Source organism: Psittacicella melopsittaci (assembly GCF_003585925.1).
Lineage (GTDB): Bacteria > Pseudomonadota > Gammaproteobacteria > Enterobacterales > Psittacicellaceae > Psittacicella > Psittacicella melopsittaci.
In genome coordinates this window covers 57,672-101,968 of record NZ_NRJH01000012.1, presented here as the reverse complement: position 1 = coordinate 101,968, position 44,297 = coordinate 57,672, and the positions used below count along the sequence as shown (strand labels likewise).

At 37.3% G+C, this 44,297-nt stretch carries 30 protein-coding genes (1 of these 30 only partly in view); 22 read left to right on the top strand and 8 right to left on the bottom strand.

What is annotated here, in order from left to right; all coding sequences use genetic code 11:
- Positions 1–230 precede the first annotated feature (230 nt).
- Positions 231–626, bottom strand: coding sequence for a DUF6693 family protein (locus tag CJP74_RS01420; protein ID WP_119496495.1), 396 nt, complete (start codon positions 624–626; stop codon positions 231–233).
- Positions 627–948: 322 nt separating this feature from the next.
- Here CJP74_RS01420 and CJP74_RS01415 point away from each other — a divergent pair, with 322 nt between their 5' ends.
- The 21 genes from CJP74_RS01415 to CJP74_RS01300 all read left to right on the top strand — a co-directional run bounded on the left by CJP74_RS01415 (position 949) and on the right by CJP74_RS01300 (position 32,070).
- A complete protein-coding gene (locus CJP74_RS01415) occupies positions 949–1,926 on the top strand; it encodes a DNA cytosine methyltransferase (protein ID WP_119496494.1) in 978 nt (325 codons plus the stop codon).
- Between the two features lie 191 nt (positions 1,927–2,117).
- Complete coding sequence (locus CJP74_RS01410; protein ID WP_119496493.1) at positions 2,118–2,786, top strand: hypothetical protein; 669 nt, start codon at positions 2,118–2,120, stop codon at positions 2,784–2,786.
- Between the two features lie 300 nt (positions 2,787–3,086).
- Positions 3,087–3,821 (top strand): hypothetical protein, encoded by a 735-nt coding sequence (locus tag CJP74_RS01405; protein WP_119496492.1) that lies wholly within the window; start codon positions 3,087–3,089, stop codon positions 3,819–3,821.
- 403 nt (positions 3,822–4,224) lie between these two features.
- Positions 4,225–5,226 carry a phenylalanine--tRNA ligase subunit alpha gene (gene pheS, locus CJP74_RS01400; RefSeq protein ID WP_119496491.1) on the top strand — a complete coding sequence of 334 codons (1,002 nt, stop codon included), beginning with the start codon at positions 4,225–4,227 and terminating at the stop codon, positions 5,224–5,226.
- 26 nt (positions 5,227–5,252) lie between these two features.
- On the top strand, positions 5,253–7,652 hold the full coding sequence (gene pheT / locus CJP74_RS01395) for a phenylalanine--tRNA ligase subunit beta (protein WP_119496490.1): 2,400 nt from the start codon (positions 5,253–5,255) through the stop codon (positions 7,650–7,652).
- Between the two features lie 10 nt (positions 7,653–7,662).
- A complete protein-coding gene (locus tag CJP74_RS01390; RefSeq protein ID WP_119496489.1) occupies positions 7,663–8,055 on the top strand; it encodes an HU family DNA-binding protein in 393 nt (130 codons plus the stop codon).
- 414 nt (positions 8,056–8,469) lie between these two features.
- Complete coding sequence (locus CJP74_RS08055) at positions 8,470–9,759, top strand: HlyD family secretion protein (RefSeq protein WP_222986828.1); 1,290 nt, start codon at positions 8,470–8,472, stop codon at positions 9,757–9,759.
- Positions 9,760–9,769: 10 nt separating this feature from the next.
- Positions 9,770–11,734, top strand: a complete 1,965-nt coding sequence (locus CJP74_RS01380; protein ID WP_119496488.1) for a glycosyltransferase family 2 protein — start codon at positions 9,770–9,772, stop codon at positions 11,732–11,734.
- 53 nt (positions 11,735–11,787) lie between these two features.
- The gene (locus tag CJP74_RS01375) at positions 11,788–12,966 is read left to right on the top strand and encodes a nucleotide sugar dehydrogenase (protein ID WP_119496487.1); all 1,179 of its coding nucleotides are present in this window, start codon (positions 11,788–11,790) and stop codon (positions 12,964–12,966) included.
- 12 nt (positions 12,967–12,978) lie between these two features.
- On the top strand, positions 12,979–14,451 hold the full coding sequence (locus tag CJP74_RS01370) for a glycosyltransferase family 2 protein (RefSeq protein ID WP_119496486.1): 1,473 nt from the start codon (positions 12,979–12,981) through the stop codon (positions 14,449–14,451).
- On the top strand, positions 14,448–16,577 hold the full coding sequence (locus CJP74_RS01365) for a capsular polysaccharide biosynthesis protein (RefSeq protein WP_119496485.1): 2,130 nt from the start codon (positions 14,448–14,450) through the stop codon (positions 16,575–16,577). The genes CJP74_RS01370 and CJP74_RS01365 overlap by 4 nt, the downstream gene beginning before the upstream one ends.
- 21 nt (positions 16,578–16,598) lie before the next feature.
- Entirely contained in the window at positions 16,599–17,858 is a 1,260-nt protein-coding gene (locus CJP74_RS01360; RefSeq protein ID WP_119496484.1) for a capsule biosynthesis protein, read from the top strand.
- Positions 17,855–19,039, top strand: a complete 1,185-nt coding sequence (locus tag CJP74_RS01355; RefSeq protein ID WP_119496483.1) for a polysaccharide biosynthesis/export family protein — start codon at positions 17,855–17,857, stop codon at positions 19,037–19,039. Before CJP74_RS01360 ends, CJP74_RS01355 begins: the two co-directional genes overlap by 4 nt.
- Positions 19,040–19,484: 445 nt before the next feature.
- Positions 19,485–20,027 (top strand): hypothetical protein, encoded by a 543-nt coding sequence (locus tag CJP74_RS01350; RefSeq protein ID WP_119496482.1) that lies wholly within the window; start codon positions 19,485–19,487, stop codon positions 20,025–20,027.
- A 9-nt stretch (positions 20,028–20,036) separates the two neighbouring features.
- On the top strand, positions 20,037–21,188 hold the full coding sequence (locus tag CJP74_RS01345) for an AI-2E family transporter (protein ID WP_119496481.1): 1,152 nt from the start codon (positions 20,037–20,039) through the stop codon (positions 21,186–21,188).
- Between the two features lie 492 nt (positions 21,189–21,680).
- Entirely contained in the window at positions 21,681–22,865 is a 1,185-nt protein-coding gene (locus CJP74_RS08050; protein WP_222986826.1) for a restriction endonuclease subunit S, read from the top strand.
- A 713-nt stretch (positions 22,866–23,578) separates the two neighbouring features.
- Entirely contained in the window at positions 23,579–25,177 is a 1,599-nt protein-coding gene (locus CJP74_RS01330) for a restriction endonuclease subunit S (protein ID WP_345788748.1), read from the top strand.
- A 564-nt stretch (positions 25,178–25,741) separates the two neighbouring features.
- Positions 25,742–27,106, top strand: a complete 1,365-nt coding sequence (locus tag CJP74_RS01320) for a restriction endonuclease subunit S (protein ID WP_119496478.1) — start codon at positions 25,742–25,744, stop codon at positions 27,104–27,106.
- Positions 27,107–27,923: 817 nt separating this feature from the next.
- Positions 27,924–28,949, top strand: a complete 1,026-nt coding sequence (locus CJP74_RS01315) for a restriction endonuclease subunit S (RefSeq protein ID WP_147397039.1) — start codon at positions 27,924–27,926, stop codon at positions 28,947–28,949.
- 556 nt (positions 28,950–29,505) lie between these two features.
- Positions 29,506–30,738, top strand: coding sequence for a restriction endonuclease subunit S (locus CJP74_RS01305; RefSeq protein WP_119496475.1), 1,233 nt, complete (start codon positions 29,506–29,508; stop codon positions 30,736–30,738).
- Between the two features lie 177 nt (positions 30,739–30,915).
- Positions 30,916–32,070 (top strand): restriction endonuclease subunit S, encoded by a 1,155-nt coding sequence (locus CJP74_RS01300; RefSeq protein ID WP_119496474.1) that lies wholly within the window; start codon positions 30,916–30,918, stop codon positions 32,068–32,070.
- Between the two features lie 319 nt (positions 32,071–32,389).
- On the opposite strand, the gene CJP74_RS01295 is transcribed toward CJP74_RS01300, so the two are convergent.
- Complete coding sequence (locus CJP74_RS01295; protein ID WP_119496473.1) at positions 32,390–37,300, bottom strand: helicase C-terminal domain-containing protein; 4,911 nt, start codon at positions 37,298–37,300, stop codon at positions 32,390–32,392.
- A 204-nt stretch (positions 37,301–37,504) separates the two neighbouring features.
- On the opposite strand from CJP74_RS01295, the gene CJP74_RS01290 reads away from it, so the two are divergent.
- The gene (locus CJP74_RS01290; protein ID WP_119496472.1) at positions 37,505–37,900 is read left to right on the top strand and encodes a hypothetical protein; all 396 of its coding nucleotides are present in this window, start codon (positions 37,505–37,507) and stop codon (positions 37,898–37,900) included.
- A 74-nt stretch (positions 37,901–37,974) separates the two neighbouring features.
- Here CJP74_RS01290 and CJP74_RS01285 read toward each other — a convergent pair whose 3' ends face one another.
- The 6 genes from CJP74_RS01285 to CJP74_RS01260 form a co-directional block, all read right to left on the bottom strand.
- On the bottom strand, positions 37,975–39,261 hold the full coding sequence (locus tag CJP74_RS01285) for a DMT family transporter (RefSeq protein ID WP_119496471.1): 1,287 nt from the start codon (positions 39,259–39,261) through the stop codon (positions 37,975–37,977).
- A 92-nt stretch (positions 39,262–39,353) separates the two neighbouring features.
- Positions 39,354–40,631, bottom strand: a complete 1,278-nt coding sequence (locus CJP74_RS01280; RefSeq protein WP_119496470.1) for a heme biosynthesis HemY N-terminal domain-containing protein — start codon at positions 40,629–40,631, stop codon at positions 39,354–39,356.
- Between the two features lie 29 nt (positions 40,632–40,660).
- Complete coding sequence (locus tag CJP74_RS01275) at positions 40,661–42,286, bottom strand: uroporphyrinogen-III C-methyltransferase (RefSeq protein WP_147397038.1); 1,626 nt, start codon at positions 42,284–42,286, stop codon at positions 40,661–40,663.
- Positions 42,287–42,441: 155 nt separating this feature from the next.
- Positions 42,442–43,020: an NAD(P)H-binding protein gene (locus CJP74_RS01270; RefSeq protein ID WP_119496468.1), complete on the bottom strand. Its 579-nt coding sequence runs from the start codon at positions 43,018–43,020 to the stop codon at positions 42,442–42,444.
- A 165-nt stretch (positions 43,021–43,185) separates the two neighbouring features.
- Entirely contained in the window at positions 43,186–43,563 is a 378-nt protein-coding gene (locus tag CJP74_RS01265) for a nuclear transport factor 2 family protein (RefSeq protein ID WP_119496467.1), read from the bottom strand.
- A gap of 385 nt (positions 43,564–43,948) precedes the next feature.
- On the bottom strand, positions 43,949–44,297 hold the 3' portion of the coding sequence (locus tag CJP74_RS01260) for an aldo/keto reductase (protein ID WP_119496466.1). It continues 509 nt past the right edge of the window; 349 of the gene's 858 nt are visible here — the last part of the coding sequence; the start codon falls outside the window, past its right edge; the stop codon is at positions 43,949–43,951.

Genomic DNA, 44,297 nt, shown 5'->3' with positions numbered 1-44,297 from the left:
AAAGGCAAAGAAAAAAGCTAACGGCAAAAACTAAAGCAAAATGCAAAAGCAAAAAGTAAAACCCAAAGCAAATAGCAAAAGCAAAAAGTAAAACCCAAAGCAAATTGCAAAAGCACAAAGTAAAACCCAAAGCAAATTGCAAAAGCAAAAACAAAACCCAAAGTAAAAAGATCCCCGACCTAGGGATCTTTTTGCGTAAGAGGTAGGGTGCCTCTATGCTCAAGCGACTTCTAATCTTTGATAATTACAGTTGTGTTCAGTGCTTGTTTTAAAGCAATATACGTAAAGAAAATGAGATATAAACCAAAAGTTAAGAAGGTTAAGAGAACACAAAGAATCCATTGCAGAATATAGTCAGACCAGTTTAACTGACAAACGAGAGAGCCTACTTTAGTGTTAGTATCACGATCAACAACAATGGTTGAGTTGATTACCGTTTTAAAAAGGTGATAAGTGTAAATCGGAGTAGCTATCCCTAAAGTAACTATCAGGAGTAAAAACCAAAGGAGCAGATGTAAAATAATTCCCCCTACGCCAATTTGACATTTTAGCTTGTAGTTAAGCCAAGTGTTTGGTGGGGGAGAAAATTCCTGACGCGGAGTTTGAGATTGAGGTAAGTTGGTCATGCGAGTTATTTCCTCTCGAAGTTATAGAAGACGGTTACTTTTATTATATGCCAAGTGCCTTTATCTCTAGGTAAAAATAAAGGAAAAAACTCAAGCTAGGTAGGCGAGTTGGTGGAGCTAGGACAAGGTAGGCGAGTTGGTGGAGCTAGGTTAACAAGGTAAACTAGACTGGTGTTATTAGCTTGATGAGGTTAGCTAGGTGCAACTCGTGGATCCCTATTGCCCTTAGTTGGAGAGATTATAGCCTCTTTTAGGGACAAAAGCTCCAGAGTTCAGCCCACTGCGCTATAATGATAAAGCTAAAAACTGCGGAGAACTATGCATGCTAGAAATTAAAGAAAAATCGCTCGAAGGAATGACCTTCATTGACTTGTTTGCGGGACTAGGTGGCTTTAGAATTGCCCTTGAGTCTTTAGGTGCCAAATGTGTTTACTCTAGTGAGTGGGATGAACCTGTACGCAAGGTTTATGCGACAAACTTTGGGGAAACACCAGAAGGAGATATTACTAAAGTTGATGAACAGTCTATTCCTGAGCATGATATTTTGTGTGCAGGTTTTCCTTGTCAGGCTTTTTCAATCAGTGGCAAGCAAAGAGGCTTTGAAGATAGTCGTGGCACCTTGTTTTTTGATGTAGCTCGCATTGTTAAAGCTAAAAAGCCTAAAGTAGTATTCATGGAGAATGTAAAAAACTTTGCCAGCCATGATCAAGGACGTACTCTAGCAGTAGTTAAAGCAACTATGGAAGAGCTAGGCTATACTTTTTACCACAAAGTACTCAATGCCGTTGATTATGGGGTACCACAAAAGCGCGAACGTATTTACATGGTTTGCTTTAGAAAGGATCTTGCTGTAGCTCCTTTTACTTTTCCTCTGCCTTTTCCTTTGACGCGACATGTAGAAGATTTTCTTTTAGATGATCCAAGTCTGGTAGAGCATTTATATGTTGAGCGATCAGATACCTACTTCAATGGAGTTGCCGATGACACTTATAGCAATAAATCTATTCGCCTTGGCATAGTCAACAAAGGGGGGCAAGGGGAAAGAATTTATAGCACCAAAGGGATAGCGATTACTCTTTCGGCTTATGGTGGGGGAGTATTTGCTAAAACAGGAGGCTATTTAATTAACGGGCGCACCAGAAGACTTCATCCAAGAGAATGTGCTCGTATTATGGGCTATCCTGATTCTTACCAAATTTGTGACAAGGCAAATCAAGCTTACAAGCAGTTTGGTAACTCGGTGGTTATAGAAGTATTGCAACTTATTGGCGGGCAAATAGGGCAAGCTCTGCAAGGGTAATAAGCTAAAAAACTTGACTAATTTTCTTACTTAAACAGCCTTGTTCTCGTAAAAAGTGTGACCTAGGTCACAAAACCAGAAAAAACCTCAGTACTTTTACTGTAAGAGAACTAGAATAGAAATTAAGAACAATTGGAGTAAAAGCAATTTTTCTTATATAATATACAGGCTTAATAACAAGTGAGGAAACTATGGCTTATCTATATATAGTTTTTCTGATCGTGTTTGTTGCAATTTGTTATAAACTCTACACTTATAATGGCGGAGTTAATGCTCAAGAGGTTGAAAGACCTGACCCTGAGGCAAAAGGGGAATATGATCATCTAAGAGCATGTTTAGAAGGTAAGGGTAAAGTACCTGATGCTTATATTACGTGTGAACTCCCAGTTTATCGTGATGCTACAGATGTAAAATACTTTCATCCTAATGCCGAACGTTTACTAATTTGTTTAAACAGTGGTAGGCGCTATCGTTTAGCTTGGACAGAGATTTCGCGTATTTACTATTTACAAGAACGTAATAGTCCATTCTTTCAAATTGTAATAACCTCGATTGAGGGTGACAAATTTATCTGTAAAAATATTTCCCGAAGTGACATCAAAGATTTTGAGCAGAACGTGGAAATTTTTACCACTGCCGTGCAAAGTAAAAGCAGTCATGCTCTTCCTTTACAAAGATTTGCTTTTATCAGTAAAAACTGTCAATACCTACCTGCACGAGCAAGTAGCTACTATCAAGATATTGTCCAACTTAAAGAAAAACTAGCCCAAGAAAATCGAGCAGTTCCTGCTGATTTCTTAATGGCAAACTCTAATACATCGTATCTTGATTTACAATATAAACCGCATTTACAACCTTAAAAACGTCTAGCTACCAAGCGCGAGGCTTGCAGACAATTAGATTTTTTTAAGATAGATTAAAGCAGCTCTTTGGAGCTGCTTTCTTGCATCTTAGAACTCAGAAAATATTGCTCTCTTTCATTTACCTCTTTACTTGGTATATCTCACTTCTACTTTTTTCTTTTTCTTTTTTTGCCAAACTTTGCCCCAAAAAAAAATAGCCTCAAGCGTTCCTAATTATGTGATCTATCGTTTTTTCTCTGCAAATAAGTAACAGCTGTGGCATAATCAAAAAATATGAGGCTTAAGGAGGAGACGCCTATGTATTTAGCTGCTATGCATCACTTTTTTAAAGATTTTTGGAGCAAAGCAAAAGGACGGAGATCCCAAACTTGCCCCAGAGATCTCATAGATCCGCAATTATATTCGGATATAGTTACTGACTTCCATAAACTTTGGCTTCCAGGTTTACAAGCCATTCATTTGGGAGTGGCAATCATTCCTGCCCAACAGGCGCAATCATTCGTTTCCTCTACAGGAGCTATTAAAGGCACTTTAAAAGCAGCTCAAGAAGATAGGGTTGAATTCATGGTTTGGGGGGTAGACGACCGTGGCGTTTATTACGAGCTCAGTAAAAGCTATGACTATTTACTAGCTTTAGCTGCCAAACTAAAAAAAGAAACCAACTTAGACTTTTGGGCAAAGCTTACTGCCGAACAGAAAAAACATCGTCCTGCCGATGGCAAACCTATTTTAGCCCATGTGCATCCTGAGTTTGCTTTGGCACTAGCTGATTTAGATCCGAATGATTACAGTCAATTGCTTACCCAAGGCTATGCCTTTGTTGAATTAACTTGTAGCCAAGTTTACCAACAACTCGAGCAAGTAAGACACAATGATTGGAACCAAGCTTATCTTTGGGTACAAGCCAATGAAAGTTTTGAGGTAGACTTTGCTCAAGATAATCCCGAAGATTTAAGGGCGGGAAGCAGACTTTGGGAGCAAGACCTTGAAGAGGCTCTAGAGACAAGTAACCAGTATTTTGCTCATAAATAAAAATTTGAGGCTCAGGTTTTATACTTGAGTCTTTGATTTTTGTGGCAAAATAGTGAAAAAACTTTTGTACTTAGATAAAGTTTTAAGTATAATTAAGCGTACACTTTTAAATTTAGGCAAAATAAAATTGACTGTTTTTTATAGGGTTAAGTGTTAATAGTTCTTATTAAAGTTAAAAAAAGCAAGCAAGAACTAAAAAAGAGTATTTTTCCTTGCTAAAAAGATAATAATATGTAATTATTAAGGGATTTTTGGTATAATAGAGCAGTGTTTTTTTCTATAAGGCAAAGATATTTTTTTGCCTGAAGCCTTATACCAAGAAATTAATACATATGCGTATTCTTGGTAATACACATCTATATTAATTTTTTGGTGCAATAACAAATACAACAAGAGTTAGTCAATGATTGATAATTCACAACTTGAACAGCTAGTACAAGAAGCTCTAGCCCAAATCGCTCAAGCTGATAGCGTACCTGCATTAGAAGAAGTGCGTTTAAACTACTTCGGGAAAAAAGGTCATTTCTCTTTATTAATGCAACAATTACGTGATGTTCCTAACGAGCAAAAAGCTGCCGTAGGTGCAAAAATTAATGAAGCAAAAACTACTGCGCAAACGGCTTTAAATGCTCGCCGTGAAGAAATTGTAGCAGCTGAGTTAAATGCTAAATTAGAAGCTGAGCGTATTGATGTTACTTTACCAGGTAATGCTCAAGGCATGGGTGGTTTACACCCAGTAAGTAAAACAATTAACCGTGTAGTGTCATTTTTCAGTGAAATTGGCTTTACGGTAGTTGGTGGTCCAGAAATTGAATCAGCATACTATAACTTTGATGCTTTAAATATTCCAGATCATCACCCAGCTCGTGCTGATCACGATACTTTCTGGTTTGATGCGCAAAGATTACTGCGTACGCAAACTTCAGGGGTGCAAATTCGTTCTATGGAAAAAATGGAAGCTCCATTAAGAATTATTGCTCCAGGTCGTGTATATCGTAATGACTATGACCAAACTCACACGCCTATGTTCCACCAAATTGAACTTCTCTTTGTGGATTATGCGGACAAAGTGAGCTTTAAAAACCTTAAAGGGGTTATTAAAGACATGTTAACTAACGTATTTGAAGAAGAACTTCAAATTCGTTTCCGTCCTTCTTACTTCCCATTTACAGAACCTTCGGCTGAAGTTGATGTTATGGGGAAAAATGGTAAATGGCTAGAAGTACTAGGTTGTGGGATGGTGCATCCAAAAGTACTTGAGTCTGTAGGTATCGACCCAACTAAATACCGTGGCTTTGCTGTAGGTATGGGGGTAGAACGTCTAACCATGTTACGTTACGGCGTAAATGACTTACGTGCGTTCTTTGAGAATGATTTAAGATTCTTAAAACAATTTAATAACTAGTGACTTAAGAAAAATTTGGAAGCAAGATGATTGTTAGTGAATTAGCATTACGTAACTGGGCTAAACTCCCGCCAAGAGCTCAAATAATTTCCGATTTAACTATGCTAGGTCTGGAAGTAGACGGCGTAGAACCAGTTGCGGGTGAATTTAATAATGTAGTAGTGGGAGAGGTAGTAGAGTGTAAACAACACCCTAATGCAGATAAACTCCGCGTTACTAAAGTAAATGTAGGTGAAGAGCAACTTCTAGATATAGTTTGTGGTGCACCTAACTGCCGTCAAGGCTTAAAAGTTTGTGTAGCTAAAGTTGGTGCGGTACTACCGGGTGACTTTAAAATTAAAGCTGCTGAACTAAGAGGCGAGCCTTCAAATGGGATGCTTTGTTCGTACAGCGAACTAGGTATTAACATTGAAGCAGATGGAATTGTTGAATTACCAGCTGACGCTCCTGTAGGTACAGATGTACGTTCTTACTTACAACTTGACGATGTTGTAGTTGAAATTGGCTTAACAGCTAACCGTGCAGACTGCTTATCACAATTAGGGGTAGCACGTGATTTAGGAGCTAAATATTTAGTGCCAACTAAATTTGCTGATTTCAAAGCAAAACTTTTTGCTCAAGCAGCACAACGTGTTACGCACAATGAAGTATTCCCAGTAGAATTAGTAGACGACAAAGCTTGTCCTGCGTATGCTTCACGTATTATTAAAGGCGTAGACGTAAAAGCTCGTACTCCAGAGTGGATGGTACAATACTTAGCTCGTGTAGGCGTACGTTCAATTGACCCTATTGTAGACATTACTAACTATGTGTTACATGATTTAGGTCACCCTATGCACGCTTTTGATAAAGCGAACCTACAAGAAAAAATTGTTGTGCGTCCAGCCCAACAAGACGAAGAAATTGTTCTTCTTTCTGGGGAAACAGCAAAATTACAAAGCAATACATTAGTAATTGCTGATACTAAAGGACCTATTGCTTTAGCAGGTATTTTTGGTGGTGAACACTCAGGGGTTAACGAGAATACAACAGATATAGTATTAGAAGCAGCTCATTTTGCTCCTTTAGCTATAGTTAACCGTGCTCGTCAATATGGTTTACACACCGACGCTTCACACCGCTATGAGCGTGGCGTAGACCCACAAATGCTGTTAGTGGCAATGGAACGTGCAACTGAGTTAGTATTAGAAATCTGTGGTGGTAGTGCAGGTCCAGTTAACCTAGTAGGGCAATTACCAGACAATAGCCACACTATTACTTTAGCACATAACTTACTCGAACAAATTGCGGGTATTGGTTATAGTCAAGCGCAAGTAGTTGATATTCTTAGTGCTTTAGGTTGCCAAGTGCAAGCGCACGATAATCAAACTTACACTGTAACTACTCCAAGCTGGCGTTTTGATTTAGAAATTCCAGAAGATTTAGTAGAAGAAGTTATTCGTGTGCATGGCTACGAAAACATTCCTACAGCTGCTCCAGAAGCAAAACTTTCAATGCGTCAATTCCGCGAAGCAGATTTACCTCTAAATCGCGTAAAAGATGTATTAGTAAACCGTGACTTCCAAGAAGTAGTTACCTACTCATTTGTGGAACCAAAACTGCAAGCTTTATTCCACCCAGGTGAAGCTACTTTAGATCTACCTAATCCAATTTCGGTAGAAATGAGTCAAATGCGTTTAAGCTTATTTACGAATTTATATTCAACTTTAGCTTACAACCAAAAACGTCAACAAAAACGTGTACGCATTTTTGAAGCAGGTTTAACCTTTGTGCCTAACGCTGATGCTGAACTCGGCGTAAGCCAAGAATTAGTTTTAGCAGGTTTAGTGGCAGGTGAAACTGTGCCACAAGGCTGGAATCACACTAGCCAACCTGTAGACTTTTACCATGTAAAAGGTATAGTTGAAGATTTATTAGCTATTACAGCTACTGAAGTAAGATTTGCTCCAGCGCAAATAGCAGGTTTCCACCCAGGACAAACTGCTGAGATCCTCCACCAAGGGCAAAGAATTGGTTTAATTGGTAAAGTACACCCAGCTTTAGCTAAACCTTATGGTGTAAGCGGTGATGCTTATATGTTTGCTTTAGATGCGCAAGCTATAGCTTTAACCCATGTGCCAGAAGCAAAACCTGTATCTAAATTCCCAAGTAATAAACGTGATATTGCTTTAATTGTCAATGAAAATGTTTTAGTTGGTGACCTAATTGCAACTGCCCGCAAAGCTGGTAGTGAATTACTCACTGATGTACATCTCTTTGACTTATTTAGAGGTGAACCTTTAGCACAAGGCACCAAATCAGTGGCTTTAACTTTAACAATTAGTGCAGATGACCGTACTCTAGATGATGCTGAAACTAATGCAGAGATGACACGTGTAGTGTCAGCATTGGCACAAGAGTTTGGGGCAGTACTGCGCGAGATTTAATTAAGTAATCATGAAAAATAACGAAAATCTAGAGAAAAAGTCTAGCAAGAGAAAAAAAACAGTAGTAGACAAATTACCTTGCGTGACGCGTAAAGACTTAGCTTATAAGTTACAATCTAACTACGGTTACGATTTATCTTTAAGTAAACTTTTTGTTCAAGTTTTCTTTGATACTATTAGAGATAAACTGCAAAAATCAGAGACAGTTAAATTATCTTCTTTTGGTACTTTCTCTATTGTGCAAAAATCTGCACGTCCAGGACGTAACCTACGTACTGGGGAAGAAGTGGAAATTAGTGCACGTAAAGTAGTGCGTTTTGTTCCTTCTCGTAAACTGCGTGTAAACTCAGAAGAAAACAGTTTAGACGCAAGCGAAAGCAAAGCAAGAGAACTTAAATCTTAATAACAATGTATAATAAAGGTGCTTTACCTTGTTAATTGTAGTTTTTAGGTTTAATTTTATCTAGGTCAACTAGATTTATTCCCCCTTTATAGTTTGCTTGAACCCAGATTATAAGGCAACAGAATACAATCAAATCCGGGGAGTAAACTCTAGGTGATTTAGGAACAAGCTAAGTAACAAATAACAGTTCTTTTTTAAAATTAAACCTATTTTTCTAACATTCAAAACAAACTACTTTACACTGCAATAACCTAGGCAAAAGCCCCTAAACTTATATTGTTGCAACCTTTTTTCTGTTTTGTCGAGGCTAACTGCTTGAAAAACGAGCTTTTTGCCCGTAGACTAAAGCAATAGAAAATGATTTAGTAAAATAAAAAGACTTAGCTAAATTTACCTCTTAAATAACCTTACCCTATGCAATCTTATAATAATTTTAATGATCCTTCGGACTTGTTAGAGATATATTTAACTACCGAAGCTGGGGAAAGATTTATTCTACGTGACCTCGACGCTTGTAGTCAGCAACTTAGGAAAAATCCTGAGTTGCAAGGGCTAATTTTTTATTCCCAGCCTTATGTCCGTTTACTAAGCGAGCCAAGTTTAGATGCTCAAGCTTATTTAACTCTATGGAAGAAAACTTTTACCAAAGTACTTGCTCTTAAACTAAACTTTGCCACGCAAGTTACTTTAGTTGCACAGGATCTCCTTGCCTTAGGTGATAAGGCAACTTCTCACTTGTCTAGTGTTCAAGAGAAAATAAGTTTAAAAGCAGTATACTATAACCTCGCTCAGCTTTTATTAAATCGCGATAGTCAGATACAAGAGCTTTATCAAGCTCTGCAAATGCAAGTAACCTATCCAAATTCCTCTTATGAAGAAGTTTCTCTTGTAACCTTTAGAAAGTTTGTAACAGAGAAAGAACCTCAGCTTGTTGAGCAAGGAACCGCAGTTAGAGTTGCAGAACTAGATCAATTAGCTCAATTTGAGCAAGCTCAAGCAGAGCAAGATCAAATAGATCCAACTCAAGAGCAATTAGCCACTACGCAAGCCCAACTCGATCAGACTCAAGCCCAATTAGCTACTACGCAAGCTCAACTCGATCAGGCTCAATCCCAATTAGCTACTACGCAAGCCCAACTCGATCAGGCTCAATCCCAATTAGCTACTACGCAAGCCCAACTCGATCAGGCTCAAGCTCAATTAGCTACTACGCAAGCCCAACTTGAGCAGGATCAAGCACAATTAGCAGTTCTCGAAGAAAAATATCTCCAGCTCCAAGAGCGTTTTGCTGCCAAGATAGAAGGACAATTTGTCCCTCGCGAGCAAAAACCTCAAGCTAAGCAAAAAGTAAAGCTTTTATATGGTGCTCCTGATAGAGTAAAAAATCATCTGAGCTATCGTTTAGGCACGCAAATAATTAAAGCGGGTAAATCTTTTCCGCAAATGCTCTTACTCCCTTATAATCTTGCCGCAACCTATCGCTCTTATCGTAAATATCGTAAGAGCATTAAGGGGATAGTGCAACCAAGACTTAAAGACTATCAAGATTATGCCCAAGGCGAGCAAGTTATGGAGAATTTATCTTACCGTTTAGGCAAGGTGCTAATTCAAGATTTTAGACAACCATACAAGTTTAGATGGTTGGCTTTACCTAAGCACCTGCGTCAACAAGTACTTGAGTTTCGTCAACAGAAAAAAGACTAGAGTTGAGTTTATGACCTTATTCTCTCAAGCTAATCAGCTATTTCGTCAAGGCTCTTACCAGCAAGCTCTGAGCCTTTACTACCAAATAGCTTTGCAATATAAAGATTTAGATTTGGTAGAGTACAATATTAGCCAATGTTGGAAGCATTTAAACTACCATGGTTCACCGCAGAGTTTAACCCTTGCACAGATTGAACGCCTTTGGCACGAGCTTGAAGCCAGTCCTGAATTAAAGAACTACTATCAAGGCAATATCAGTCCTTATACGCTCGATTTAATTGCACAAGGCGTAACTGATCCGCAACGTTTATATACTCCCAATCAACTGCTTAATGTTGCTGACTTATATCAACAGGTAGCTCATACCCCAAGTCCTGAGTTACCTCCTGCCCATTGCCCTCTAGTAAGCGTGATTATGACTTGTCATAATACAGAAGAGTATATTGAAGAGGCTTTAAATTCGTTACTTTTACAAACCTACCCGAATTTAGAAATTTTAGTAATTGACGATAATAGTAGAGACAATACCTTTGCCATAGTTGAACGCATGGCAAAAGCTTATGGTCGCATTAAAGCTCATCGCTTAAATGTTAATCTAGGCACTTATTATGCAAAAAACCTCGGGATAACTAAAGCTAAAGGAGAAATCATTTTCTTCCACGACTCCGATGATGTTTGTCATCATGAGCGTATTGCTCGTTGTGTAGCGCATTTACTCGCCCACCCGAAAGCTATTGCCGTACGCTGTGCCTATGCTCGCGTAGAAACTGAGTATAATAATGTTATACGTTTAAACAACAATGCCTATAAGCTGGGCTTAATTACCCTAGGTGTTCGTAAAGAAGCTTTTGCCCAAGTGGGTTATTTTAATAACACCACGTGTGCTTCCGATGATGAGTTTTATCATCGCCTCGTAGCCAAATATGGGCGTCAACAAATAGTTGGCTTAATGCTCCCTTTATACTTTAATACCATGCGAGCAGATTCGCTTTTTGTGGATATGGTAGAGTGGACTAATCGCTTTAGCATTAACCAAGAGCTTTCGCCAATGCGAGCTAACTATAGTAGCACTTTTAAAAAGTTTCTCGAGCAAACCCCACCCCAAAAGTACAAAGATTATTTTACTTTTCCACGCACTCGGGATGTTTATCCGCTTGAGACGGGCATGAGTAAACTCGCTAACCCTAAACTACCAGTTTATGTTAGTATTTGCTCGATCCCAAGTCGAGAAAAACAACTTGCTAATGTAGTTAAGGCTTTGAGTCCGCAAGTAGATTATTTTCATTTTTACTTAGACGGCTATGCTAAAGTACCTAAGTTTATTGAAGAACTAGGCGACAGGGCAACGGTAGTTGTAAGTAAAGATAAGGCAACTTCAATACGTGATAATGGCAAGTTTATTCTCCTCGAAAAACTGCTAAAAAATAATATAGATGCCTATTACTTAACTTGTGATGATGACTTAGTTTACCCTGTAGATTATGTTAACTGCCTCCTAGCTAAGCTTGCACAATACCAAGAGCAAGCGGTTGTTGGTGTGCACGGGGTTATAATTCCGAGCAGTATTAGCAAGTACTTTTCTCCGCAACGTCTGGTATACAACTTTAATAAAGGACTCGAAGAAGACAGGGCGGTGAATATTCTTGGTACGGGTACAGTAGCCTTTAGAGTAAGTCAGTTTAAAGAGTTTAAACTAAGTAACTTTAGTCAACCAGGAATGGTGGATCTTTACTTTGCTATCTACTGTAAAGAAAATAATCTTCTCCAAGTAGCAATACAAAGATTTCCTGAATGGCTAAGCGAAGATAATGGCAATAGTGCTACATTATTTACCGAGTACAAAAATAATGACAAGGTACAGACCTCGCTAGTACAAAATCATGCTCCTTGGGGGTTTACTGCTATTAAGCAACTCATAGGTGATAAAGAAGTCTTACAAACTTTATTACCAACCTTAAACTTTTATTTGCATTAACAAGAGAAGACAAGACTCCTGGTCTTGTCTCTCTCTTACTTGGGTTATAGATTATGAAAAAGATAGCTGTAATCGGGGCTGGTTATGTAGGCTTATCTAACGCTTGCATCCTCGCCCAAAAAAATCAGGTGACTTTACTGGAAATTAATCCGGAAAAAGTTGCCAAAATCGAAGCTAAACAAGCACCGATTCAAGAACACGCTATTGCCGAATTCTTAGGAGAAACAGAGCTCCAACTTTCGGCAACCACCGAGGCAGAGCAAGCTCTTACGGGCGTAGATTATGTGGTAATTGCCACGCCAACTAATTATGATCCGGTAGAAAACTACTTTGATACCGAGTCTGTAGAGCAAAGCATTGCCCAAACTTTACGTTATAGCCCGCAGGCTACCATTATTATTAAATCAACGATTCCGATTGGCTTTAGTAATAGTATGCGTGAGCGCTTTGCAACCGAGAGCATTTACTTTTCCCCAGAGTTTTTACGCGAAGGGCATTCTTTATATGACAACCTCTATCCGAGCCGCATTATTGTCGGCGGGACCAGCGAGCAAGCAGCTACTTTTGCCCAGCTGCTAAAAGAGGCTAGTGCTAAAGAAGAAGTAGAAATAATTCTCACAGGCAATACCGAAGCTGAGGCGATAAAACTTTTTGCCAATACCTATCTGGCAATGCGAGTTGCCTATTTTAATGAAATAGATACTTATGCTTCAGTGTATAATTTAGATATAAATCAAATTATTCGCGGCGTGGGTTTAGATCCGCGTATAGGTCTGCATTATAATAATCCAAGTTTTGGTTATGGCGGCTATTGTCTGCCTAAGGACACTAAACAACTACTTGCCAACTATAAAAATATTGAAGAGCAGAGTTTAATTGGGGCAATAGTGGAAGCTAATGACCATCGTAAGGATTTTATTGCCAAAAGCATCTTAGCGACCGGAGCTAAGGTAGTTGGCGTTTATCGTTTAATTATGAAAGCCGGTTCAGATAACTTTCGTGATGCAGCTGTATTAGGCGTAATTGAACGTTTACAAGCCCAAGGAGTTAAAGTAATAGTCTATGAGCCTATGCTCGAAAAAAGCCAAATTCTCGAGCAAGTAACAGTAGTTAATGACTTTGCTACTTTTGCTCAATTGAGTGACCTAATTATTGCTAATCGCAGTGATAGCAAGCTCAGTCCTTATGCCTCTAAAGTATACAGTCGTGATTTATCTGGAACAGATGATTAAAAAGAGGACAAGATGCAGTGGCCATGGTCAACTAAGTTTGCCCATCTCTATAAAGCAAATAACTATCTTGCCGTACGCCAAGAAAAGTTTCCGCGTTGGGGCAAAAAAGAACAACTATATTATATTCTCTGTTTAGCGGCGAGCGGTTACAAGCAAGCTGCCCTGCATTATGCCCATTGGCTTGGTAAAAGGGTGAGCTCGCGCAAGTTTATTCTCGAAGCCTTACCTCTACTTGCCGTGCATTTACCTGCAAGTGCTTTAAGTTGGTATAACCTGCATTATGCTCTAGTTAAAAAACACTATAACTCGAATTGGTTATTACCTCTAGCAGGAGCAGCTAGTGCCGTGGGCAACTTGTCAATGTTAAAACACTTGCTCGTTTGCTTAGAGCAAAGAGACATACGCTTTACGCGCAAGCAACAAGAAAACCTCTATTTTCTTGAAGCTAACTATCGTACTTGGTTAGCCGAGGCGGTTGAAGATTATGTCCCACGTAAAGTCGAGCATATTCTTAAGCAGGAAGAACCCGAAGTAAAAAAACCACGCAAGGTTTCTTATGCTTATCAAGCCTTGTGCCACCTTTGGCAAAGTCAAGGTTTAGCAAGTATTCCGCGTTCGTGCCCAGATTTAACTTTTAATCTCAGTCAATTAGAGAGCTATACGCCGAGTCAAGTTAGCGGTCCTTTAGTAAGTATTATCGTAACCTGTTATAATGCCGAGCAGACCTTATTGCTTGCGGTTAACTCTTTACGAGAGCAAACTTACCAAAATCTGGAAATAATTGTTATCGACGATGCTAGCACTCAGGACATTAAGAGCCTTATTAACCCTGTTTGCCAAGCAGACGCTAGGGTGCGTTATGTGCGTTTACCAGCTAATATAGGCACTTTTGGGGCAAAAAATCTGGCTCTCAAGTTAACCAACGGTCAATTCGTTACTACCCATGATGCCGATGACTGGGCACATCCAGAAAAAATTGCTCGGCAGGTACAACCTTTACTCGAGCACCCTGAGCTTATAGCTACTACCTCACGTTGGTTAAAACTTGACCAAGAAGGGATCTTTACTGCCCGCTTGGTATATCCGCTTATTCGCTTAAATCCAGCCTCACCTCTTTGGCGTAAAGAGCTAGTACTTAGCAAGCTCGGAGGTTGGGATTGGGTAAGAACGGGAGCTGATAGTGAGTTTTTAGCTCGTCTCAAACGTGCCTTTGGGGAAAAGGCAGTTTTAAATCTCCAACAAGTTCTAGTCCTGGGCAATGAATTAGCAACTTCGCTCATGCATGACCCTAAAACTGGCTATTCGAGTTTAATGGGCAGTGCTCAACGTTTAACTTATTTATACGCATGGCAGAGTTTTTTAACTACTGCCCGTCCTGAGCAATTATATTATGAGCCTAATTACCGAGCTTTTGCCGTGCCTCAAGCTCTGGAGATTAATACTGCTAATTTAGCTCAAGATCAAGAATTTATTACTCAATTATGACAGCAATAGCTTATAGCTTTTCGCGTAAATTAATCACTACCTCAGCCCACTTTTTTCCTGAGCTTGAGTTTAAATATGCCTGGCGTAGTCCGCAAGTAAGGGCTGGAGAGATACAAAGTTTCTTTGCTCAAGAGGCTGGTCAGTTTACTCCAGCTCAAGAGGAAATTAACTTAAGTTCGCCTCTAGTTGTAGGTTGGGGCTATCGCCAAACTACGGTTAAAGCTCGGGCCTTAGCCCAAGAGCAAGGTATTAGTTATCTGGCTCTCGAAGACGGTTTTATTCGTTCCTTGGGGCTGGGGGTTACGGGTTCGGCACCCTTATCTCTGGTATATGATCATCTAGGCATTTACTATGATTTATCTGCACCTTCGCGCTTAGAAGAACTGCTTTTAAGTCCTGCGAGCCCAGCAGAATTAGCCCAAGCCGAGCAAGTAGCGCAGTTTATTGTTAAGCATGCCATATCTAAATACAACCATGCTCAAGGTTTTCAGGTGCCAGACAACTATGAGGCAAGTAAACCTGTAGTGCTGGTTGTTGATCAAACTTTCCAGGATATGGCAATAGTGTATGGGCAAGCTGATGAGCAAACTTTTAAACAAATGCTCGCCCAAGCCCAAGCAGAAAACCCGGAAGCCCAAATTTGGATAAAAACTCATCCAGATGTGCTCTGTGGCAAAAAGCAAGGTTATTATCCTCTTGATTTAGAGGGAGTAACTTTTATTGGCGATTGTAATCCGCAAAGTCTTTTAGCTTATGTGGATAAGGTCTATGCCGTGACTTCGCAACTAGGTTTTGAAGCTTTACTTGCGGGTAAGCAAGTAGTTACCTTTGGGGCAAGTTGGTATGGTGCCTGGGGGTTAACTGACGATCGTCATCCTTTTATGCAGGCTTTAGCCTCAACGCCAAGACGCAAAAAACTAACTCTTGCCCATTTGGTATTAGGGGCTTATTTACGCTATCCGCGTTATCTCGATCCTGCTACAGGTAAACCTGGGCATATTTGGCAAGTGTTAACCTACCTTGCCCAACAAAAAATTTTACAGCCGAGTTTACAAGGGCAAATTTATGCTTTAGATATGAGCTTTTGGAAACGAGCAGTAGTAAAACCATTTTTACCACGTGAAGTTAAATTCACTAGCAGTAAAAAACTTGCCAAGCTCTTAGCTAAACAAGGACAAGCTATAGCTAATACCAAGCTCTTAGTTTGGGGGCAAGGCAAGCGCGGACTCGAGTTAGGGGAAAAATATCACCTGCCAATCATTCGCATGGAAGATGGTTTTATTCGTTCGGTAGGTCTGGGCTCGAACCTAGTTGCCCCTGTATCTCTGGTGCTGGATGGACAAGGAATTTACTTTAATAGCCAAACCCCAAGTGCCTTAGAAAGCATTTGCCAAAACTATGCTTTTGCTCCCTATGAACTGGCGCAAGCTCAAGAGCTGCAACAAAGGTTGAGGCAAGAGCAAATTGGCAAGTATAATGTAGGGGAGCTCCAAGTAAATTTAGAGCTTCCAGAGGATAAAACAATAATTCTGGTACCAGGACAAGTAGAAGATGATGCTTCGCTTGCCTATGGTTCGCCTGAAGTAAAGTCTAACCTCGAATTATTAAAACGTGTCAGAGCCTTAAATCCTGAGGCATATATTATCTATAAACCACATCCAGATGTAGTTAGTAAAAACCGTCAAGGGGTACACGAGCTCGAGCAAGTATTACAATATGCCGACCAACAAATAGTAGAGGCAAATATTCTTGCTTTAATCGAGCGCGTAGATCAAGTGCATACTATGACCTCTTTAGCCGGCTTTGAGGCTTTATTAAGAGGCAAACAAGTGCATTGTTATGGCTTGCCGTTTTACGCAGGTTGGGGCTTGACCCAAGATCAAATAGCCTTACCGCGTCGACAACGTAAGCTCAGCCTTGCCGAGTTAATTGCAGCTACCCTTCTGGTATACCCGTTGTATAAACTACCAACCGAGCCAGGCTTTACTAATGCCCTAGCAGCGGTTAAATACTTAGCTGCCCAACGTCAACACCTCAAACAAGTGGCAATAAGCAGTAGTTGGTGGCAAAAACAACAAAATAAGTTAACTCATCTTTATCTCACTTGGCGCCGTAGCAAACGCTAGGTAGCCCTTGCAAGGATTTATATGCGTAATCTGCAAAAAATGACGCAACAAGGGCAAAGATTTCTTTTATTACAAGGACCTATTGGCAATTTTTTTGCTAAACTAAGTCAATGGTTACAAGCTCAAGACAAGCATGTGAGCAAAATAAATTTTAATGGTGGGGATGAACATTTTTATCCGAGCAAAAAATTTAAATCTACCTATAGCTTTCATGATAAGCCACAAGCTTTTAAAGATTATCTTGCCTATATTATTAAAAAAGAAAAAATAGATACTTTAGTCTGTTTTGGAGACTGTCGTATTTATCACCGTCAAGCTAAAGAACTAGCTCAAGAACTTGGTCTTAAGTTCTGGGTGTTTGAAGAGGGATACTATCGTCCTTATTATGTAACTCTCGAAGAGCATGGTGTTAATGCTTATTCTGAGTTACCGCGCGACGCTGAATTCTTTTTACAAGCAACGCAAAATCTCGAAGGCAAACCTGAAGTGCGTGAACCGCCTGCAGGTTTAAGACCCTTAGCTAAGGTTGCTTTTATTTATTACTTTTTTATCTGGTGGATGCGTAATGAGTTTAAATACTATCAACATCACCGTTCGACCAATTTATGGTTTTATACCTATCACCTGATTAAGGCTTGTTTAGTTTACTGGTTAAGCTATTTACCAGAAAAACATCTAATGCATAAAGTAGAAAACAAAGCGTTTACTGACTTTTTTATTTTTCCGCTTCAGTTAGCTATAGATAGCCAAATTAAAGTCCATAGTCAGGCAAAAAGCATGGCAACCTACCTCGGGCAGGTTTTAACTAGCTTTGCCCAAAATGCTCCGCGTCATACCAAATTAATTGTTAAACTGCATCCTCTTGATCGCGGTTTTAGCAACTACAAGTCCTTAATTGCCAAATACACTAAAGAGTATCCGCAATTAAAAGGACGAATAAAATATATAAAAAATATCCCTTTACCCATTTTAATGCGTAAAGCCAAAGGGGTAGTGGTAGTTAACTCTACTTCAGGGTTATCTTCGCTTATTCACGGTTTACCTACTTATACTTTAGGCTACTGTGCTTATAATTTTGCTCGCTTAACTCATCAAGGGAGTTTAGAGAGCTTCTGGAAAACTCCGCAAGCTCCAGAGCAGGTTGTAGAGCGAGCTTATAATCTTTACCACTTGTATCATACGCAAATTAATGGCAACTTCTACACGCGCATATATTTACCCTTGAGTGATCAAGTAGAAGACCTTATCGATTTAACGAACTATTATCACAATAGATTATGAGAAAAATAACTTTTTGCTGGCGCACCCTTCTGGTGGGCACTCTAGCTTTAACTTTGGCTTCTTGTGCCATAGTGCCTAAGTCAGGACCAACTACGAGTGCAGTAGTAAGTGCCGACGGCGAGCAAGTGCCAGATAGTTTACCTCTAGCCGTAATTGATGTAACTAACTCTATTGCCAACCAACTTTTTCAAGGGCAACAGCAACAAAACTTTTCTACCTTTGCACCAAGCAAGCAAGCTAATGGCAGCATAGGTCCAGGCGATGTAGTGCAGGTAATTCTCTGGGAAGCTTCTCCAGCAATTTTATTTGCTACTAACAGTAACCTAGCTAGCGATGCCGCTACAGGTTCGCAAGCAGTTACTTTACCTGGGCAAATGGTAGATTATAATGGTTACATTAGCGTACCTTTTGTGGGACGTGTTTCTGTAGCCGGCAAAACCCCACAACAAGTACAAGCTAACCTTGTGGCTCGTTTAAATAAATTAGCTAACCAACCGCAAGTGCTAGTTCAAGTTACAACTAACAATTCAGAAAATGTAACGGTATTACGTCAAGGGAACAGTGTACGCATGCCTCTAACGGCACATGGCGAGCGAGTTCTTGATGCTGTGGCTGTAGTTGGGGGCGTGGATGCAGGAATTCAAGATATTTCTGTGCAACTTACGCGCCAAGGACAAGTTAAAACTATTTCTTTAGCTAGTCTTGTTACCAACCCGCAACAAAACGTTCGTCTTGAGCCAGGCGATATAGTTTATCTGCTTACTAACCCTCTAAGCTTTACGGCAATGGGAGCAGTGGGTAAAAGTCAAGAAGTTAATTTCTCTGCCCAAGGTTTATCTTTAGCTCAAGCTCTAGCTCGAGTTGAAGGCTTAAATGATAACCTTGCCGATCCAAAAGGACTCTTTGTTTTCCGTTATGTTAATGTTGGCAGCCTCCCAGTTGAGCAACGGCAAAAATGGTTAAGCCAAGGCTATACGGCTGATAATAGTGTTCCTACTATTTATCGCCTCAATTTAAAAGATCCGCAAGCTATGTTCTGGTTACAAAAATTCCCAATTCAGGACAAAGACGTAGTTTACGTATCTAATGCTCCATTTGCAGAGTTCTCTAAATTTGTACGGTCAATTTATTACTTAATTAACCCAACTATTAATTTAGTTAACTCGATTAATGAAGAGTAGAGTAAAGGTTATTTAAAAAAAATAGCAAATACTTAAATGAGAAAACCACTTTAAGTTCTTTAGCTTGCTTTAAGTGAAGCTAGTTCACCTCGAGACAACTAGCCCGAGTCAGCTGTGGACTGACACAAGCAGTCACTACTTGTGCTGAGAAAACTAACTCACCATTTTTTGCTGACAAAATCAGTCACCTCTTGGGCTGACAAACAACTTAAGTAAGTTTAGAGTACTTAAATTAATGTGCAAGGATTAAATTCCTTCTAGTCTTAACCTTTACTCGCTTTTTTGCTTTAAGAAAATCCTTAAAGCAAACAAATAAAAAAATTAGCTCACAAGGGCAGGTTTGCCTGCCCTTGTGCTGGCATAAATAAGATTTTTTTTGGCCTCCATGTGAGGCTTTTTTTATAACTTGGGGTATAATATAAAAGAGTGAATCTCAGGAGGGAATATGCTCGGTAAAGGATTATCACTTAGTCTACTTAGTTGTCTGCTCGTCCTAAGTAGCCAAGCTAATACACAAGTTTCAGTAAAAGGGAATGGCTTTACCAGTCCAGGAAGTAGTACGTTTATTACCTCAGGTGCTCAGGGCACAACTATAGTTTATACCAATGGTAAAAACGGCGAGAAGGTTACAACCTTTGCGCCAAAACAATTTTCCTATCCCTTAAACTTTATTCGTAGTAACAATGCTTACTACAAAACTAATTACTCTTATCTTGATCATATTGACTATGGTTTATACACACGTTACAATCTGGCAAATCAGCTAGCTTTAAACTACAATAGCCAGCAAGTAACTTACAAACCTTATGTTTATATGGGGACTTTTGTTGCTACAGGACGTAGTAATATCTATGGCCATGAGAACTATAGTGCTTCGGTGTTAGGTACGGGAATTACTCTTCCTTTTGTGGGGGGAAGTAAAATTAGCCTCGAAGCAAGTGTAGTTTCTCCTAACTACCAAGACAGCTTTTGGCGTCGGCGTTGGTAATAGGATTTTATGACACAACAACCCAATCACTTGATTAATGTCACCGCATTTATTTTACTTTGCTGTTTAGTGAAGTACTTTTTTGCGGATTTTGCGAATATGTTACTCATCTCGGTAGTGTTTGCCATTATCTTACGCCCGATGATTAACTTTTTAGCCCATCGTTTAAAATTTCCCTTTTTACTTTCGCTTTTAACCATTTTTATTGGTTTTATTATCTGCTGGGTAATTATAGGGCTTATTGTTAATAACACCGTAAACCAGTTTATTAACAACTTCCAAGTTATTACGCAACGTTTATTAGTGCGCATCAATACTCTCCACGACTGGTTATTTCCGTGGTTACAACGTTTAGGTTTAGAGCTTGATCCACAACAAAGTTTAACTTCGATTATAACTGACAATATTAACCCGACCATGGTTACCGAACTTATGAAACGTGTCTGGTTTAGCCTGACAAGTTTTATGTCCAGTATGGTGATAATTATTTTAACCTTGATCTTTATTCTTATAGATATAGATTTCTGGCAACACCGTCTGGGGCAAGTTCTTAAAGACAAACCACAAGGGTTACAACATGTTTATTTAATGTTTAGTGCCGTAGCGACTTACATTAAGAAAAAATTCTTAATCTCTTGCTTAACGGCAGTAACTGTACTAGTGCTTTGTGTTCTTTTCAATGTGCAGTTTGGGGTAATGTGGGCAGTTTTAACTTTTGCGTTTAACTTTATTCCAAACGTTGGGGTGTTTATAGTTTCGGCACCAATGATTGCCCAAGCTTTTATGCTCAATTCTATGGGCACAGCCGTAGGTTTTACTACTGCAATTACCGTAGTGCACTTTTTTACGGGAAATGTAATAGAACCGCGTTACATGTCTAAACATTTAAATCTTTCGAATACTGTTGTTTGGGTGAGTGTTATTTTCTGGGGAATAATCCTCGGTCCGGTTGGGATGCTTTTAGCTATACCTTTAACTACAACTATTCGTATTTTGCTTTCTATGAGTCCACATTACGCAAAACTTGCTTCGATGATGGAAGGAGAGACCTCAAGATACGATGATAGTCAAGAAAAGGTTAATGTGCATCTCTTAGCTCGAGAACAAGCTTTAGCAGAACGCCAAAACAATAAAAGCAAGAAAAAGAAAAACAAAAAGTAGTTAACTTTTTTATTTCAACAAAAAACGAACAACAAAGTTCTAATTTATACTCCTCTGAGTTGCTAAGGCTCAGAGGTTTTTTTATGGGGTGATTTTTTTGCGAGGAAGGAGAGATATTGCGAGAAGATCCTAGTGAGGGGTAGTAGTTTTGTTGGGATAGGGTGAGTAGTTTGTAGGATAGGGTGAGTAGTTTGTAGGATAGGGGATAAGTAGTTTTGCAAGATGAGTGTAAGTAGTTTTGTAATATGAGGGTAAAAGTTGTTTTGTTGTGTGAGGGGAGTAAAGGTAGATGAGTATTTTTGTTGGCTAAGAAAGAAGAGTAATTTGCTTGGGATCTGAGTATTTTGCTTGGCGAGCGAGGGCTTTGGGGTATAATAGACAAAGCACTTCCTTTGCTTAAGCAAGAAGCAAGCAAAACAAAACTAATTTCCTAGCTCAACTTAAGATTGTTTCAATCCAAGAAGTTGAAAAATTTTTGCACAAATAGATTTTATGGAAACCACAAAAGATTTACTTCTTCCTGAATTGCATTTCTTAGGCACAGCTTACTCTACCACTACCCTAGGCAAGATCACTTATTTTGCTAATGGTAAGGGGTATGAGCATGAGCAAAGAAGTTCAGGAAAATATGAATTGATTAACTTAAACTCGGTGTCTATAGACGGAGGCTTAAAGTCTTCGGGCAAGTTTATTAATAATTCCGAGCAAACTCTCCTTAAAAACGACCTCGTAATGGTTTTAAGTGACCTTGCCTATGGTAATTTTTTAGGTAAAGTAGCAATAATCCCTGAGGACAATAAATATGTTCTCAATCAAAGGGTAGCTCTGTTACGAGTGATAAACGAGAATATAGATCCTTACTACCTCTTTACGTACATTAATGCCAAACAAAAGTATTTCAAAAGCATGGGGGCAGGTACTTCACAGTTAAATCTAGGTAAAGATGCGGTATTAAACTTTCCTGTGAGCTATCCTGACTTTGCTGAACAAAGAAAAATTGGTAACTTATTTAGAGAAGTAGATACAAAAATTGCATTATTAGAGCAAGCTTGGCAAACGGGGCAAGAATTAAAAAGTTCGCTTATTTACAAGCTTCTTGCCGTACAAGCAAATGGTCAACCTCAGTTAAGATTTACAGGTTTTAGTCAACCTTGGGTAAAAGAGCAAGTAAAAAATGTCTTTGATGAAATTACCCGCGGACAAGTGCTAGCTGTATCTAAGATGAGTAGTGTAGCAACTCCCGAGTATCAATATCCTGTTTACTCTTCGCAAACTTTAAATAATGGGGTAATAGGCTATTACAAGCAGTATTTATTTGAGAATGCTATTACTTGGACTACCGATGGCTATGCAGGACGCGTTACTTATCGTCCTGGTAAATTCTACAGTACAAATGTAAATGGTGTGCTAATTTCACATCGAGGCTTAGCTAACAAGGTTATTGCTGAAGCTTTAAACCGCGTAGCTCATAAATATGTAGCTAAAGGAGGCATTCCTAAGCTCATGAACAATGTTATGGCAATAGTAGAGTTTGAGTATCCTGTAGAGGGAGAAGAGCAAGCTAAACTAAGTACTTTCTTTACTGAGCTAGATCAGTTAATAGATTCTTATCATAGACAACTAGAACTCTATAAAAAGCTCAAGGCTGCTCTAGTACAAAAAGTTATAGTACCTTAAAAAAAACACCTTTACCTATCTTTATCTCCAATAAGCAAAGAAAAGAACAAAACAAGAAGAACAAAGCAAGTAAAAAAGCAAGCAAAGAAAACAAAGCAAAAAACAAGTAAGCTTTTTTTCTGGTCTCAAGTTGCTTAAATAGGTTTTAGGTTGAAGTTAAAAAAGAGTAAAAAAAGTAAAAAAATACATAAAATTTTTTACACTTTTAAATAAAACTTTTGTATAATAAAAGGACAGAGATTCTATTAAACTTGACAATTAATTATAGTTTCCAACTATATTAATTTAAGAGTCCTTATTTAAAACGTTATAAATTATGGATCCGAAGAGCACCTCTCTTCGGATTTTTTTATGAGCAAAATTTTTACTAAGAATGTTTGTGAATCTTTTTAGTAAAAAGTCCTCAGTAAAGAGCCCTCGATTTTTTTATGTATCGAGGGTTAATTTACATAATAAGCTTTAAATAAATACTGGTATTTGGCAAGAAATACTTTAAGTTTCGGTTATAATAAGTTTTATTATGCTTGTAAACAAGTAATTTTTTTCAAAAATTAAGAAAATATCATGACAAAACAGATTATACAGGGTACTTTACCTAGTTTTACTGGGTATAGTGGACCTTGGGTAATAGAAAAAATGAAGAAATTCTTCGTAAAATCTACTCAAGGACAGGTGCTGGCAGTGCCTAAAGCCAACACTATTTTAGCCCCTATATATATCCGTTCCAATCATTAGAAGATATAGATAATGGGGTCTCAGGATACTCTAAAGAATACTTATCTAGGAATGTTACAACTAGTACTTTATCTTTCCTTGGAGGTAAACTTTATAGTAGCCATGTAAATAGTGTTCTTGGCTTTAAGAACACGTTTGCAGATAAAGCTATAGCTAAAACTTTAAGCAAGTTTAAGCATGTAGCTACAGCAGGAAATGCTAATAGCAAGTTAGAAGAAGTAAAATTTATTATTCTAACGGATCCTGCTGAGCAAAGAGTAAGAGACTTCTATCTAGATGTTAATAGTAAGGTAGTTTCTCAAGAAAACTCCTTAAATTCATTTAGACCTTCTAAAACTACAGTTAGTAAAAATGTAATTCAGCCTGAATTAAGATTTCCAGGTTTTAAGGATCCTTGGCACACTAAAACTTTAAAGCAGTTATGTGAATGGAGTAAAGGTTCTGATTTACAAAAAGATAAATTAAATTATGAAGGAAAAGGAGAACTAGCTCTTCATTATGCTCAACTTTTTTCTTTTGGTAATTTTATATTTCCAAAAGATATAGTTACTTATACAGAATCTAATGAGGGGGTATATATTCCATTAAACTCTTTGCTATTTGCTGATTCATGTAAAACCCCTTCAGCATTAGCAATCACAAGTGCGATTGATACTCCTAACGTCAGAGCTTCTAGTGGTACAATAATCGGAAGTATGAATAAAAGGACTGACGCCTCTTTTATATCTTTTCAACTAAATTGGAAAAAGCATCTTTTCACACCTTACATTACAGGAACTGGTGTAGGTCATATTAGTGCTAAGGGGTTAAGCTGTATTAAAGTTAATGTAACTTCATTAGAGGAACAACAAAAAATCGGTAACTTCTTTAAAGATATAGATGAAATAATATCAGAATCTAAAAAAGTTAATAAGGTTTTTTTAGAGATACGCAATAGCTTAGCCTATCAAATGACAGCAAATTCTTTAGAAGAAGCTCCTAACTTAAGGTTCTCTTCTTATAAAGAAAAATGGAAAAGAGTTCTCTTAAGTGATATAGTCGAAATCATGGGGGGAGGAACTCCTTTAACAACAAATCCAGAGTTTTGGGAAGGTGGAACGGTTAATTGGTTTACTCCTGCAGAGATTGAAAACAATAAAGTTTATATATCCGATAGCGAGAGAAAAATAACTGAAGCTGGTTTAAAATCCAGTTCAGCAAAAATATTACCTATAAACTCAGTACTGTTTACTTCTAGAGCGAGTATAGGTAAAGCTGCTATTTTGTCTGCAGAAGCCTCAACAAACCAAGGATTTCAATCCTTTATTCCTAAAGAAGGTAAATCTCTAACTTACTTTATTTATCTGCTAACAGCTAGGGTTAAAGATTTTGCATTAAAAAATGCAACAGGAACTACTTTTTTAGAGGTGTCATCTTCAACATTAAAAAGTATGTTAGTAAGAATTCCTAGTTTAGAAGAGCAAGAAAAGATAGCTAAACTTTTTGCTGATTTAGATAAGTTATATGAAACAAGAAGTAGTTATATAAAAAACATTGAATTACTAAAACAAGCATTATTACAAAGAATGTTTATTTAAAAAGCATGCAAATAGTCCTCGACACATTGTGTTGAGGACTTATTTATTATGCTTATCTCATATCGATCTAAAGAGGCGTTTTCTGTATTAATGATTTTTCTTTCGGTTATAATATTTACTATCGCCAAATACAATAAAGTTATCCAAATTAAGATAACTCTTTCAAAAATTAAGAAAATATCATGACAAAACAGATTATACAGGGTAATTTACCTAGTTTTACTGGGTATAGTGGTCCTTGGGTGATAGAAAAAAGTAAAAAGATCTTCGTAAAATTGACCCAAGAGCAGGTACTGACAGTGCCTAAAGCCAACACTATTTTAGCCCCTATATATATATCCCTTCCAATTATTAGCAGATATAGATAATGGGGTCTCAGGATACTCTAAAGAATACTTATTTAGGAAGGTTACAACTAGTACTTTATCTTTCCTTGGAGGTAGACTTTATAGTAGCCATGTAAATAGTGTTCTTGGCTTTAAGAACACGTTTGCAGATAAAGCCATAGCTAAGACTTTAAGTAAGTTTAAGCATATAGATTCAGCAGGAAATGCTAATCGCAAGTTGGAAGAATTAAAATCTAGTATTCCAACTAATTCTGCTATACAAGTAAAGGTATGGAATACCTTTACAACCCCGATAAATAATGTATTTAAGGAAAGTACCTTAAATACTCCTAAATCAAGCAATAAGGTTGCCTCTGTAAAACCTGTAGCTAGGAAGAAGCGAGATCAACCTAGATTAAGGTTTCCTGAATTTACTAGAAAATGGAGCACCTCTACATTATCTAAGTTTTTAGAGCTTCCTATACAAGAAAAAGTTGAGGTTACTTCTATAGATCAATTGCTTACTTTAAGATTGCATTTAAAAGGATTGGCTCTGTGTAAAGATATTAACCTACAACTAGGTGCAACCGATTATTATAAAAGAACAGCAGGTCAATTAATCTATGGTAAGCAAAACTTTTTAAATAAAGCGATAGCAATAATCCCTAAAGAGTTTGATGGAAAATGTAGTTCAAAAGATGTTCCTTCTTTCAATATAAAATATGGTGATCCAGACTTTATATATTACTGCATAACAAGAGATTCATATATTAAATCCAAAGAGATGTATGCTAAAGGAACTGGATCAAAAAGGATATCTGAAAAATCTATTTTAACTTTTGAAATTATATTTCCTTCACTAGAAGAGCAACAAAAAATAGGTAACTTCTTTAAAGATATTGAAGAAAAGATATCTTCCTTAAACAACGCCATTAATGTTTTAGTGAAATTAAAGTCTTCTCTAGGACAAAAAGTTTTCCCTATAAACGATAACAAAAAACCTGAGCTGAGATTTGCTGGATTTAGTTCAGACTGGAAAAGTACTAAGTTAAAGGAGTTCTGTACTTGGAGTAAAGGATCTGACCTAAAGAAAGATAAATTAAACTTTGAAGGGAAAGGTGATTTAGCTCTCCATTATGGTGATCTATTTGCTTTAAAAGGTTATATCACTAGAGAAAGTCTTTTAACTTACACTGAGTATGACGAAGGAGCATACATCCCAACGAACTCTCTTTTATTTCCAGATTCAGATGTAACTCCTTTAGGCTTAGCAACAGCAAGTGCAATAGACACACCTAATGTTAGAGCTTCAGGTGGAGTAATAATAGGGGCGATAAAAGATGCTAATGTTGCTTCAAGTTTTATTGCTGAACAGTTAGTTTGCAACAAAGAAAAATTCTATCCTTTTATTACTGGTACAACTGTTAGACATATTAATCCTAAAGGTTTAGAAGCAATTAAAGTGCTTATTCCTTCTTTAGAAGAGCAACTTAAAGTAAGTAGTCTCTTTAAAGAGTTAGAGGCTTTAGAGAGAAAGCTTATCAAGCAAAAAACTAATTACGAAGTTTTTAAACAAGCTTTATTACAACGTATGTTTGTATAAACTAAATAAGTCCTCGACACTTTGTGTTGAGGACTTATTTATTATGCTTATCTAATATCGATCTAAAGAGGCGTTTTCTGTATTAATGATCTTTGTTTCGGTTATAATATTTATTATCGCCAATACAATAAAGTTATCTCAATTAAGATAACTCTTTCAAAAATTAAGAAAATATCATGACAAAACAGATTATACAGGGTACTTTACCTAGTTTTACTGGGTATAGTGGACCTTGGGTAATAGAGAAAATGAAGAATTTCTTCATAAAACCTACCCAAGAACAGGTGCTGACAGTGCCTAAAGCCAACACTATTTTAGCCCCTATATATATCCGTTCCAATCATTAGAAGATATAGATAATGGGGGCTCAGGATACTCTAAAGAATACTTATCTAGGAATGTTACAACTAGTACTTTTTCCTTCCTTAGAAGTAAACTTTATAGTAGCCATGTAAATAGTGTTCTTGGCTTTAAGAACTCGTTTGCAGATAAAGTTATAGCAGGAAATAATAGCAAGTTAGAAGAATTATTAAAATCTAGTATTCCAACTAATCCAGCTATACAAGTAAAGGTATGGAATACCTTTACAATCCCTATTAACAATAATGTATTTAAGGAAAGTACCTTAAATACCACTAAATCAAGCAATAAGGTTGCCTCTGTAAAATCTGTAGCTAAGAAGAATCGAGATCAACCTAGAATAAGGTTTCCTGAATTTACAGACAAATGGAGCACCTCTACATTATCTAAGTTTTTAGAGCTTCCTATACAAGAAAAAGTTGATGTTACTTCTGTAGATCAATTGCTTACTCTAAGATTGCATTTAAAAGGATTGGCTCATTGTAAAGATGTTAATCTAAAACTAGGAGCAACCGAGTATTATAAAAGAACAGCAGGTCAATTAATCTATGGTAAGCAAAACTTTTTAAATAAAGCGATAGCAATAATACCTAAAGAGTTTAATGGAAAATGTAGTTCAAAAATGGTTCCTTCCTTTAATATTAAATATGGTGATCCAAATTTTTTATATTACAACATTACCAGAGATGCGTTTCTCAAATCTAAAGAAATGCATGCGAATGGGACAGGATCAAAACTTGTAACTGAAAAAGCTATATTAACTTTTGAAATTATATTTCCTTCATTAGAAGAACAACAGAAAATAGGTAACTTCTTTAAAGACGTTGACAATAAAATTACTAGTCTACAAAATACATTATCGATAACAAAAGAACTAAAACGAACCTTAATTTCGAAGCTTCTTGTTGTGAAAAACGGAGAACAACCTGAATTAAGATTTCCTGAATTCTATGTGCCATGGGTAAAAAATAAAGTAAATCATATTTTTGATGAGATCACTCGTGGCGAAGTTCTTCCAATGAATAAAATTAAGGAATTACCAACGACAGAGTATAAATATCCTGTATATTCCTCTAAAATCACAAATTATGGTATTGCTGGATATTATAATCAATATTTATTTGAAAACTCTATCACTTGGGCTACAGATGGAGCTTATGCTGGTACGGTAGCTTTTAGAAAGGGTAAGTTCTTCAGTACCAATATTAATGGAGTATTGCTTTCTAACAAAGGTTACTCCAATACAGCAATGGCTGAAATTTTAAATCTAGTTACTTATAAACATGTGTCTAGAGCAGATAATCTTAAGCTAATGAACACAACGATGGCTGAAATTTTAATCTTTTATCCTAGTGAAATTTCAGAACAACATCAAATTTCAAGTTTTTTAACAGAGATTGATAATTTAGTTTTTACTTACGAAAGAGCTATAGAAAATCACAAGACTCTAAAACAAGCTCTATTACAACGTATGTTTGTTTAACCCAGTGATTAAAGTCCTCGACACTTAGTGTTGAGGACTTATTTATATTGTAGAAAGTATTAAAGAGGCGTTTTCTATATTAATGATCTTTCTTTCGGTTATAATATTTACTATCGCCAAATACAATAAAGTTATCCTGATTAAGATAACTATTTCAAAAATTAAGAAAATATCATGACAAAACAGATTATACAGGGTACTTTACCTAGTTTTACTGGGTATAGTGGACCTTGGGTAATAGAAGAAATGAAGAAAATCTTCGTAAAATCTACCCAAGGACAGGTGCTGACAGTGCCTAAAGCCAACACTATTTTAGCCCCTATATATATATCCGTTCCAATCATTAGAAGATATAGATAATGGGGTCTCAGGATACTCTAAAGAATACTTATCTAGGAATGTTACAACTAGTACTTTATCTTTCCATGGAGGTAAACTTTATAGCAGCCATGTAAATAGTGTTCTTGGCTTTAAGAATACGTTTGCAGATAAAGCTATAGCTAAAACTTTAAGTAAGTTTAAGCATATAGCTGCAGCAGGAAATATTTATCTGAAGTTGGATGAATTAAGATTATACACTTCAACAAATCCTGCTGAACAAGTAAAGGAACAAAACACCTTTACAGACTCCATTAAAAAAAGCTCGGCTAAGAAGACAAGTAACCAACCTAAATTAAGGTTTGCTGGATTTAGTAAAGACTGGAATAAGACTAAACTAGGAGATCTTGTAAGCATTACGACTGGTAAGGTTAACTTAGATGAAGCTGATGAAAATGGTAAGTATAACTTTTATACCTGTGGTATCAAAGTTTTAAAAACAAATTCATATGCATTTGAAGGACCTGCGATAACTATAGCAGGTAATGGATCCATTGGCTTTATGCAGTTAGTTGATGGAAAGTTTAATGCTTATCAACGAACATATGTATTGCAGAATTTTAAAGCAGATCGTAGTTTTATATTTAATGTAATAAAGAAGCCTCTGGATAAGAAAATTAAAATGGAATCTAGAGGTGGTGTTATACCATATATAGTTCTTGATATGCTCACTGATCTGCACTTTCATTTACCTGAAGAAATAGAACAACAAAAAATAGGTAACTTTTTTAAAGATCTTGATAAACTAATTCAGATGTCTAAAGTTTTGAAAGAGAATTACTCCATATTGAAAGAATATCTACTTCGTCAGTTGATTCCTTCAACAAGAAATCCAATTCCAAGATTAAGATTTGCTTCTTTTGATAGTCCATGGGATGTGATTACTTTTGAGAAAATAGGCTCGGTAAAATCTTGTAAGAGGGTGCTTATAGAGCAGACTACACCAGAAGGTGATATACCTTTTTATAAAATAGGAACTTTTGGTGGACAGGCTGATGCTTACATTACTCGTGAGTTATTTGAAACTTATAAGAGTAAATATCCATATCCTAAAAAAGGCGATGTGATGATGTCTGCAATTGGGACTATAGGAAAAAGTATAGTTTATAATGGCGAAGAAGCGTACTATAAGGATTCTAATATTATTTGGTTAACAAATGATAAAGGTATTGATAGTAAATTTTTACAAATTTTATTAAGTATAGTAAATTGGGGTGCTGAAGGTAGTACTCTTCGTAAGATTAGTAGTAAAGATATATTAAATATGCTTACGGTTCTCCCTAGTAAAGAAGAACAGATAAAAGTTTCTAATTTAATTACAGACGTGGAAAATCATATTAAAGAGCTATCTTCTAAAATATCTTCTCTTGAAAGGTTTAAGCAAGCTCTTTTACAAAGAATGTTTGTTTAAGCTTTAAATTACATATAAGTCCTTAACACTTTGTGTTGGGGACTTATTTATATTGCAGAAAGTATTAAAGAGGCGTTTTCATATCAATGATGATCCTTCTTTAGGTTATAATATTTACTATTGTTACATATAAAATACGCTCTAAAGAGCAAAATTACCAAAAATTAAGAAAAAATCATGACAAAACAGATTATACAGGGACCAACACTCAGATTTCCTGAGTTTAGTACTCCTTGGGTAAGAGATCAAGTTAAGAATATCTTCGATGAAATAACTCGTGGACAAGTACTTGCAGTATCCAAAATGAGTCCTGTTCCTACCCCTATATATATATATCCTGTTTATTCATCACAGACAGTGAATAATGGAATTATCGGTTACTACAACGAATACCTTTTTGAGGACGCTATAACTTGGACTACCGATGGTTATGCAGGACGTGTAACATTTCGTTCAGGAAAGTTCTATAGTACTAACGTAAATGGAGTTCTTATTTCTCATCGTGGATATAGTAACAAAGCTATGGCAGAAGCTCTCAATAGGGTTGCTTTTAGGTATGTGGCTAAAGCTGTTATTCCTAAGTTAATGAATAATGTGATGGAGCAGATAGTGTTTACTTATCCTCCTGATCTTGCAGAACAGCAAAAAATCGGTAACTTCTTTAAAGATGTTGACAATAAGATAACTAGTCTACAAAATGCATTATCTAAAATAAAAGAACTAAAACAGTCTTTAATCTATAAACTTCTAGTTGTTAAAAACGGAACTCAACCTGAACTAAGATTTCCTGAGTTTACCTATCCATGGTCTGAAAATAAAGTAGAAAATATTTTTGATCGTTTTATCAGTGGTGAGATTAAAAATGTAACAGACCTTGTTAAGGATAAACAAACTGAAACTTATAAATATCCTGTTATTACTTCTCAAACAACAAATAACGGTATTTGTGGATATAGTGACACTTATTTATATAGCGACTGCATAACCTGGGCTACTCATGGTGCTAATGCTGGAGCTGTATTTTATAGGGAAGGAAAGTTCCTTGCAAGTGAACTTTGTTCAATGGCTATTTCAGATAAAGGGTATGGCAATTTTGCTATGGCTGCTATCTTAAATAATGAAGCATACAAACATGCTACCAGAGCTGGAATTCCAAAAGTTAGTAAGACAACTTTTAAGCAGATTGTAATAAAATATCCTCAAGATCTTGCTGAGCAACAAAAGCTAAGCAACCTCTTTAAAGATCTTGATAATTTATTCTCTCAATTAGAACTAACTATTGAACACCACAAAACCCTAAAACAAGCCCTTCTCCAAAGAATGTTTGTTTAAGTAAAAAAAATCCTAAAAACTGAAAAAAATTTCCCATTTTCTAAAAAATGGAGTAAAATATATGAGTATTCACTAAATTGGAACTAGTGAATAATCTTTTGAGGGTCCCTAAGCTTTTTTTTGCTTCAAGCTTACGAGTCCTTGAAAAATTTAAAAGGGTATGTCCGAAAAAGGTTTTTCCTTTTTCGGATTTTTTATGCAAAAAAAAATAGGACGCAACATAACGCTGTGTCCTATTCGCATGTATTTAAGTTTACAGAATGCAAATATAATAACATATAAATGTTATAAATTTCTAGATTTCCTTTTTAGATATTTCTTATTCTTCTATAAGTTCCTCATCGTTCTTTCTAACTTGAGTTTTGCGTTGATGATAGAGCTCTTCTTGTTGATCTAAAAAGTTTAACGCCTGTCCAAGGTTGCCTTGGAAATCAAGAACATAGTTTGGATAATCAATTGGCATATTCTGTTGCAGATAAGCTTTTTTGCCATGGTCAAGAAGCATAATTAAACCAAAGTCATCTTCGGTTCGAATTAAGCGTCCTAAGCCCTGCTTAAAGATAATATAGCCATCGGCATTATAGTACTGTGAGTAATAGTAGTTAGAGTTTTGCGCATAGAGCTTACTTAAAGTATTGTAATAAGCATTGAGTTGTGGATTTGGATATTTATCCATAATAATTAATGAGAGCTTATCCCCTTTAATATCTACCCCTTCCCAAAACGAACGTGTCGCTACCACCACTGTACGTGGATCGCTTTTGAGGCTTTCAATAAGAAAGTTATTGGTAACTTCACGGTCTTGCCATAACACCTTGAACCTTGCCTTATCTACGGCATCTTCTTTTTCAGCAAGAGTTGGCACTTGACGATTTTTCTCAAAATCTGCCATAACTTGCTTTTCTACCATAGTATCAAGCATTTCCTGTAATTTTTTACTCACATATTTTACGCGTTGATTTGAAGTACATAACCAGAGGCAACGTCCTTTATTGCGATAAATTAAAGCAGCCGCGTCGTTTTCGCCTTTGTTGTTTTGCATATAAAAATATGCTCTTTGGTGATGACGAAACGGTGAAGCTACTATATCAACATTGGCGTATTTTATTCCCAGAGTTTGGGTAAAACGCGAACAATCTTGAGCAATACTAAGAGTTGCCGAAGTAAGTACCCATTTGGCTTTAGCAAAAGCCGAGCGTAAATTACTAAAGGCTTGAATTGACTCGAGCGGTTTTAAATTAAAGACAATTTGCTTGCGTTGCTCATCTACATCAAGCATTACATAAGCATACTTTTGTCTTTGGCTGTCAGTGTAACCTGTATAGCGACTAAAGTAAGATAAAACCTCATACATTTGATTGAGTGTTTCAAGTTTAAACTCGGCATCACGAATTTCCTTTTGAATCAAGGCATTGCTTTGCTCGACCTCTTGGGCTGTGAGTTCGCCAGGAGTTTCAAGATCTTTTTCCAAGCGACTAATTTGCTCTCGGAGCATCGGCTTGATTTTTTGGTAGAGGCGACGCATGCGAGTAAAGGCCTGCATTACTAATTCCCAAGGGGTAGCTTGAGGTTCATCTTGTTGCCAAAAGTTTACTTGCTTGGTAATAAAGCTACTATGCCAAGTGCGAGCAATTGCCAGATCCATTGGACTTTCAAGACCACGTTGTAATAATTGCCCAGGCGTAGGTGCTACCGCATGTCCTGGATGTAAAGCTAACTCAGCCCAGCAGTATTCTTTGCTGGTGTAGTTGACATAGTTGAGGTTGTTTTTCTTGACTTCTTGCTCGTGGACATTTTCGGCAATATAAAACAAAGTATTTTGCAAGTTAACAATGGTATGCTTGAGCATTTCAATTTCTTGCCTAATCCCTGTATAAGCACGATTGAGTCCTTGTTGGGCAAGGCTCTTAATTAAGCCCAGTTGCCCCTGAGTGAGATTTTTCTCAGGTTGAGGCAAGTCAAGAGGGCGAATGGCATTTAACTCTTTAACTTGAGCTTGTAATTGTTCGATATGATGCTCGAGCTCAAGTTGCTGATGCGCTTTATTAAACAGAGTTATCTCTTTGGCTTCAAACTCAGGCGGACAAGGGATTTGCTCGAGTTGTTCTGCAAATTTACAGCCTAGTTGATGCTCGCTAAGAGCTTGCTCTTGCAATAAGGCAACTATAGTAAGAGCCAGACGTAAATTATCTGTCACTTGCTTATCCTGCCAGTTTTGCAGTTGAGCAAGGCTTAATTTAAGTTGGCGATAATCACTTACTCCAGTTAAGGCTTGTAACTCTGCCTCTTGGCTCGTAAAGAACTTACCCAGAGCTTTTAAGTGCGGATACTGATTTACAAAAGCACTCATGCGTTGGCTAGCATCCTTGCCTAACCAGTTTTGTACGAACTGAGCATTTTGAGGTTGCTCGAGCAAATAGAGTACCTTGCCTTTGTAGTTAATTCTTTGTTCGCCCGTAAAGATATTACGAGCTTGCTCAAGGTAGCTAAGCAGATCACGAGCTCGAGTGTTGCTCAGTTCTTTTTTATGCTCTTGATTGAAGTTTTCTTCGCAAGCATTGAGTTGCTCTATGTAACCTTGTAAGGCTTGCAAGCGTTTTTTCTCGCTTTTAACTTGAGCTTTTAAGCTCTCGAGTTGGGGAGCAAAAAGCTCTTGCCATTTGTCTTGGCGATAGCTCAGAGCTTTAGTTTGAGCAAGATAACGTTTTTCTTCTTGAGCTTGATCGAGAGGAGCTAAAAGATCGCGTCCTAAAGTTCGTCCTGCCTCTACTAGATGCTCGGCAGGATAAGTTAAGAGAGAAAAACTATAGTTAGGGCGTTTGTTTTCTTGATCGGCAACTAGCACTAGGTCACTGGCACTAACGCTTGTTTGTTCACCATAAAACTCTAAATCAAGCAGGCTTTCTTTGTGTACTTTACTGCTGGTGCCCAGATTTAACTGATTATGCCCACGCAATAAAGCTTGGGTCATTTGCCAAGCTTGCCCATAGCGTTGCTTAAAGTCAACAACTACTTGTAAAGGGTTAACCCAAGCTCTTGGACTGTTCTCGTGCTGTTGGCGCCAATCTTGTATTTGTTTTACCAGTCTTGACTCCACTGGGACATTAAGCACATTTAAGTTGGCAAGAATATTGCCGTCTGGTGTGCTAAGTTGGCGATTTTGTTCATAGAGTAGAAGCTCTCTTTGCCAACTTAGAGGCAAGCTAGCATACTCAGGCTTACACCAAATTGACAAATTCTTACTAAAGAGCTGATAGTCCTTGGCAGCTAAGCCAGCCAGACTTTGCTGGAGCGAGCTAAGAAAATGATTCACTTGCCCTTGTTTGTTTTTACTATAGGCAAGGTTAGCTTCTTGACTTAAAAACCAAGCTACAGGTAAATAATCTATACCAGGTAAATGACAACGTGCCTGAGCAATAAACTCTTCAGTTTGGGCAAGGCTTTCACTATCAACATAGTCAGGGAAATATGCCCAAGCATTGTCTTGCAGATCACTAAAAGGTGCCGTGTACATATTATTGGACATAGGTAATTCTTTGAGTTCATTACTTATGTCGGTAAGAACATTGAGCATTTCTTCAGGGGTAATGCGAATAGCCTCACTATTGGTGAGAACATGAGGCAGGTTATGTGCCTCATCGACAATAATTGCTTGGCAGTCTTTATTTAATCCTTCGCTATTAGCTTGATAGTACAGCGTATTATGATTGAGAATAACTAGTTTTGCTTCTTTTACTTTTTCTCTTACTTGTAAATATGGGCATTTTTGCGCATATTTACAATTGTTCATACTACACTCTTTGCGGTTAAGAAAAAGAAAACTGCGTTGTTCTTCGTTTACGCGTAATTTACCAGGCAAGTTATCAAAATCAAGTTTGTGAACTGCGTCTTCCTGGGTTATGAGCCAGCGGTTTAATTGCTCAATTAAATAGCCACTAAAAGCAACTTCGTGCCCTTCATTGATAATGGATTTGTTAGTAGTTGCTTGGATTACCAGGTCTTGTTTGGTTTTACCTCGTTTTACATGGTAAAGCGAGGATAAAAAAGAGTCTTCGTCTTGGTAGTCATTACGTAAAAAAGCTAAAGCACGAGGACAAAAGTAGTTACTTTGTCCTTTAAAAACTATATGGCGCATGCCCGTAAGATGCTCGGTTGGCCAGTCAAACTCGAGAGCCCGGAGGTCTACAGCATAGGGATCTTGCACCACCTTGCCGAACTCAAGGTCTTTTTGTAGTTGGATTTTAGTTGCCTCAACCTGCTCTTTTACTTTTTGGTACTCAGACTGACTTAGAGACTTGAATTTTTGTTGAATATGTAATTGCAGCTTTTGTGCTTTTTGACTCAGCTGAATAATCGTTTGGATTAACTCAGGTAGTTCTTTGCTTAGTTGCTCTTGCAGAGCCTTCATAAAAGTAGAAACGATTACACGTTGATTGGCAAAGAGAATTGGCACTAAATAAGCAAAGGATTTACCCGTTCCTGTTGGTGCTTCACGGACAAGAGTTTTTTCGTCTTGCTGTAATTGCTCAAGTTCGGGACTAAGAAAAGCATTGCTCGCAGCTTTAAAGTACTCATCGCCAACGTCAGGTGTTTCCACTTCAGGGCTAGCATTAGACTCAAGGTAGTCGGCTAGTTTTTTGCCTAGTTCAATTTGCTGGCTCGAAGCTTTAAAATCTTCGCTATAAACTTGATTGAGTTTACTCAGGCTCTTTTTTAATTGTGCCGAACTTTGCTCGTCTTCTTGAAAAAACGCTAAAACGGTGGCATAGGCAAGGAGGTTGAGTTCTTCAACCTGTTTTTCTGGAACTTGTTGACTGAGTTCTTGATAATTAGCTTGCGCTAGTTGCTGTAAAAATTGAATTTTTATCGGAGTTGGATCTAGCTCACTTAAAGTTAAACCTTGTTGTAGACTTTGATTGAAATTAGCCTTTTCGAGGCTTTTTTGGTAGACTTTGAGGAGCGAATCTAAAATATGGAGCACGGCTTTTTGCCCCTGCTGCATTAAAGCAACAAGAGCTATACCCTGATCAAGATCGGGTTGGGGTGAATTAAAGTGCTGAGCAAGAATTTTACTCAGATGAATTTGTTCTTGCTTTTGGCTATTAGTGCCTTCGAGCAAATTAGCTATAGCACAAGCAAGTTCTACTTGCTCGGGGCGATATTTGAATTTGTCTTCTTCGAGGCGTGCCAGAAGAATGAAAAAAGATTGGACGTAGTTCTTTAGACTCATAGAGTAAAAATGCAGTTTTCGTTAAAATAATATTCGTTCGTTAGATATAGTTTATTATACTAGGTTTAGGAGAAAAAAAGCGTATTTTTATTAGTAAACCTAGCAAAAAACTCCCCAAAAATCATGCTTTAAGTAATTTAATTGGCACTGGGGTTTATTTATGTTAAAATGCATTTACAACTTATTACTAACTCAAGAAATTAGATGACTGAAAAGAAAGAGAATTTGCTTGTAGATGATGCAGGCCAAGTAATAGATTTAAACAACTATGCGAGTTTTGAGGCACTAGTTGATTTAAAGAACTATCGTAAAACAAGTACTTTGCTACTAGAAGTAATGGACAATGATTTAGCTCCACAAGCCCAAACTGGCGACGTGCTTTTACTTGACACTATTGGACAATTTAAAGGTGAGGGGATTTATGCTCTTGACCTTAAAATTACTGAGCAAGTACGTGAAGAGCAGGTTTTAGCTTATGTGCAACGTCAAGGCTATGAGTTTTTACTGCAAAAGCCAGGGGTAGAGGCTCCAGTGCGTAGGTTAATGCCTCAGCAAATTAAATTTTTAGGCAAGGCAATTGGCGTAATTAAAGGAAAATAAAAAGAGCAACTCAAAAACGAGTTGCTCTTTTATTTTTGCCTAAATGGCGATAGCTATTAAGATGAGCTCTGGGCTCAGGTAGTTTGTTCTTGAGCTTGGGAGTTTGGCTGTGTCGTATCTTGCTCTTTAGCTTGAGAGTTTAGCTTTGCCGTATCATGCTCTTGTTGTTGAGCTTGCTCACTGTGCTTTGGCTCTTGCTGAGCTTGAGATTTTTGCTTTTGCTTTTGCTCTTGCTCTTTACGTTTGCGAGCCTGAGCCTCTGCTTTTAACATTTTGCGGATACTGCTTAATACTTTTAAGCGACGCTTGTTATAGAAGAACAGATAGATACCTGAGGCAACTATGGCCAGATAGCCTATTACCGAATAAACATCGGGAATAGTAGCAAAGAAGACAAAACCAAATAAGCAATTCCAAAGAAGCGAGGAATAGCCATAGACACTAATTTCTACTGAGGGAGCATACTTAAATGCAAAAGTAAAAGTATACTGCCCAATTACCGAGAGTAGAGCTGCCAGCACTAAGAGAAAATAATACTTCCCTTGCCCGCTAAAGCCTTGGAAATAGTACAAGGTTGGCAAAATAGTAGTTATCACTATAGTAAGAGCTAAACAGCATTCAATAGTTAGCGGATGCTCCCCATTATTAGTAGTGGTGAGTTTACGTACGGAAATATAGGTTAAGGCTAGAGCTAGAGTTCCCCCTAAGCCAATTAAATACGAGAGCAAATTTGGATTATTAAAATTAGGTTTAATAATAAAAATTGCTCCTAAGAGTGACACTATTACTACCGTAAATTGCGTAATAGAGGTTTTTTCATGTAAGAAAAAAGCACTAATAATTATTAAAAACACCGAACAAAGTTTAACCATCATATCGGCATCGGCAAGACTAAGGGTATTACAGGTGTAAATATAGGTAAACATAGCCGTAGTCCCCGTCAGCCCACGAACCAAGAGCATTTTCCAGTTGCTTAGTGCCCCAAAATAATGCGGTACTTTAAGGCCCGTAGCCATAAGCTTAACTGGTCCATCGGGATCTGGTTTAATCACTTTGTGGGCTTTAACTATGGTTGCGGCCGTACTTAAGGAAGTAGAAGGTGCCCCAGTTGCTGTGGTCATAGCCACATGTGCCAATTGCGCTTGCTCCATGGTGAGCTTGTTTTTACGATTGTAGATGCGTACACTACGGCGTAAAAAGTAAATCACTACCAAAGTAATCAGCAAAGAGGCTAAACCACGAGCAAAAACCTTTTCATAAACGGAAATATGTTCGCCAATACTTTTAAAGATTAATCCCATAAGTGCCGACATAAGCACCGATAATAAAGTTAGGATTATTCCTTTAGTTAAGTTAGACATATAAAACAAGCCAAAAAAAATTACAGGTTTTTATATTATAGTACAAAAAAAGACTCTAAGAAAAATCTTAGAGTCGTAAAGAGGTTAACCAATTATTTATCTGTATTCTCATCAGAGGCAGTGGCAGGAGTATTTGCCGTAGTTTCAGATAAATTATATTGCGTATCAATAAGGTTAGTCAGGCCAAGAAGTTTTTCTCGGGCGTTGTTTTTACGATACACCACTTGAGCTAAAAGTATAGTATCTGGAGAAAGTTCTTTGTCATCGCTAATGAGCTTATCAATCCAAGTTTGAGCTTGTTCATATTGATTTTGGCGATAGTAAAGGCGAGCAAGCAACGACATTAAAGCAAATTGGGTTGCAGGTTGCGTTTTGCCTAATACTTTTTCTAAAGCACGACAAAGTTTGTCATCTGGACTGTCATGAGGAATTTGTCCTACAAGCTCAAAGAAGTTAGAAGCTTCAACTTGCTCTAAAGGACAACGACGCAAGGTTTGTGTAGCTAGGTCGATAGCTGGTAAATAAGCTTCGAGCTTAATAAGCGTTTGCAGCATTTGGTTGCGGAAAAGAAGATCCGAACGATGCTCGCGGTTTTGCGCTTCGAACCAGGTTACTAAAGCTTGCGGATTATTATTTTGTTCTTTTAATTGACGTTGAATAAAGCCATGGTAAGCCCATTGCAGATCTTGTTGGGCTTGCTCAGGAGCTAAATATTCTTGTCGCACTAATTGCGGTAATAAGTCTTCGAGTAAAGCATACTGGTTAGTATGTAAGTAAACATTACGTGCTAGCAATAATACTTCCTCGGTAGAGTTATTGAGACGAATGCGTGACAAAAAGTTACTTGCTTTTTGCCATTGTTTAGTGGCAACAAAGTATTTTAATTTACTCAGGTCAATAATTTTTTGATCTTGGGCTGTGCCTTGGCTATTTTCGAGCATACGAATAAGTAAGTCTTTAGCCAGACGTGTATTACGATTACGAATTGCCAAATCAAAAGTTTGACTGAGGTTGTAAAAAGGTAAATTTGCTTTAGTTGCTGATTTAGCCAAAGTTTTTTGGGCTTGACGATAATCACCAACTAGAGCTTGGCGTAGACCTTTTTCTACTAAGCGGTCGGCTTTAGCTTGACGTCTTTGACGACGTTGGAGATACCAATCAAAGAACAGATGATATAACCAACGTGCAAGGCATGCTAGAACTTCAAGCACACCTAAAGCAACAAGAAAAATTACTAAAAAGGTCAAGAGCGAGAGTGTATAGCTATACTCGCCAAAATATATAATTACCTGCCCATTGTGACTTAGCAAGAAAGGAGCTGCCGCTAAGATCACCACAAACAGAAAACACCAGATTAAGATACGAAACATGCGTTGGATAACCTTAAAAATCAAAAATGTTATTTATTAAAGAGAGTTAAAGCCCCAAGTTGATAACTAGAATTGTAAGAAATTCTATGTTTATTTAATTCAGTTAGGGTCGCTACTAATGCTTTTACGGCTTCATTATCTTGCGGATATACTTGCGTTAGAACATTAAGAGCATTGTCTAGGCTCTGCTGATAAGCTTCAGAGTTGTTAGCTCCAATAGCTATAAGAGCATTTTGTAAGTTGAGTTTAATGTTCTCTTGTAAGTAGAGATTGAGGTTAGCGCTCGATAAATCTAAACCTTGACCAACTTTTTGTACTTGAACAAATTTAGCGAAAAAGTCTTTAGTTGCTTTACTAAATGAAGACTCGTTTTCTGAGTTAGAAGCTACTTGCTGGATTTGTTCTTGACTTAAGTTAGGAAGATTCGCAACTTGGTTAATTTGACCAATAATGTTGTTTACTACTTGGGTAGTTTCATTATCAGCACGACCATTAGCTAGATTCGAAATATCAGTTTGAATTGCATTGCGCACTTGCTCATTTGGAGCTAGGCTTGCGGCAATACGTAAATTCGTGATAATGGTATCTAGGCTAGCATTAGCGTTAATTTGCCCTTGGATTTGTAATAAGCTTTGGTGCACTAAAACACTGTTAACTTGCGTATAGAGTTGCGTTAAAGCCGACTCTTGTGCTTGTTGCACGCTATTGTTAATGGCAGTTGGTAACTGTTCATTAATTTGGCGTGTTAGGTTTTGTGACGTTTGCGTAATACGATTATTAACTTGAGCTAATACTTGCTCAGAAACATTTTTAGCAATATCGCTAGTTAACTGCTCACGATCAGCTTGCGTAAAGCTTGGGTTTTGTAACACATATTGAGCAATTAAAGTCCCAATATAGGTTTTAAAGCCCTCGGTGTTAATAGCCTGGCTAATTAAGTTTTGTACTTGCTCGCTAGTTAAACTTGGGTGGGCAGGAGCAGGAGCTGGTGCCGGAGCAGGTGCTGGAGCAGCACTATTGCTAGAGTTATTTTGTTCGAGCGTATTTACACGATTAGCAAGATTAGTAATCTGCGTTTGCAGATTAGTATTTAAATTGTTAATCGTGGTATTGAGGTTCTCGATGGTTACATAGTTATCAAGAACACGATTTAAATTGTTACTATTAAAGTTAGTAGTACCTGTGTTGGTGGCATTATTGTTGTTAGTTGATGCTCCGCCAAAGGTACGATCAAAAGTTGTTGTCGTTTGGTTAAAACGCGAATCAAACTGTTGTTGTAAGATATTGTATTTAATTTTTAGAATTTCAATATCTTGTTGAGTAGAGTTTTTGAAGGCATTAAAGTCAGTTAAAGACACATATTTAGAGCTAGTAGCTTCTAAATCTTGCGTATTAAAAATTGATGGCTCATACATTTTATAAACAGCAAAGCCAGAAAGACCTAATGCTAATACCACCATTAAACCAAGAAAGCGGTACTTTGGTGGTTCAATAATAATAGTATCATTGTGTGGCGGAGTACGTTGTTGCTCTTGCCCTTGTTGAGCTTGCTCTTGCTGCTCTTCTTGCTGTTCTTCTAAAGGGCGTTTTTTGCCACTTTCAGGATCTGTTGGGAATTTTGCGTTATTTTGCGGAATCATATTTTCTAAGGTCAAATAAGATAGAAAACCTCTAAATTAAGAGAGATTTTTTGTAAAACCAGGAAAAAAGACAAGTTGTCTCTTCTCTTTATAATTTTACCAAAAAAAGCGAACAATTAGAAAAAATTTATAAAAAATTGCTCCCAAAAAACATTTGGGAGCTAAGTACATTATCTCACTAAAGCACAGTTAGCTTGTGAGTATAAGTTCGGAGTTAGAATTATTTGTTTAAAAAAGTGAGCTAGAGCTTTACGAGAGATATCATTTCCTGTCACAGTTTGCCCCTTGAGAAAGACTTGATAACTTGTATTGGCACTATTATCAAACCAACCTGGACGCACTATGGTATAGTCAAGTCCCGAAGCCTCGATAATATCGGCAGCCTGACGATAAGGCTGGAGAATTTGTGGTATCCCAGGGCGTCCTGCTATTTCGCCATAGATACCATAAGAGCTAACAAAGATGAGGCGTTTTACCCCTGTTTGGTGCATAGCCTTAACTATACTTTGTGCCATGGCAGGCAGATCGCCACTTAAAGTAGCGATTACTAGATCTTGTCCTTGCATAGCCTCAACTAAAGTTTCCTCCGCAAAAATATTGCCCGCAATTTTTTTACTTCGTGGATAGTCAGGTAGTCTCTGTGCCGAACGAGCAAAAAGAGTTAATTTAACTTGAGGTATTTGTAAAAATTCTGGAATAGCTACTTGAGCTAAAGAGCCTGTAGCTCCGAGGAGTAATACATTGGTCATTTTAGTTTATTCCTTGGGGTGTTTAGGTTTTTTGTGCTGTTTTTACTTTTTCTTGGGGTGTTTGGCTTTTTTGTGTTGTTTTTACTTTTGCTAGGGTTGTTTGCTTTTTTGTGTTTGTGTTTTTTGTGTTGTTTGTACTTTTGCTTGGGTAGCTACCAAGAAAAACTATCGGCGTAAAGAAGGGGTAGCGTCCATATGACTAATTAGCCATTGTCCTGAGTCTTGTAAAGTAAAAGTCCAGATGGTTTTTAAATCCCAGATGTTGTGCATGCCATAGATGCGTGCATCAACTTTACTAAAGTTGTGGAACTCAACTTGGCTAGGGCTAATGATTTTAAATTCTTGGCTTACTGGAGTAAAACTAAAGTATTGCATTTGTCCATTGAGAATTTGACTAAACCATTCTTGGCGACTTTGGACATAGCCTGTCATATGAATTAACTCAAAATCTGCGGTGAGTAATCTTGCTAGAGTAGAGGTATCCTTTTCTAGCATTGCAGTAATTAGTTGTTGATACATTTGTAAGAAGAGATCTAAGTTCATAGTTTTTTAAGTTTCTGTATAGAGTTGTGATTTTATGAAAGCAAAAAAGATCTTAGTTGCTTACTAATTTAAATAATTAATAATTAACCGATTAAGAGATTAAGCAATTAGCAATAAGCAATTCTATTTGGAGATATATTATTTTGTTGCTTAAGCCAATGATTTTTGTTGTTAAAACAAGTAGTTGTTAACTCTATTATAGGAACTTAGAAAAAGGGAAAAAAAGTAGGTCTAACTCAAAAGGATGTTGAGTATAATTCAACTATTTTCTCGAGGGGAGAGATTCGGATAGAAAAAGAAAAAAGAGAAGCCGAGGCCTCTCTTTTTTTACAAAATAATTTTTTATTTAGCTTTTTTACTCTTACTTAAAGCAAGAATTTGCGTTTTATTTACACTCATCAGGATAACGATTGAAAGTATTAACTACTACCTGCGGATCAGTGCGATCGTTAAATAAAGTGTGGTTTTGGTCAAGGGAAGCAATTAGTTGCATTTCCTCGGCACTTAAATTAAAGCTAAAGACATCAAGGTTACTGTAAATGCGCTCTGGGGTAACTGATTTAGGGATAACTACTATATCTTGTTGCACTAACCAACGTAATACCACTTGAGCTACGCTTACATTGTGAGTTTGAGCAATTTTTACTAAGATTTCATTAGTAAAGAGATCATTTTTACCACGAGCAAAAGATGACCAAGATTCAGTTACTACTCCTTGTGAGCGGTTAAAAGCT

Excerpts from the sequence above, each read along its gene's own strand:
- CJP74_RS01420 (WP_119496495.1), bottom strand. The coding sequence starts at position 626 with ATGACCAACTTACCTCAATCTCAAACTCCGCGTCAGGAATTTTCTCCC.
- CJP74_RS01290 (WP_119496472.1), top strand. The coding sequence starts at position 37,505 with ATGACTGAAAAGAAAGAGAATTTGCTTGTAGATGATGCAGGCCAAGTA.
- CJP74_RS08050 (WP_222986826.1), top strand. The coding sequence starts at position 21,681 with ATGGAAACCACAAAAGATTTACTTCTTCCTGAATTGCATTTCTTAGGC.
- CJP74_RS01405 (WP_119496492.1), top strand. The coding sequence starts at position 3,087 with ATGTATTTAGCTGCTATGCATCACTTTTTTAAAGATTTTTGGAGCAAA.
- CJP74_RS01280 (WP_119496470.1), bottom strand. The coding sequence starts at position 40,631 with ATGTTTCGTATCTTAATCTGGTGTTTTCTGTTTGTGGTGATCTTAGCG.
- CJP74_RS08055 (WP_222986828.1), top strand. The coding sequence starts at position 8,470 with ATGCAATCTTATAATAATTTTAATGATCCTTCGGACTTGTTAGAGATA.
- CJP74_RS01360 (WP_119496484.1), top strand. The coding sequence starts at position 16,599 with ATGCGTAATCTGCAAAAAATGACGCAACAAGGGCAAAGATTTCTTTTA.
- pheS (WP_119496491.1), top strand. The coding sequence starts at position 4,225 with ATGATTGATAATTCACAACTTGAACAGCTAGTACAAGAAGCTCTAGCC.
- CJP74_RS01370 (WP_119496486.1), top strand. The coding sequence starts at position 12,979 with ATGCAGTGGCCATGGTCAACTAAGTTTGCCCATCTCTATAAAGCAAAT.
- CJP74_RS01295 (WP_119496473.1), bottom strand. The coding sequence starts at position 37,300 with ATGAGTCTAAAGAACTACGTCCAATCTTTTTTCATTCTTCTGGCACGC.
- CJP74_RS01365 (WP_119496485.1), top strand. The coding sequence starts at position 14,448 with ATGACAGCAATAGCTTATAGCTTTTCGCGTAAATTAATCACTACCTCA.
- CJP74_RS01375 (WP_119496487.1), top strand. The coding sequence starts at position 11,788 with ATGAAAAAGATAGCTGTAATCGGGGCTGGTTATGTAGGCTTATCTAAC.
- CJP74_RS01355 (WP_119496483.1), top strand. The coding sequence starts at position 17,855 with ATGAGAAAAATAACTTTTTGCTGGCGCACCCTTCTGGTGGGCACTCTA.
- CJP74_RS01350 (WP_119496482.1), top strand. The coding sequence starts at position 19,485 with ATGCTCGGTAAAGGATTATCACTTAGTCTACTTAGTTGTCTGCTCGTC.
- CJP74_RS01390 (WP_119496489.1), top strand. The coding sequence starts at position 7,663 with ATGAAAAATAACGAAAATCTAGAGAAAAAGTCTAGCAAGAGAAAAAAA.
- CJP74_RS01270 (WP_119496468.1), bottom strand. The coding sequence starts at position 43,020 with ATGACCAATGTATTACTCCTCGGAGCTACAGGCTCTTTAGCTCAAGTA.
- CJP74_RS01285 (WP_119496471.1), bottom strand. The coding sequence starts at position 39,261 with ATGTCTAACTTAACTAAAGGAATAATCCTAACTTTATTATCGGTGCTT.
- CJP74_RS01300 (WP_119496474.1), top strand. The coding sequence starts at position 30,916 with ATGACAAAACAGATTATACAGGGACCAACACTCAGATTTCCTGAGTTT.
- pheT (WP_119496490.1), top strand. The coding sequence starts at position 5,253 with ATGATTGTTAGTGAATTAGCATTACGTAACTGGGCTAAACTCCCGCCA.
- CJP74_RS01380 (WP_119496488.1), top strand. The coding sequence starts at position 9,770 with ATGACCTTATTCTCTCAAGCTAATCAGCTATTTCGTCAAGGCTCTTAC.
- CJP74_RS01265 (WP_119496467.1), bottom strand. The coding sequence starts at position 43,563 with ATGAACTTAGATCTCTTCTTACAAATGTATCAACAACTAATTACTGCA.
- CJP74_RS01410 (WP_119496493.1), top strand. The coding sequence starts at position 2,118 with ATGGCTTATCTATATATAGTTTTTCTGATCGTGTTTGTTGCAATTTGT.
- CJP74_RS01345 (WP_119496481.1), top strand. The coding sequence starts at position 20,037 with ATGACACAACAACCCAATCACTTGATTAATGTCACCGCATTTATTTTA.
- CJP74_RS01415 (WP_119496494.1), top strand. The coding sequence starts at position 949 with ATGCTAGAAATTAAAGAAAAATCGCTCGAAGGAATGACCTTCATTGAC.